This is a genomic window from Lapillicoccus jejuensis (assembly GCF_006715055.1).
GTDB classification, from domain to species: Bacteria; Actinomycetota; Actinomycetes; order Actinomycetales; family Dermatophilaceae; genus Lapillicoccus; species Lapillicoccus jejuensis.
On sequence record NZ_VFMN01000001.1, the window covers coordinates 2,324,228 to 2,381,237 of the forward strand.

The following is a 57,010-nucleotide window of genomic DNA, read 5'->3' on the forward strand; positions in this document are numbered from 1 at the left end:
GACCCGGAGAAGATCCGGGCCAAGGCCGCCGACAAGGGCCTCATGCGTCCCGAGCAGCTCGAGGCCCTCAGCCCCAACGAGGTCCTCCAGCTCGTCTTCACCCCCGGCTTCTCGACCGCCGCCGCCGTCACCAACGTCTCCGGCCGCGGCGTCGGCATGGACGTCGTCAAGACGAACATCGAGGCGATCGGCGGCGCCATCGAGATCGAGTCCGCCGTCGGCGTCGGGACGACGTGCCGGCTGCGCATCCCGCTCACCCTCGCCATCGTCGCGTCGCTGACCGTGGAGTGCGCGGGCGACCGCTACGCCATCCCGCAGGTCAGCCTCCAGGAGCTCGTCACGCTCGACTCCGAGCGGGCCGGCTCGCAGATCGAGGACGTCGCCGGGGCCGAGGTCTACCGGCTGCGGGGCCAGCTGCTGCCGCTGGTCCGCCTCGCCGACGTGCTCAAGGTCGAGTCGGACCGCACCGACGGCCACCTCGTCATCGCCGTCCTGCAGGCCGAGGGCCACCGCTTCGGCCTCGTCGTCGACCGCGTGCTCAACGCCGAGGAGATCGTCGTCAAGCCGCTCTCGTCGCGGCTGAAGTCCATCGGCGTCTACTCCGGGGCGACGATCCTCGGTGACGGCCGCGTCGCGCTCATCCTCGACGTCCAGGCGCTGGCCAAGCGCGCCCTGCGCAGCACCGGCGCCGAGCGCGACGCCGTCCGCGCCGAGGTCGTCGAGACCAGCGACGACAGCGAGCGGGTGCTCATCGTCGGCGCCGGCGACGAGCGCGAGATCGCCATCCCGCTGTCGGCCGTCACCCGCCTCGAGCAGGTCCCCGTCGACCGCGTCGAGCGGGTCGGCTCGCGCGAGGTGGTCCAGTACCGCGGGGCGATCCTGCCGCTGCTGCGCCTGCCGCAGCACCTCGGCTCGTACGGCGACTCGGCCCGCACCCACCTGCCGCTCGTCGTCCACACCAGCGGCGGCCGCAGCGTCGCCCTCGTCGTCGACGAGGTCCGCGACATCGTCGACGGCGCCCGGGTCCGCAGCGACATCAACGACGCCGGCCTCACCGGCTCGGCCGTCATCCGCGACAAGGTGGTCGAGCTGCTCGACGTCCGCGCCGCGATCCTCGCCGCCGACCCGTACTTCTTCACCGACGACCAGCTCGGTCACCTCGGTGCCGACCTCTACCTCGACGGAGTCGCGTCATGATGGTCCAGCTCGCCACCTTCACGCTCGGCGACCACCTCTACGGCATCGAGGTGAGCCGTGTGCAGGAGGTGCTCCGCCACCAGTCCCGCACCCGGATCCCGTTGGCCCCCAACGCGGTCGCCGGCCTGGTCAACCTGCGCGGTCAGGTGCTCACGGCCATCGACCTGCGTTCCCGGCTCGGCCTGACGCCGCGCGAGGACCTCGACCCGATGATGGTCGTCGTCCGGATCAGCGGCGAGACCATCAGCCTCCTCGTCGACTCGATCGGCGACGTCGTCACCGTCGACGAGGAGACCTTCGAGGCGCCGCCGGACACCCTCGACGACGCCGGGCGCGAGCTGCTGCGCGGCGCCTACAAGCTGAGCGACCGGCTGCTGCTGGCCCTGGACACCGACCGCGCCGTCGCGGCCTGAGGTCGCCCACCCGACCCCGGCCCCGCATCGCACCCGCTGCCCCCGGATCCCGTCCACGGATTCCGGGGACAGCGGGCGCCGTCGTACGGCACGCTGGGCGAGGGAACGGTCTGGGGAGGCCGGGGGACGACGGAGGCAGGACATGCGGTACTCGTTGGTCAACGCGACGGCGTTGGGGTTCGACCTCGTGCGGATGCCGGGTGGGGCGCAGGTGGCCGAGGTGCTGCTGGCGGCGTGCGCCGCGACCCCCTCCGAGCTCGCGCTGCTCGGCCGGCACCACCCGGGCGCCGGGCGGACCGCCCGCTGGGAGGCCGCCCGCCGGCGCAGCCTCGACCTGCGTCCGACCCTGTCGACGACCGACGTCTCGGCCGACGCCGTCGCCCACGCCGCGAGCGACGCGGACGCCGCGTCCTCGCTCGTCACGCGCCTGGCCGAGGCGCCGCTGGGCAGCCTCGACGCGCTCGACCACTTCGTGCGCCACGACGCGCTCGAGGGCATCGCCCCCGGGACGGACCACGACCTGGCCGCCGACGTCCTCGTCGACGCAGCCACCGCCGGCTACTGCTCGACGCTCCTCGACGGCGTCGAGCGGCGTCGCCTCGCGGCCCCCTTCGTGCAGGGCCGGCGCGAGGGCCTGGTGCCGACCCCGGCGCCGACCGTCCCCGCCGTACGGCGTCTGCTCGAGGACCTGCGCGGGTGGGGCCCTGTCGAGTGGGCCGAGATGGACGGCGTGCTCGACGCCGTCCGCGCCAGCACGTCCGGCTGGTCCGAGGCGATGCACGAGGCGGGCTGGGCGGCGCACCTGTCCGGGCGGGTCCGCACCGCGGCGGTGTCGCAGCTGCAGGCCGTGTCGGCGTACGCCGCCTCGGGTCTCACCCCGACCCAGGCCGCCTTCGGCGCCTGGAACGCGCTCAGCGGCGTCGTGCAGGCCCTCGTCGTCGCCGACCTGCTCGGCGAGCCCGAGCTCGACCTGCTCGTGCGGCCCTGGCTGCTCGTGCGCGGCCACGACCCGCGGCCCCCCGCGGGGCAGGAGCCCCCGCGCCGGTGAGGTGAGCCGCGCCCGCCCGGGATCGACCGGGCGGGCACCGGTCCCGCTCAGGTCGCACGTGGCACGGCCGATATCGGGGACGGACGCAGACCCGCTGCGCCCGTCGTCGAGGTCGAGGAGCGGCCCGTGCCCCCCATCAGAGTGCTGGTCGTCGACGACTCCGTCGTCGTGCGACGCCTCGTGGCCAACGCCCTCTCCGGCGACCCCGACATCGAGGTGGTCGGCACCGCGGCCAACGGCCGCATCGCGCTGACCAAGATCGAGGCGCTGCGCCCGCAAGCGATCACGCTCGACATCGAGATGCCGGTGATGAACGGCATCGAGACCGTGAGGGCCCTGCGCCGCCTCGGCCACCGCATGCCCGTGGTCATGTTCTCCACGCTCACCGAGCGCGGCGCCACCGCCACCCTCGACGCCCTCGAGGCCGGCGCGAACGACTACGTCACCAAGCCGGCGAACGTCGGCAGCATCAGCGAGTCGCTGGAGCAGGTCCGCAGCTCGCTCATCCCCAAGCTCAAGGCGCTGTGCGCCCGCCCCGAACGCCGCTTCGCGGCCGGCCGCCCGGTGGTGCCCGACGCGCTGCGTCCCGGCTCGCCCCGTCCGGGCGAGGGGAGCCCCGGACGGTCCGAGACCGTCGCCGGTACGGCGCCCCGCCGCGCGTCCGACTCGCCGTACCGGATCCTCGCGATCGGGTGCTCCACCGGCGGGCCCGAGGCGCTGGGCAAGGTCCTCGCCGGGCTGCCGCGCGACCTCGCCGTCCCCGTCGTCGTCGTCCAGCACATGCCGCCGGTGTTCACCGCCCAGTTCGCCGCCCGGCTCGACCGGGCGCTGCCGCTGACGGTCGTCGAGGCCCGCGAGGGCATGCCGCTGCGCCCGGGCCACGTCTACATCGCCCCCGGCGACCACCACCTGCGCCTCGCGGGCACGCGCGCCGCCGTCCGCACCGCGCTCGACCAGGGGCCGCAGGAGAACTTCTGCCGCCCCGCCGTCGACGTCCTCTTCCGCTCCGTCGTCGCGCTCTACGGGCGCGACGTGCTCGCCGCCGTGCTGACCGGCATGGGCCAGGACGGGCGCGCGGGGTCCGTCGACATCGTCAAGGCGGGCGGCAGCGTCATCGCCCAGGACGAGGCGACCTCCGTCGTGTGGGGGATGCCCGGCTCCGTCGTCCAGGCCGGCGCCGCCGAGGAGATCGTCCCGCTCGGCCTCATCGGCCCGACCCTCGCGCGCCGGCTCGCCGGGTCCGCGACCGCTGGCGCGACCGCTGGTACGGCGCCCTACGCGGCCGCGGTCCCGCGGTGAGCCCGGCCCCGTTGACCTCAGGTCGAGGCCCCCTCGGCCGATGCTCCACCCGACACCCGCTCGCCCCCGGACAGGAGGACGCCATGACGCCGACGACGACCCGTCGCCCGCGCCGCGGCCCCGCCGTCCGAGCCACCCTCAGGAGCGGATCATGAGCCTGGTCACCGCCACCGCGCCACCCGGCCGTCCCGGACCCGCCGGGAACCAGTCGGCCACCGAGGCCGACTTCACCTTCTTCGCCGACTTCCTGCGCCGCCGGTCCGCCATCTCGCTGGCCCCGGGCAAGGAGTACCTCATGGAGGCGCGGCTGGCGCCGGTCGCGGCCCGCGCCGGCTTCGCCGGCGTCCGCGACCTCGTCACCGCGCTGCGCGCACCGGGCGTGCCCCGGCCGCTCGTCGACCAGGTCGTCGACGCCATGACGACGAACGAGACGTCGTTCTTCCGCGACGTCTCCTCGTTCGAGGCGCTGCGCACCGTCGTCGTCCCCCAGATGCTCGCCTCCCGGGCCGCGCAGCGACGGCTGTCCGTGTGGAGCGCCGCCAGCTCGACCGGCCAGGAGCTCTACACGATCGCCATGACGCTGGAGGACTCCTTCCCCCAGCTGTCCGGCTGGGACGTCAGGCTCGTCGGCACCGACCTGTCCAGCGAGGCCGTGGCCCGCGCCCGCGCCGGGCGCTTCAGCCACCTCGAGGTCAACCGGGGCCTGCCGGCCCAGCTGCTGGTCAAGTACTTCGAGCGGGAGGGCCGCGACTACGTCGTCGCCCCCCGGCTGCGTGAGCGCACCCGCTTCGACCGGATGAACCTCGCCGAGCCGTGGACCGCGCTGCCCCGCTTCGACATCGTGTTCTGCCGCAACGTGCTCATCTACTTCGACCCGCCGGTCCGCGAGCAGATCCTCGGCAGGATCCGCGGCCTGCTCAACCCGGGCGGCTTCCTCTTCCTCGGACCGGGGGAGACCTCCGCCTCGGTCATCCACGGCTACACCCAGGTGCGGGCGGCCGGCACCGTCGTCCACCAACTCCAAGGAGCTGCGACATGAAAGCCCTCATCGTCGACGACTCGCGGGCCATGCGGCTCGTGGTCGCTCGCATCGTGCAGCGTCTGGGCTTCGAGACGGTGCAGGCCGAGCACGGCCAGGCCGCGCTCGACGTCCTCGCCGGGTCCGACGAGCTGCCCGACGTGGCCCTGGTCGACTGGAACATGCCCGTCATGGACGGACTCGAGCTCATCAAGGCGGTGCGCGCGCAGCCCCGCTACCGCGGCATCACGCTGATGATGGTGACGACCGAGTCCGAGCAGTCGCGCATCGTCCAGGCCCTCGCGGCCGGCGCCCACGAGTACCTCATCAAGCCGTTCACGGAGGAGGCGCTGGAGGACAAGCTGTCCCTGCTCGGCCTCGTCCCCGCGACGGCGGACGCCGAGGCGGTGGCCTGGTGAGCGCCGCGACCCTGGACCTCGAGGACGTCGTGGGCGCCGCGACGCTGGTCGACATCGTCGCCGATCTGGCCGAGTCGCTCTTCCCCGGTGAGCCGCGGCCCGTCGCCGTCCCGCACCGCGACCCGCAGGAGCCGGTGGGCGCGCGGATCCGCATCACCGGCGGCTGGGACGGCGTCGTCGTCCTGCGGATGTCGTGGACGTTCGCCGAGCAGCTGGCCCACCGGCTGTTCCTCCTGCCCGACGGCACCGCCGTCGACGCCGACCTGCTCGACGTCCTCGGCGAGGTCGTCAACATCGTCGGCGGCAACGTCAAGGCGCTGCTGCCGGGCGACAACCAGCTCTCGCTGCCGCACCCGCGGCTCGCCGACGTCGTGCCGCCGGCCGGCGGGCTGCACGCCACCGTGCTGTGGGGCGTCGAGCCCGTCCAGATCTCGATCACCCCCGACCCCGCGCCCGAGGCGCACCACCACCCCGTGGAAGGACCCCACCGATGACCACCATCCTCGTGGTCGACGACAGCCGCGTCATGCGCCAGATCGTCACCCGCGCCCTGCGACAGGCGGGCTACGACCACGTCGACATCGTCGAGGCCGAGGACGGGCTGGACGGCATGAGCAAGGTCGTCCAGTGCGAGCCGGACGTCGTGCTCTCGGACTGGAACATGCCGCAGATGAGCGGTCTGGAGTTCCTCCAGGCGCTGCGCTCGCGCGGGGACGGGCGCCCCTTCGGCTTCGTCACCTCCGAGAGCTCGGAGCCGATGCGCGAGGCGGCCACCCAGGCCGGCGCGTCGTTCCTCATCGGCAAGCCCTTCAGCCCCGAGGACGTCCAGGCGGCCCTCGACCCGGTGCTGTCGTGACGGCCACGACCGGCCCCACCGGCCTCACCGAGGCCGTCCTGCCGCACCCCAAGGCCGTCCGCGACCTCCTCGAGGGGCTGCTCGGGCGCACCGTCGACCTCAAGCCGCAGGACTCGTGGACCCCCGGGCCCTACGAGCCGGTCTGCGTCGCGGAGATGCGGGCCGACGACGGGCACCTGCTCGCCGTCGTCGCCCTCGACCTCGCCCTCACCGTCTACGTCGGCGCGGCCATCGGCCTGGCCCCCGCAGGTGGTGCCCAGGACATGGTCAAGGGGCAGGACCCGTCGCCGATGATCCTCGCCAACACCGTCGAGGTCCTCAACGTCCTGTCAGCGGCGTGGAACGTCGGCGACAACCCGCACACCCGCCTCGGCCCGGTGCACCAGCCGGGTCAGGCGCTCCCGACCCGGCTCGAGGAGCTGCTCGCCGCCGTCGGCCGCCGCGAGGACCTGCGGGTCGACGTCGCCGGCTACGGCTCCGGAAGCCTCGCCCTCGTCGCCGTCTGAGCACCACCGCACCACCGCACCAGCGCACCACCGAACCACTCGACCACCGCCTCGCCCGCCCGACCCACCCGGGGTCGGACGGGCGACGCGTCGGTCGCCCCGACCGTCCATCCACCCGCGGTCGGGCCGTCGCGTCGTCACAGGGGAGTCGCGCATGTCCAGTCCGGTCGTCGTCGGGCGCCAGGCCGTCCAGGACCGGGAAGGGGTGACCGTCGGCTACGAGCTGCTCTTCCGCGCCGACCGCTCCGCCCAGGTCGCGGGCGGCGCGCTGAGCGGCGACGAGATGTCCGCCGCCGTCGCCCTCAGCACCCTCGAGATCGGTCTCGACGAGGTCGTCGGCGGGCGGCTCGCCTTCGTCAACGCCGACCGCGGCGTCCTGCTCGGGGACGTCCCCCTCGTGCTGCCGCCGGACCGGGCCGTCGTCGAGGTGCTGGAGACCGTCGTCGTCGACGTCGAGGTCCTCGCCGGCTGCCGGCGGCTGGCCGACCAGGGCTACGCCATCGCCCTCGACGACTTCGTCGGCTTCGAGGGCGACGAGGCGCTGCTCGACCTCGCCGACATCGTCAAGATCGACGTGCGCCAGACCCAGGGCGAGGAGCTCGTGCGCCTCGTCGAGCGCTGCCGCCGGCACGGGGTGCGGCTGCTCGCCGAGAAGGTCGAGACCGCGCACGAGTACGACGACCTCAGCGCGCTCGGTTTCGACCTCTTCCAGGGCTACTACGTCGACCGGCCGGTCGTCGTCGCCGGCCCGACCCTGCAGCCCGGGGACCTCTCGCAGCTGCGGATGGCGACCCTGCTGCTCGGGAGCGAGCTCGAGCTGGAGGAGCTGGTCGAGCTGCTCCACTTCGACCCCAGCCTCGCCGTCCAGGTCATCCGGCTCGCGGCCCTCGGCCGCGCCGGCGAGACCCGCCGCACGGTGACGACGATCCGCGACGCCGTCCTCAAGGCCGGCAGCCGGGCGATCCAGAGCTGGATGGCCCTGCTCGTCCTGCGCCCCGGACGGGGCGGCACGAACGAGGCACCGGGTGGCCAGGGGACCGAGCGCTTCGTTGACGTGCTCGTCCGCGCCCGCGCGGTGGAGCTGCTCTGCGCCCGGCACGACCGGCGCACCCAGGAGACCGCGTTCGCCGCCGGCATGCTGTCGGCGCTCGACCTCCTGCTCGGGGTGCCGGCCGCTCAGCTGCGCGACTCGCTCGAGCTCGACGAGGCCCTCGCGCAGGCCGCCTTCGGTGAGCCCGGCACGGGGGAGCCGACCGGCCCGCTCGGCCGGCTCGTGCGTGCGGCCACGGACTTCCAGCTCGGCCGGCCGGGCCTGCCCGGGGCGCCGGTCACGACCGCGGAGCTCGAGACGGCGTTCGCCGACGCGTTCGTGTGGACCGCGGCCGCCCTGGCCCGGATGTCGGACGCGGCGACCTCGGCGGCCTGACGAGCGCCCGGCTCAGCCCGCCGACGCGAGGACGAGGGGCAGCAGGTCGCGCACCTGCGCCGCCAGGCGCTCCACCGCGGCGTCGTCGCGTCCGTCCCACCCGAGCAACGCCTGCTGGAACAGCCCGTCGAGCAGCCCGTACGTCGCCCCGGGGTCGGTGAGCACGGCCCGGCCGGACAGGGCGCCGTACCGGCTGACGACGCGCCAGACCATCGCCTCGAGGGTGGCGTCGATCTCGCGCACCGCCTCGCGCAGCGCCGGCTCGAAGAGGCTCTGCGAGCGCAGGTCGTACCAGAGCCGGTGCATCGGCGCCTCGTCGCGCAGGGTCTGGGTCAGGGCGTCGGCGAACCCGTCGAGCAGCTGCGCGGGCGTCGTCGCGGCGTCGACGACGCCGTCGTACCGGTGCACGCACCGGGCCTTGTAGTGCCGCACGCAGAAGACGATGAGCTCGTGCTTGTCGCGGAAGTAGTAGTGCACGACGCCGTGGCTGAAGGGGGAGCGGGCCGCGATCTCACGCAGGCTGGACCGGGCGTAGCCGAGCTCCCCGAGGGTGGCGAGGGCCGACTCGGCCAGCTGCCCGCGGCGCTCGTCGGACGGCGACCCGACGGCGGTGCTGGCGGTGCTCACGCGGTCGATCTCCTTTCCCGGGAACGGGGTCTTGACAAGTGTCCAGAGCCTCTTGACACTCGTCAAGTCCGGCGCCGCCGTGGCGCCCGCTCGACAAGGGAGTCGACATGGGTGTGTTCGACCTGACCGGCCGCAAGGCGCTCGTCACCGGTGGGGCCCAGGGCCTCGGGGAGGGCATGGCGCGCGCGCTGGCCACCGCCGGGGCCCACGTCGTCGTCGCCGACGTGCAGGACGACCTCGCGAAGGAGGTCGCGACCTCGCTCGGCGAGGGACACGGGTCGGTCCACCTCGACGTCACCGACGACGCCGGCTGGGAGTCGGCGGTCGCCGACGCCGCCGGGCAGCTCGGCGGCCTCGACGTCCTGGTCAACAACGCGGGCGTCGAGATCACCAGCCTCGTCGTCGACCTCGACCCCGACGAGGTCCGCCGGATGCTCGAGGTCAACCTGCTCGGCACCGCACTCGGGCTCAAGCACGCCTTCCGCGCCATGCGACCCGGCGGGATCGCCGGCCAGGGCGGCGCGGTCGTCAACGTCGCGTCGGTCGCCGCGACGATCGCCTTCCCGGGCATCGCGGTCTACTCGGCGACGAAGTCCGGGGTCGACCGGCTCACTCGGGTCGCGGCGATGGAGTCGGGCAAGCTCGGCTACGGCGTGCGGGTCAACTGCATCTACCCGGGGCTCGTGCCGACCGCGATGGGGATGGGCCTGGCCCAGGACGTGACCCGGATCGGGCTCTTCCCCTCGGTCGAGGAGGCGGTCGGCGCCGTCGTCGGCCTCACCCCGGCCGGGCGGCTGGGCGAGGTGGCCGACATGGCCGACGCCGTCGTCTTCCTCGCCTCCGACGCCGCCCGCTTCGTCACCGGCGCCGGGCTGCCGGTCGACGGCGGCATGGGCATGTGAGCGGGCACCGGCCGTGAGCGGGATGCGCCTGGTCGACTGGCTCGACAAGGGGGCCTCGCTCGGGCCCGAGGCCCCCTGCCTCACCACTGACGGCGTCACGACGTCGTACGGCGGCGTGCGCGCGCTCGCCGGCCGGGTGGCCGGCGCGCTCGCCGCCCACGGGATCCGCCCGGGGGCGTCGGTGGCGATCCTCTCCGCCAACGACCCCGTCGCCTTCACCTGCGTCTTCGGCATCAGCCTGGCGGGCGCCGTCTGGTGCCCGATCAACCCCCGCAACGAGGCGGCCGAGAACCGGGAGCTGCTCGAGCTGTTCGAGTGCGAGGCCCTCGTGTTCCAGGCGAGGTTCTCCCCGCTCGTCGAGGCCATCCGGGGCGACCTGCCCCGGATGGCGACGCTGGTGCAGCTCGACGGGGACGAGGTCGCCGACGGTGTGCTGTCCTGGGAAGCCTTCCTCCAGGATGCCGGTGACCGGGTCGTCGACGAGCAGCCGGTCGACGACGTCGCGATGATCGTCGGCACCGGTGGGACGACGGGCCGGCCGAAGGGTGTCGTCCTCACGACGCGCAACCTCGAGGTGATGAGCGCGACGACCCTGCTGTCCTACCCGTTCGAGGGGCGGCCGACGTACCTCGCGCTGGCGCCGCTCACGCACGCCGCGGGCGTGCTGTGCTTCCCTGTGCTGTCGCTCGGCGGCGAGGTCGTCGTCATGCGCGCCCCGGACGTCGGGGTCTTCCTCGAGCACGTCCAGCGGCACCGGGTGACGCACACCTTCCTGCCCCCGACGCTGGTCTACATGGTCCTCGGCCACGAGCGGCTGGACGCCACGGACCTGACGTCGTTGCAGTGCTTCTGGTACGGCGCCGCGCCGATGTCGGCGGCCCGGCTCGAGGAGGCGCTGGAGCGGATCGGGCCGATGGCCCAGCTCTTCGGTCAGACCGAGGCGCCGATGATGATCTCGACGCTGTCGCCGGCCGAGCACCGGCTGCCCGACGGGTCGGTCGCCCACGCCCGGCTGGCGTCGGCGGGGCGGCCGACGCCGCTGGTCACCGTCGGGATCATGGACCCCGCCGGGACGCTGCTGCCGACCGGCGAGCGCGGCGAGATCGTCGTCCGCGGACCGCTCGTCATGAAGGGCTACCACCGCGACCCGGAGGCGACGGCGGTCGCGTCGGCGCACGGCTGGCACCACACCGGCGACATCGGCTACCTCGACGACGACGGCTTCCTCTTCATCGTCGACCGCGCCAAGGACATGGTCATCAGCGGCGGGTTCAACGTCTACTCGACCGAGGTCGAGCAGGCGCTGCTGGCCCACCCCGACGTGCAGGACTGCGCGGTCGTGGGCCTGCCCGACGACAAGTGGGGCGAGCGGGTGACGGCCGTCGTGCAGCCGCGACCCGGGCGCACGGTGACCCCCGACGAGGTCGTCGCCTTCGTCAAGGCCCGGATCGGCAGCGTCAAGGCGCCCAAGCAGGTCGAGGTCTGGGAGGACCTGCCGCGCTCGAAGGTCGGCAAGGTCCTCAAAGCGCAGATCAGGAGCGAGCTGCTGGCGCCGGGTCCTGCGGCGTCGGCGGCGTCCACGGGGTGAGCCACGGCGTGGCCGGCCACCCCTCGCGGCCGGCCAGCAGCTCGTACATCGTCGCGCCGTCGAGGTGCTCGCGGACGATGTCGGCGTGACCGGCGTGCCGGGCGACCTCCTCGATGACGTGGAACCACACCCAGCGCACCGACCACGCCTCGACGTCCTGGGGGAACCAGGGGGCGTCGCGGGGGACCGGCACGGCGGTGTCGAGGTCGAGCTCGTCGACGAGCGCCTCGCTGCGAGCGGTCATCGCGTCGAACCCCGGCCATCAGGTCGGCCAGCGTCTGCCCGGTCGGGTCCCAGTCGCTGCCGTAGTCGGCGGCGGCCTCCTCGAGCGGCCGGTCGTCGCGCGTCCAGGGCTGCGGGCCGGCGGCGGCGCGGTCGACCCAGCCCGCCTCCATGACGGTGAGGTGCTTGACGAGCCCGGCGAGGCTGATCGCGCTGGCCGTCGGACGCGCGTGCGCCTGCTCGTCGGTGAGGCCGAAGACGGCCCCGCGGATGCCGTCGTGCTGCTGGCGCAGGAAGAGGCGGATCGCGTCCTTCTCGGTCGAGACCGGGGGTGGCATGCCGGGCATGGTGTCTCCTCGTCGAGGTGCTCACAGGGGCGGGACGTCCCCGCCGTCACGACGAGCCTCCCGCACCATCAGGTCGGATCGCGTCCTGATGCGTGACCTCTTGCGGACCTGGCCGGACTAGCTGAGGACGTCCTTGCGGCGGAAGAGGGCGTAGCCCAGACCGATGAAGAGCACCGTCCAGAACAGGGACCACACGACACCGTGCCGGATGCCGGTCCAGTCGACGGTCGGGGCGAGCAGGTCGAACCAGGCCCGCTGGTAGTACATCGGCAGGCCGTTGCGGATGACCCCGAGGTTGTCGATCTGCCCGAGGATCGCGGTGACGATGGTGACCATCACGGCGCCGCCGACGGCGGCCAGCGGTGCGTCGGTGCGGGTGCCGAGCGCGAAGGCGATCGCGCCCACCTGCAGGAGGGTCACGACGACGTACGCCGCGACGCCGAGCAGGCGCCAGCCGAGCACGTCCCAGCCGAGCGTGCCGCCGGCGGGGTTGGTGAAGGCGCCCCACCCGTAGAAGACGCCGCCGACGAGCAGGGACCACCCGATGAGCAGGAAGACGGCGAACGCCATGCTGGTCAGCGCGACGACGAGCTTGCTCGTCAGCAGCCGGGTGCGGGGGACGGGCGCGACGAGCAGGTAGCGCAGGCTCGACCAGGACGCCTCGGACGGCAGCGCGTCGCCGACGAACAGCGCGGCGAGGACGACGAGGAGGAACGACGCCGCGGCCGAGGTGGTGAAGACGGCGAAGTTCGCGGCGTTGGCCGTCGCCAGGGAGACGAAGCTCGTGGCCGTCGTGGGCGAGGAGCCGTCGGAGCGGCCGATGGCGAAGGCCCCGACGACGACGAGCGGCAGGGCGAGTAGCAGCCCGAACGACCAGAGCGTACGGCGGCGCCGCAGCTGCCGGCCGAGCTCGGCGCGCCACGTGAGCGGGCGGCGCCGGTGCGCCGGGCGGCCCGGGCGGCCCGGTCGGCGCGGCTCGGTGGGCTGCTCGCGCGGGGTCGCGGTCGCCGTCATGGACCGAGCCTACGTGGCGGTCGTGCGCGCCGCGGCGGCGCGCAGCAGCTCGCTGGCCCGGCGCACCGCGGGGTGCTCGCGCAGCGACGGCCGGGTCCGCAGGACGAGCCGGCGCCGCGGGGCGGGTTCGGCGAGGGGGACCGCGACGACGCCGTCGGGCATCGTCACGGTCCCGAGCCGCGGCAGCACGGTGACGCCGACGCCGACCGCGACGAAGGCGAGCGCCGAGGGGTAGTCGTGCGCCTCGACGTGGAAGCCGGGGACGATGCCGGCGGCGGCGCACGCGTCGAGGACCACCTGACGGCACGGGCCCTGGACGACGTCGTTGTCGACCCAGCGCTCGCCGTCGAGCTCGGCGAGGGCGACCTCGTCGCGGCCGGCGAAGCGGTGGCCGGTGGGGACGGCGACGACGTACGGCTCCTCGAGGAGCACCTCGGTCTCCGCGTCGCGGGGGCCGACCGCCTGCTCGACGACGACCTCGAGGTCGGGGTCGAGCCGGCCGTCGTCGAGCTCGACGAGGCGCAGGTCGAGGCGCAGGTCGGGGAACTCGCGGTCGAGGGTCGCGACGACCGGCGGCACCCAGGCGGTGCCGGCCGAGGCGACGTACGCGAAGGTGAGCCGGCCGCTGCGCCCCGCGCGCAGGTCGGCCGCGACCGACTCGAGCTCGGCGAGGCGGTCGAGGACCGACTCGGACTCGTGGGCGAGCCGGCGGCCGGCGTCGGTCGGGACGATGCCGCGGCCGTGCTTCTCCAGCAGGGCGAGGCCGGTCTCGCGCTGGAGGGCCGTGACGTGCTGGCTGACCGCGGAGGGGGAGTAGCCGAGGGCGGTCGCGGCGCCGCCGACGGAGCCGGTCGCGACGACGGCGCGGAAGACGCGCAGGCGGTGGAGGTCGAGCACAGGACGAGCCTACGTCGTCGTTCAGTCGGACTGAAGGTTTCGTCAGGAATGCTCGCTGGTGCTGAGGCTTTGCCGTGCCCCATGCTGTGGGGCATGGCACAGTCCTCGCAGGTCACGACCCCCTCCGACGCCCCCGTGGCCGCGGCGACCCTGCCGCCGGTGGAGCCCGGGCGGACCGGGCGGGGACCGGCCCTGCGCGCGGCCCTCCCCGTGCTCACCGTCCTGCTGCTGTGGGCCTCGGCGTTCATCGCCATCCGCTTCGTCGCCGGGGCGTACGCGCCGGTGCCCCTCGCGCTCGGCCGGATCCTCGTCGGGACGGTGGCGCTCGCGGTGATCCTGGCCGTCGTGTCGCGGCGGCGCGGTGCCCGCCCGAGCCTGCCCCGCGGTCGCTCGCTCGGTCTCGTCGTCGGGTACGGCGTCGCGTGGTTCGCCGCCTACACGGTCGCTCTCAACGCCGCCGAGCACCACCTCGACGCCGGCACCGCGGCCATGGTCGTCAACGTCGCGCCGCTGCTCGTGGCGCTGACCGGCGGGCTGCTGCTCGGCGAGGGGTTCCCGAGGCGTCTGCTCGTCGGGCTGCTCGTCGGGTTCGCGGGTGTCGCGCTCATCGCCGCCGGGGGGCGCGGCGTCCACGCGGACGGCACGGGCATCGCACTCGGCCTGGTCGCCGCGGTGCTCTACGCCGGCGGGGTGCTGCTGCAGAAGGTGGCGCTGCGCACCGTCGACGCGGTGACCGGGACGTTCCTCGGGTGCCTCGCCGGCACGGTCGTCCTGCTGCCGTGGCTGCCGGAGCTGCTCCACCAGGTCGCGGCCGCACCGCTCGGCTCGACGCTCGCGGTGGTCTACCTCGGCGTCGGCCCGACCGCCGTCGCCTTCATCCTGTGGGCGCGGGCGCTGCGCGCCAGCGACGCCGGCCGGCTGACGACGACGACCCTCGCCGTCCCCGCCATCACCGTCCTGCTGTCGTGGGGCCTGCTCGGCGAGGTCCCCACCGCCTGGGCCATCGCCGGTGGCGCGCTCGCGCTCGGCGGCGTCGCCGTCAGCCGCACCCGTCCGCGCCGCCGCGCCTGAGGGCGTCGTACGGAGCGGGTGGCTGCGGTGGGGTCAGGACTCCACCGCAGCACCCCGGTAGCGCAGGTCCGGCTCAGCGGGCGCGGATGGTGCGCAGCCGCTCGTTCGGGTCGTCGGCCCCGTCGACCCCGTTCGCGGCCGCGCCGTCGGCGCCCGCGATGACCGAGAGGAAGACCTCCTCGAGGTGCTTGCGGCTGCTCACCCCGACGACGCGCAGCCCGGCCGCGGCGGCGAGCCGGACCACCTCGGCGCGGTGCAGCCGCGAGGTGACGACGAGCTTGACGACGTCCTCGTCGGCGCTCGGGCCGGCCCCGGAACCGTTGCGCCGCAACACCTCCGCCCCCTCGACGGGCTCGGGTGCCTCGACCGACACGACGCCCGGCGCCTGTCGCAGGTCGGCCAGCGCGGCGGCGTACGGCGTCCCCTCGGGCCCGCCGTCGCGGGTGTACGGGTCGTGGCGCTGCACCTCGAGGACGGTGGTGTCGCTGCTGTCGACGAGGTCGGCGACCGACCCGGTCGTGACGACGCGGCCGGCGTGCATGACGACGACGTGCGAGCAGGTCAGCTCGACCTCGGCGAGCAGGTGGCTCGACACGACGACGGTGCGGCCGCCCTCGGGGGTGCCGTCGCCGGCGGCGTACCGCTGCAGGATCGGGCGCAGGGCCGCGATCTGCGGCGGGTCCAGGCCGTTGGTCGGCTCGTCGAGGATGAGCAGCTCGGGCAGGCCGAGCATGGCCTGGGCGATGCCGAGCCGCTGGCGCATGCCCTGGCTGTAGGAGCGCACCGGCCGCTCGACGGCGCCGCCGAGCGCCGCGACGGCGAGCACCTCCTCCAGGTGCGCCTCCTCCAGAGGTCGTCCGGTCGCGGCCCAGTAGGCCTTGAGGTTGTCGATCCCGCTGAGGTGGGGCAGGAATCCCGGGCCCTCGACGAGCGCGCCGACCCGGTCGAGGACGGCGGCGCCCGCGTCGACGGGCGCACCCAGCAGGTGCACCTCGCCGGAGTCGGGGCGGATGAGACCGAGCACCATCCGCAGCGTCGTCGTCTTGCCGGCGCCGTTCGGCCCGAGCAGGCCGACGACCTGGCCGCGCTCGGCCCGCCACGTCACGTCGTCGACGGCGCGGTGCCCGTCCTTGTACGTCTTGACCAGGTGCTCCACGACGAGCGGGACCCCGGCGAGCTCGGGGCGCGGGGCGATCGACCGGCGCCGGCGACGACGCACCAGCGCCAGCCCCGTGAAGCCGAGCAGCAGCACGCCGGTCGCGGCGAGGACGCCCACGGTCTGGGTGTCGAGGCTGCTCCCGCTGGTGGCGAGCGGGGTCGCCGCGACGGTCGGCAGCCGCAGGTCGCTCAGCTCGACCCGGTCGGCCCGGGCGGCGCGCGGGGCGTCGTACGTCGAGTCGGTGCTCGTCACGAGGACGCGCAGGGCGCTGCCCGGCGGGACGACCCACGAGCCGCCGGCGAGGGTGACGTCGACCGTCGCCGGCGTCCCCGGGGTGGTCGGGACCATGACGGGCGCGACGACCCGGCGCACCAGGGTGGCCTGCCCGCCGGTGACCTGCCACAGGCTGAGGAACAGCGTGCTGCTGCTCGCGGTGCTCGTCACGGTCAGCCGCACGCGCGGGGCGCCGACCACGGTGCGGGTCGCGGTCACGGGTGCCGTGTCCCACGCGGCGGACTGGGCGGGGAGGGCGGCGAGGAGGTACGTCGGCAGCTGCGCCGTCAGCGCGCCGGCGCCGGGCACGAGGGTGATCGACGCCGGCTGCCCGCCGGGCGGGCCGGTGAGGGGCTTGGTGCCGCCGGTGAGGGGGACGACGTCGTACGTCGCCGCGCGGGCGTACGGCGCGTCGGCCGCCTCCAGCCGCGCGACGGTCTGCCGGCCGCTGAGCGGGTCGGCGAAGGTGAAGGACGGCAGCGGCAGCGGGCTACCGGGGGCGGGCTTGGTCGCCTGGCCGATGTAGTGGTCGAGCCAGGTGCGCTGGACGGCGAGGTCGTCGTCGGCGGTGCTGCTCGGCCCGTCGTGCCCGCCGTCCATCCAGCGCACCGCGACCGGCGTGCCCTGGGCGGCGAGGGTGCGGGCGGTCGCGTCGGCCTGGTCGACGCCGAAGAGGCTGTCGCCCATGCCCTGGATGAGCAGGGTCGGCGCGCGCAGGCCGGCGAGCCGCGGGGCGGGGCTGTGCTCGCGGAGCAGCTCCAGCAGCTGCGGGCTCGGAGCCCCGGTCGCCGAGGCCTGGAGGAAGAGCCGGCAGATGGTCGGGTCGAAGCGGCCGCACGTCGGGTCGCTCGTGCCGCCCGTGCCGCCCGTGCCGCCGGCCCGGGCGGTCGCGACCGACGAGACGAAGAAGCGCGAGGCCCACACCTGCTTGAACGGCCCGGTCGCCGGGCCGCGCTCGAGGACGGAGGCGGGGGCGCCCGCGCCGGCGGCGGCGACCTGCGAGCCGGGGGCGGTGGCGTGCTGCGGGAAGAACGCGTCGGCCAGGTCGTTCCAGGTGATCGACGCGACGACCGCGTCGACGCGGGCGTCCGTCGCGCCGAGCATGAGGGCGAGCGCGCCGCCGTACGAGCCGCCGACGACCGCGACGCGCGGGTCACCGTCGTGGTCCTTGAGCACCTCGGGGCGGGTGGCGAGGCGCGAGACGAGGACCCCGGCGTCGGCGACCTCGTACGTCGGGTCGTCGAGGTGGATCCGCCCGCCGGAGCGGCCGAAGCCGCGGGCGGACCAGGTGACCGCGACGTACCCGCGCTGGGCGAGGTCCTCGGCCTGCGCGGCGAGGTCGTCCTTGCTGCCGCCGAACCCGTGCGCGAGCAGCACCGCCGGGTGCGGTCCGTCGTCGGCCGGCTCGACGATGCTCGCGTCGAGCGAGACCGCGGTGCCGTCGTCCTCCGCGGCGACCGGGACCATCGCCGACTCCGTGCGGATCGCGCGGTCCGCCGCGTGCGCCGCGGGGGCGGGGGTGCCGAGGGCCGGCGCGAGCGCCGCCGTGGCGGCGGCGAGCGCGGCCAGCGCGAGCCGGGCGCGCCGCCGGAGGGGGGCGCGGTCGGTCATGGGCAACGGTAACCCGGCCACCGGGGGCGGCCGGGACCCGGTGTCGGCGTCAGAAGCCGACGGCGGCGTGCAGCCGGTGCGGACTGCGCAGCGCGGCGTCGAGGGCGGCGACGGCGCCGGGCTCGACCTCCTCGAGACGGCCCGCCTCGAGCAGCCGCGCGAGCGGCCGCCCCCCGAGGTACGACGCCCCGAGGTCGGCGACGTCGAGCCGCACCTGGGCGGGTTGGTCGGTGCGGGTCGCACGCCCCGTCCCGTCGGCGCCGACCCGCAGCCGCCACCGGCCGGCCTGGTCGGGCAGCCGGGTGTCGCTGACGTCGAGGACGACGTCGCACGGGGCGGCGTAGCCGCGCGCGGCGAGGGCGGTGGGCAGGTCGGCGAGCCGCAGCCACAGCGAGTCGACCGGGCTGCCGGCGACCCCGCGCTCGGGGGCCGTCCAGTCCAGGACGAGGTCGTCGGGGGAGGCGGTGCGCAGCCTGACCGTGCTCGTGAGGTCGAGGTCGACGAGGCGTCGCAGCAGCGCGAGCCGCACCGCCGGCGCGCCGTCGACGGTCCACACGAAGACGGTGCCCTTCGGCGCGTGCTCACCCCACTCGGGCTTGCGCTGCAGGACCGCGAAGCCGGCGTCCTCGCCGCCCTCGACGGCGAGCATCACCCGGGTCGGTTCCTGGTCACGGGTCGTGGCGGCGTTGTCGGAGAGGAACCGGCGCAGGGTGCGCTCGCCCAGCGCCACGGCGCCCAGCCGGTCGGCGGCGTGCGCCCGCATGAGGGTGGTGACCCGCGCGACGACGGCGGGATCGGCGGCGTCGTACAGGCGGGTGCGGACGCGACCGGCGGCGGTGTCGAGGTGGGGGGCGGTGAGCGTCGCGCCGCGGGAGAGGGTCGCGCGCAGCTCGAGCGAGGCGGCCCCCCAGCCGTGCCGGCCGTAGATCGCGGGCTCGCTCGCGTGCAGGGCGCTGAGCCCCGACCAGCCGCCGGTCCGGGCCTGCGCGAGGTGGTGGGCGAGCATCGCGGTGAGGACGCCGCGGCGGCGGGCGTCGGGGTGCACGCCGACCCAGGAGAGGCCGAGGACGGGCACCTGGCGCAGCGTCCCGAGCGGCCCGGGGACGGTGACCTGCAACGGGTACGTGCCGTAGATGCCCGCGTGCCGGTCCGGGTCGGCGTCCGCGTCGTCGGTGAGGTCGGCGGCCCAGCGGTCGGCCGGGTCGATCGAGGACAGGGTGGCGGCGACCGGCTCCGGCGGGGGCTCCTGGAACCACGCGAGGAGGTCGGTCGCGAGGAAGCGCTCGTCGTCGTCGGCGTGCTGCACGTGCACGTGCACGGTCGGGCGGGGCGGCGTCGTCTCGCTCATGCGCCCAGTCGAGCGGGTCGGCGGCGACGGCGCAAACGGGTTTGCCGGCGCGCGCCCGGGGCCGGGCGATGGGCGAGGATGGGCCGGTGAGCACCGAGCCGGACGGCGTCCTCGTCCTCGCCGCGACCCCGATCGGCGACCCGCGCGACGCAGCCCCGCGGCTGGCCCAGGAGCTGGCGGGGGCGGACGTCGTCGCCGCCGAGGACACCCGTCGGCTGCGGCGGCTGCTCGGCGAGCTGGGGGTCGAGCCGCGCGGGTCGGTGACGAGCTACCACGAGCACAACGAGGCGTCGCGGACCGCCGAGCTGCTGCAGCGGCTGCTCGCCGGCGACCGGGTCGTCGTCGTCACCGACGCCGGCATGCCGTCGGTGTCGGACCCGGGCTACCGGCTCGTCGCGGCCTGCGCCGACGCCGGCGTGCGGGTGACCTGCGTCCCCGGGCCGAGCGCGGTGCTCATGGCGCTCGCGGTGAGCGGCCTGCCGGTGGACCGGTTCTGCTTCGAGGGGTTCCTTCCCCGGAAGCAGGGCGAGCGGTCCCGCGTGCTGGCCGAGCTGTCCGCGGAGCGGCGCACGATGGTGTTCTTCGAGGCGCCGCACCGGCTCGACGCGACGTTGGCCGCGATGGCCTCGGCCTTCGGGCCGGAGCGGCCGGCGGCGGTGTGCCGGGAGCTGACCAAGACCTACGAGGAGGTCCGGCGCGGTGGGCTCGGCGAGCTCGCCGAGTGGGCGGCGGACGGGGTGCGCGGCGAGATCACCGTCGTCGTCGCCGGGGCGCCGACGACGGGCGGCAACCTCGATGACGCGGTCGCGGCGGTGCTCGCGCGGGTCGCGGCGGGCGAGCGGCTCAAGGACGTCAGCGGCGAGGTCGCGACGACCTGCGGGCTGTCGCGCAAGACGGTGTACGACGCCGCGGTGGCCGCGCGCCGCTGAGCCGGACGTCCGCAGCCGTGGGGCACCGGTGCCGCGTCGGTGCGGACACGGCGTGAGGGGTGAGCACGGCGGGGGTACGACGTCCCCGTGCCCGACCTGCCGACCAAGACCTGCGCCTCGTGCGGCCGGACGATCACGTGGCGCAAGAAGTGGGAGCGCAGCTGGGACGACGTGCGCTACTGCAGCGACGCGTGCCGGCGCCGGGGCGTGACCGACGTCGACCGCCGGCTGGAGGAGAGCATCCTCGACCTGCTGGGGCGTCGTACGGGCACCATCTGCCCGTCCGACGCCGCCCGCGCGGTCGGCGACGAGGACTCGTGGCGCGACCTCATGGAGCCCGCGCGCCGGGCGGCGCGGCGGCTCGTCGCGGCCGGGGAGGTCGAGGTCACCCAGGGTGGGAAGGTCGTCGACCCGTCGACGGCCAAGGGTCCGATCCGGATCCGGCGGGTCCGCCGGGGCTGATCCGACGGACCCGAATCGGATTCGCCCCGCTCGGCTCTGGTCGTGACCCGAGCCGAGCGGGGCGAATCCGATTCGCGGGGGTCAGGCCGTGGCGACCGACTCGGCGGCGCGGGCGAGCGCGTCGAGCGTGGCCGCGATGCCGGCGGCGTTGGTGGCCTCGCGGTCGCCGAGCACGAGGTCGGAGGCCCAGCCGACGGCGCGGGGCCGGCGGTTCGTCCACTCCTCGGTGACCGTGCAGGCGTCCGGGCCGTCCGGCTCGAGGACGTACCCCCACCGCGCCACCCGCACCGGCCCGACGGTCACCTCGAAGGCGAACCGCCGGCCGCGCTCGGCCTCGACGACCTCGCCCCAGGTGCACCAGCGCACCGCGCCGCTGCGGTTCCACCCGACGAACCGGGCCCCGACGGCCGGCCCGGTCGCGCCGCCCCGCCAGGTGACCCGCTCGCACTCCGGGGACCACTCGCCCATCCGGGGCAGGTCGCTGACGAGGTCGTAGACGAGCGCCGCGGGGGCGTCGACGTGGCGGCTGGCGCTGAGGTCGGGCACCGGACCAGCCCACCACACCGCGGCCGCGCCCCGCGGGCGCACGGTCCGGCCGGTCGGGTGACATGTCGCATACCGTGAGGCGCGTGAGCGACCTGCCCGCCGACGGCGGACCCGCGACGAGGCCATCGACCCCGCCCCGGCTGCGTGCCCCGGCGCACCTGGTCAGCCCGCGGGCCCGGCTGATGTGGACGGCGGTCGCGGCGCTCGAGGTCCTCGTCCTGCTCGCCCTCCAGGTCGGCTGGTGGTGGCTCGACGGCGACGGCTCGCGCACCCCGCACGTCGTCGTCGGCCTGCTGTGGCTCGTCTTCGCGGTCGCGTACGTCGGCGGCATGCCGCTCTGGCGCTACCGGGTCCACCGCTGGGAGACCACCCCGACCGCCGTCTACACCCAGCGCGGCTGGCTCTCGCAGGAACGACGCATCGCCCCCGTCTCGCGGATCCAGACCGTCGACCTCGCCCGCGGCCCCGTCCACCAGCTCTTCGGCCTCGCCAGCGTCACGGTGACGACCGCGTCGGCGGCCGGCCCGCTCACCATCGAGGGGCTCGACGCCGACGTCGCCCGCCGGCTCGTCGACGAGCTCACCGACGCGACGGTCGCCGAGACCGGCGACGCGACGTGAGCGAGCCGCCCACCGGGGCCCCGTACGACGACGCCCCGCCGCCCGCCGCACCGCCACCCGCCGCACCGCCGCCCGCCCCGGAGCTGGCCGACCTCGAGACGCCGTGGCGGCGCCTGGACCCGCGGATGCTGATGATCCACCCGGTCCAGGAGATCGTCCGCTTCCTGCCCGCGCTCATCGGTGCGGTCGTCGTCGGGCAGAGCAGCGACACCGGCGGCCGGTTCATCGAGCTGGCCGTGCTCGTGCTCGCCGTCGGGGTCGGCCTGCTGCGCTGGGCGACGACCCGCTTCCGCATCGAGCACGGCCAGATCGAGCTGCGCAAGGGCCTGCTCAACCGGCAGGTCATCGCGACCCCCGCCGACCGGGTCCGCACCGTCGACGTCACCGCGCCGCCCTTCCACCGCGTCCTCGGGCTGGCCAAGGTCGAGATCGGGACCGCCGGGCACACCAAGGAGCGGCTGGTCCTCGACTCGCTCCCGACCGCCGAGGCCCGCCACCTGCGCGAGGAGCTCATCCACCGGCGGCGGGTGGCCGCGGACCCGGCCTCGCCGGCGCCGTACGGCGAGCCCGTCCCCGGCCTGGCCCCGCCGCCCGCCGGTCCGGCCGACGAGCGGGGGTTCGCGCCGGTGTGGTCCGGCGACGACGTCCCCGGCACCGAGACCGAGCTGCTGCGCCTCGACCCGCGCTGGGTCGGTTTCGCCCCGCTGACCCTCACCGGCGTCTTCTCGGCGCTGGCCATCCTCGGTTTCGGCAACCAGTTCCTCCAGCGCTACCTCCAGCGCACCGACCTCGGCGGCGCGGTGAGCGGCCTGGGGGAGCACCCGCTGTGGGTCGACGTCGTCGTCGTCCTGGTCGGTCTCGTCGTGCTGGTGTCGCTGCTCGCCGTCGTCGGATACGCCCTGCAGTTCTGGGGGTTCCGCCTCACCCGGCACCGCGGCGGCACCCTGCACGTCACCCGCGGTCTGCTCACGACGCGCGAGACGAGCATCGAGGAGAAGCGGCTGCGGGGCGTCGAGCTCGGCCGCCCGCTGGGGCTGCGGCTGGCGAAGGGGGCGCGCCTCCAGGCGATCACGACCGGACTCAGCCGCAAGGAGCGCGACCGGGGCAGCGCCTGGCTCTCCCCGCCCGCGCCGTACGACGTCGTCGCCCGGGTCGGACGCGACGTCCTCGAGGACGACGAGGCGCTGGCCGGGCCGCTGCACGAGCACGGGCCCGCCGCCCGGCGGCGCCGCTACACGCGTGCGGCGGTCCCCGCGCTCGTCCTGGCCGTGGCCGGGTGGCTGCTCGTCGGGCTGGCCCAGTGGTGGGTCGGGGTGGGCGTCCTCGCGACCCTGCCGCTGCTGCTGTCGCCCGTCGTCGCGGGCGACCGGTACGCCGGTCTCGGCCACCGGCTCCTGCCGGCCCACCTCGTCGTCCAGCACGGCTCGTTCGTCCGGCGCCGCGACGTCCTCGAGCGCGACGGCGTCATCGGCTGGGTCGTGCAGCAGTCGTTCTTCCAGCGCCGCGTCGGCGTCGCGCACGTGCTCGCCACCACTGCCGCCGGCAAGCAGTCGTACGTCGTGCGCGACGTCCCCCTCGACACCGGTGTCGCCGTCGCCCTCGCCGTCGACCCCGACCTGCTCACGCCCTTCCTCGAGGAGCGCTGACCGTCAGTCGGTGATGTTGGCGGTGAGGGTGGCCATGTGGGCGGCGCGGTCCTCGCGGGACACCGGCCGTCCCGGCACGCCCGGGCGCTGCTGCCAGGGGAGCGGGCCGTCCTGCGGACGCGCCTCGACGCCCATCGCGACGAGCCGCTCGCGGTGCACGATCAGCCGCCGCTGGAAGTCCGCGAGGTCGCGGGGGCCGGCGACGTCGGCCGACCACAGCGCCTCGGCGAGCGCGGCCACCCGCGGGAAGAGCTGGTAGTCGGCCCGGCGCGCGTCGTCGACGTGCTCGGTCCACAGGTTGGCCTGGCCGCCGAGGACGTGCTCGGCCTCCTTCGGCGTCAGCTCCGGCGGCACCGGGTCGAAGGCGAGCACGTCGGCCACCGTCAGGGGTACGGCGATGGGGATCGGCTCGGTGGCCAGCTCGCTCTGCCGGTAGTCGAGGTACACCCGGTCGTCCGGCGTCGAGATCACGTCGTGCCCGCGACGGGCCGCGGTCACCGCGCCCTGCAGGCCGCGCCACGACATCACCGTCGTCGACCGCGGCACGGTGCCGCCCTCGAGGACCTCGTCCCAGCCGAACGGCCGCCGCCCCGCCGCCTCGACGTGCGCGGCCAGCCGGCCGACGAACCACCCCTGCAGCTCCTCCTCGTCGGCGAGCCCGAGCTCGCGGATCCGTTGCTGCGTGCGGGGATCGGCGCGCCACTGGGCCTTCGGGCACTCGTCGCCGCCGAGGCCGACGTACTCGGACGGGAAGAGCTCCATCACCTCGTCGAGGACGTCCTGGAAGAACCGGACCGTCGACTCCTCCGTGTTGAGGACGTCCTCGCAGACGCCCCACCGCGTCCACACCTCGAGCGCCTCGCCCGTCACCCCGAGCTCCGGGTACGCCGCCAGCGCCGCGCGCACGTGCCCCGGGGTCTCGACCTCGGGCACGACCGTGATGCCCCGCTCGGCGGCGTGGGCGACGATCTCGCGGACGTCGTCGTGCGTGTAGAACCCGCCGTGCGGCCGCCCGTCGAACGACGCCGTCACCCCACCCTCCGGCCCCACGACGTCCGCGCCGACCTGCGACTCGCGCCGCCACGCGCCCACCTGGGTCAGCCGCGGGTGCCGCCGGACCTCCAGCCGCCAGCCCTGGTCCTCGGTGAGGTGCAGGTGCAGCCGGTTGACCCGGTGCAGGACGAGCTGGTCGACGAGCCGCAGCACCTCGTGGACCGGGAAGAAGTGTCGTGCGACATCGAGCATGACCCCGCGCCACGCGAAGGCCGGCGCGTCCTCGACGACGCACGCGGCCGCCACCCACGGCCCGTCGCCGACCGGCGCGCGGCGCAGCACCGCCGGCGGCAGCAGCTGGAGCAGCGCGACGACGCCGTACGTCGCCCCGGCGGGGCCACCGGCGAGGACCGTCGCCCCCTGCGGCGTGACGGTGAGCCGGAACGACTCCGTACGGGAGCCGCGGGGCCCCGGCGGGAGGTCGGCGTCACCGTCGACCCGGACCTCGACGGTCACCCGCGCGGCGTCCACCGCCCCCGCCTCCACGACGGCGGGCGAGCGTCCCGTCCCGCCCGCCAGGACCCGGGCCAGGTGCTCGGCGGCCGGCCGTCCCGGCTCGTCGGTCGAGACGACGACCCGCTCGGGCAGGGTGAGCACCCCGTCACGCCGCACGAGCCGTCGGGGGCGGGGGAGCAGGGCGAGGGCGGGGTCGAGCGGGAGGTCGGGCGGGGGAGCCGAGGTCACCTCGCCATCCTGCTGAGGAAACCCGGTCGCGGCGACTCCTAGGATCGGACCATGACCAAGGTCCTGTCCGCCGTCGCCTGGCCGTACGCCAACGGCCCGCGCCACATCGGCCACGTCGCCGGTTTCGGCGTGCCCTCCGACGTGTTCAGCCGGTACATGCGGATGGCCGGTCACGACGTGCTCATGGTCTCCGGCACCGACGAGCACGGCACCCCGATCCTCGTCGCCGCCGACGAGCAGGGGGTCACGGCGCGCGAGCTGGCCGACCGCTACAACCGGGTCATCGCCGAGGACCTCACCGCGCTCGGCCTGTCCTACGACCTGTTCACCCGGACGACGACGCGCAACCACTACGCCGTCGCGCAGGAGCTGTTCACCGGGGACTGGCGCAACGGCTACATGGTCGAGCAGACGACCCGTGGCGCGATCAGCCCGTCGACCGGCCGCACCCTGCCCGACCGCTACATCGAGGGCACCTGCCCGATCTGCGGGTACGGACAGGCCCGCGGCGACCAGTGCGACAACTGCGGCAACCAGCTCGACGCGACCGAGCTCATCGACCCGCGCTCGAAGATCAACGGCGAGACCCCGCAGTTCGTGGAGACCCAGCACTTCTTCCTCGACCTGCCCGCGCTGGCGGGGGCCATCGGCGCGTGGCTCGACGAGCGCGAGCGCGAGGGCTCGTGGCGCCCGTCGGTCCTCAACTTCTCCAAGAACCTCCTCGAGGACGTGCGGCCGCGCGCGATGACCCGCGACCTCGACTGGGGCATCCCGGTCCCGATCGAGGGCTGGCGCGAGCAGCCGACCAAGCGCTTCTACGTGTGGTTCGACGCCGTCGTCGGCTACCTGTCGGCCTCGATCGAGTGGGCCCGCCGGGTGGGCGACCCGGAGCGCTGGCGCGACTGGTGGAACGACCCCGCCGCGGAGTCGTACTACTTCCAGGGCAAGGACAACATCACCTTCCACTCGCTCATCTGGCCCGCCGAGCTGCTCGCCTACGCGGGCAAGGGCGACAAGGGCGGCGAGCCCGGCCCGTACGGCGTCCTCAACCTCCCGACCGAGGTCGTCGCCTCGCAGTACCTGACGATGGGGGCGGAGCAGTTCTCCTCCTCGCGCGGCCACGTCGTCTACGTGCGCGACGTGCTCGCCGACTACGGCCCCGACCCGCTGCGCTACTTCATCTGCGCCGCCGGTCCGGAGACCCAGGACGCCGAGTTCACCTGGGACGCCTTCGTCCAGCGCAACAACAGCGAGCTCGTCGCCGGGTGGGGCAACCTCGTCAACCGCACCGCGTCGATGGTCCACAAGCAGTTCGGCGAGGTCCCGGCCGCCGGGCCGCTCGAGCCGGTCGACGAGGCGCTGCTCGACGCCGTACGGGGCGGGTTCGACACCGTCGGAGGGCTCCTGGCCCGTCAGCGGGTGCGCGCCGCGATCGCGGAGGTGATGCGCCTCGTCGGCGAGGCCAACGCCTACGTCAGCCGCACCGAGCCGTTCCGGCTCAAGGGGGAGGACGAGCGCGAGCGGCTCGGCACCGTCCTGCACGTCCTCGTGCAGGTCGTCACCGACCTCAACACGATGATGTCGCCGTTCCTGCCGCACAGCAGCAACGCCGTGCACCGGGTCCTGGGCGGCGAGGGCGACCTCGTGCCGATGCCCCGGCTGGAGGAGGTCGAGGACCTCGACGGCGGGCCGGGCTACCCGGTCATCACCGGGGAGTACTCGGCCACGCCCGCGTGGGGGCCGCGCCCGGTCGTCCCCGGCACGCCGATCGGCAAGCCGGCGCCGGTCTTCCGCAAGTTCGACCCGCCGGGGGCGGGCGGCGACGCCGACACCGCACCGACCGGCGCGTGAGCGGCCGTCGCGGGCGGCTGGCTCCCGGCGAGCGGCCGCCCGCGCCCGACCCGCTGCCGATCCCGGTCGTCGACAACCACTGCCACCTCGACATCGCCCGGGACGACGAGCCGGCCGCCCCCGTCGCCGACGCCCTGGCCGCGGCCGCGGCGGTCGGCGTCGACCGGGTCGTCCAGATCGGCTGCGACCTCGAGGCGGTCCGCTGGACCGAGCGCGTCCTCGACGAGGGCCACCCCGGCCTGCTGGGCGGGGTCGCCCTGCACCCCAACGAGATCCCGCGCCTGGTCGCCACCGGCGAGCTCGATGACGCCTTCGCCGAGGTCGAGCGCGTCGCCGCCCACCCGCGCGTCCGGGTGGTCGGCGAGACCGGCCTGGACTACTTCCGCACCGGCCCGGAGGGGGTCCCCGCCCAGCAGGAGGCGTTCCGCCGGCACATCGACCTGGCCAAGCGGACCGGGCTCGCCCTGCAGATCCACGACCGCGACGCCCACGACGACGTGCTGCGGATCCTGCGCGAGGAGGGACCGCCGGAGCGCACCGTGCTGCACTGCTTCTCCGGCGACGTGCCGATGGCCCGCGCCGCGGTGGAGCTCGGGCTCATGCTCTCCTTCGCCGGCACGGTGACCTTCTCCAGCGCCCAGGGCCTGCGCGACGCGCTCGCCGTGACCCCGCTCGAGCACCTGCTCGTCGAGACCGACGCGCCGTACCTCACGCCCCACCCCTGGCGCGGCGCGAGCAACGCGTCGTACCTCGTGCCGCTCACCGTCCGGGCGATGGCGGGCACGCTCTCGGTCGACGTGCCCACCCTCTGCACGGCGCTCTCGCGCAACAGCGAGCGGGTCTACGGCCGCTGGGAAAACGCCTCCTGATCCGAAGGGGTGCACGGGGCCGCCGCGCCACCGGAAGGCCCTCCGCTGCCACGGCAGCAAGGTGACGCGCGACGGGTGGGCGAACCGGACCGATCAGGCGGAAAGCACGCCACATCCGTCACATCCGTCCCACCCGACAGGTTCCCGCGTAAACGCTTCCGTTACCGAAAGTTGACCTTTCGCTGGACGGTCCCGCACAGTGGGTGCCCGTCGGCCGGTGGCGAGACCACGGGCCGGGTCGTTCTGAGGGGGGCGACGCACGACGAGTCCGGTCGCGCGATCGCCCCCGCTGCACGCCCGGACCCGTGCTCCGTGCCCGGGGAGCACCAGGTACGGAGCAGCATGACCGCACGGTCCCTTTCGCGTTCGATCACGGCACGCCCGGTGAGGTCGGTCGTCCAGCTGGGCGTCGTGGCGGCGGTCGCCGCCGGCGCCTTCAGCGTCGCCCACCTCGACAAGGCCGTGGCCCTGTCGGTGGACGGGCACACGACCGACGTCCACGTCATGGGCAGCACGGTCGCCGACCTGCTGAGCAAGCAGGGCATCACCGTGGGCGCCCACGACACCGTCGTGCCCGCCGCCGACCAGCCGCTCGACGACGGCGAGACCGTCGTCGTGCGCTACGGACGCCAGCTGACCGTGACCCTCGACGGGAAGACCCGGGCGTACTGGACCACCGCCACCTCGGTCGAGGCCGCGCTGCGCGAGCTCGACCTGCGCACCGCGCCCGACGCCCGGATGAGCGTCTCGCGCGACCTGCCGCTGGGTCGCCAGGGCCTGGCCATGAGCATCGAGACGCCGCACGACGTGACGTTCAGCGCCGACGGCCGCACCCTCACGACGTCGACGACGGCCCGCACCGTCGGCGACCTGCTCACCCAGCAGGAGGTCCGCCTCCAGGGGCAGGACTTCGTCACCCCCTCCGCCGGGACCGCCCTCGCGGACGGCACCAAGGTCACCGTGACCCGCAAGGCGACCAAGGCCACGACGACCTCGGAGACGGTCGGCTTCACCACCGTGCGTCGCACCGACCCGTCGATGACCGTCGGCACGACCCGCACGGAGACCGCCGGCAAGGCCGGCACCCGCGTCGTGCGCTGGAACGAGACGTGGCTCAACGGGAAGCTCGCCTGGCGCACCCGGGCCGGCGACAGCGTCACCGCCGCGCCGGTCGACCAGGTCGTCGTCGTCGGCAGCAAGCCGAAGCCGGTCGTCGTCGCGGCGGCCCCCGCTCAGGCGGCTCCGGCCGCGCCCGCCGCCCCCGCCCCGGCGGCCCCGAGCGCCGGGAACACCTCGGGCGCCGGCCTCAACCTCGCGAACGCCGCCATGTGGGACCGCATCGCCATGTGCGAGTCCACCGGCAACTGGCACATCAACACCGGCAACGGCTACTACGGCGGGCTGCAGTTCGCGGCCAGCTCGTGGCTGGCCTGGGGTGGCGGCGACTTCGCCCCCCGCGCCGACCTCGCCTCGCGCGAGCAGCAGATCACCGTGGCGAACCGGTACTACGCCGTCGCCGGGCTGGCCCCCTGGGGCTGCCGCGGAGCCGCCTGACCCCACCCCACCCGGGTCTCCTCCGCGCGCGCCGCTCCCGACCCCACCGGGGGCGCGCACCGAGAGCCACCTCGCCGTCGGCGAGGTGGTTCTCCGCGTTCCCTCCCCGGGCCGGCGCCGCGCACGGCACAGTGGGCGCATGGGGACACCACCTGAGCAGGGCGTCGCGGCCGACGCCGTCGTCGCCGCCTCCGCCGACGTCGACGAGCGCGCGAGCATCGGGGCCGGCACCCGCGTCTGGCACCTCGCCCAGGTGCGCGAGGACGCCGTCGTCGGCGCCGGCTGCAACGTCGGCCGCGGCGCGTACGTCGGCCCCGGCGTGCGGATCGGCGAGAACTGCAAGCTGCAGAACCACGCCCTCGTCTACGAGCCGGCCGTCCTCGAGGACGGCGTCTTCGTCGGCCCGGCCGCCGTGCTGACCAACGACGAGTACCCGCGCGCGGTCAACCCCGACGGCAGCCTCAAGGACGCGAGCGACTGGCACGCCGTCGGCGTCACCGTCCGCGAGGGCGCGGCCCTCGGCGCCCGCTCGGTGTGCGTCGCCCCGGTCACCGTCGGCCGGTGGGCCCTCGTCGCCGCCGGCGCCGTGGTCGTGACGGACGTGCCCGACCACGCCCTCGTCGTCGGCGTGCCCGCCCGCCGGGTCGGCTGGGTGGGCCGCGCCGGCCGGCCGCTCACCCGCGAGGACGACGGCACCTGGCGCTGCCCGGCCACCGGCGAGGGGTACGTCGAGTCGGACGGCGGACTGCGCCCCGCCTGAGCCGCACTAGGGTCGGGGGTCATGGAGCCCGACGCCGCCGGACTGCTCGGCCCCGCGCAGGTGCGCGAGCTCGCGACCCGCCTCGGGGTCCGCCCGACCAAGCAGTGGGGGCAGAACTTCGTCGTCGACGCCAACACCGTGCGGCGCATCGTCCGGCTGGCCGGCGTCGGCGCGGACGACGTCGTCGTCGAGGTCGGCCCGGGGCTCGGCTCGCTCACCCTCGCCCTGCTCCCGCAGGTCGCGCGGGTGGTCGCCGTCGAGGTGGACCCGGTCCTCGCGGGGGCGCTGCCCGGCACGGTGGCGAGCCTCGCGCCGTCGTACGCCGACCGGCTGGAGGTCCGGCACGAGGACGCGCTCGCCGTCACCGAGCTCGGCGAGCCGGCGCCGACGGCGCTGGTCGCCAACCTGCCCTACAACGTCTCGGTGCCGGTGGTGCTGTCGTTCCTCGAGCGGTTCCCGAGCATCGACCGCGTGCTCGTCATGGTCCAGCTCGAGGTCGCCGAGCGGCTGGCCGCCGCCCCCGGCTCCAAGGTGTACGGCGTCCCGTCGCTCAAGGCCGCGTGGTGGACCGACGTGCGGCTCGCCGGCACCGTCGGGCGCACCGTCTTCTGGCCGGCGCCGAACGTCGACTCCGGCCTCGTCTCGCTCGTGCGCCACCCGCCGCCCGAGACGAGCGCGACCCGCGAGGAGGTCTTCGCCGCCGTCGACGCGGCCTTCGCGCAGCGCCGCAAGACGCTGCGCGCGGCGCTCGCCGGGTGGGCCGGGTCGGCCGAGCGGGCCGAGCTGGCGCTGCGCGCCGCCGGCGTCGACCCGCGCACCCGCGGCGAGCAGCTCGACGTCGCGGCCTTCGCCCGGGTGGCGGCCGCGCGGCGCGACCTGCCCGCGCCTGGCTAGGGTGGCGGGGTGAGCCTCGCCCTGCCGCCGACCTCCGCCGTGACGGTCCGCGCGCCGGCCAAGGTCAACCTCGAGCTGCGGGTCGGCCCCGTCCGCGACGACGGGTTCCACGCGCTGTCCACCGTCTACATGGCGGTCGGGCTGCACGACGAGGTCACCGTCACCCCCGCCGACGAGTGGTCGGTCGAGGTCACCGGGGCCCAGGCCGACCTCGTGCCGACGGACGCCTCCAACCTTGCGCTGCGGGCGGCCCGGTCGGTCGCCGACGAGCTGGGGCTCGACGAGGCGGTCCAGGTCCGCATCCGCAAGGACATCCCCGTCGCCGGCGGCATGGCCGGCGGGTCCGCCGACGCCGCGGCCACCCTGCTGGCCTGCGACGGCCTGTGGTCGGCCGGCCTCGGCCGCGACGAGCTCGGCGAGCTCGCCGCCCGGCTCGGCAGCGACGTCCCCTTCTGCCTCGCCGGCGGCATCGCCATGGGGTCCGGCCGGGGCGAGCAGCTCGCGCCGGTCCTCGCCGCGTCCGGCCGCTACCACTGGGTCTTCGCGCTCGCCGACGCCGGCCTCTCGACGCCGGCGGTCTACGCCGAGTGCGACCGGCTGCGCGAGGGGCAGGACGTCCCCGACGCGGTGCCCTCCCCGGCGATGATGGCGGCGCTGCGCTCGGGCGACGCCGAGGCGCTCGGCGCCGCGCTCAACAACGACCTGCAGCCGGCCGCCTTCTCGCTCCAGCCCGGGCTCAGCGACGTCGTCGAGGCGGGACTGGAGTTCGGGGCGCTCGGCGGCCTGGTCTCCGGGTCGGGCCCCACCGTCGCCTTCCTCACCGGGTCGGCCGAGGGCGCGCTCGACCTCGCCGTCTCGCTCACCGCCTCCGGGGTGGCCGGCGACGTGCGCCGCGCGACCGGTCCGGTCGCCGGAGCGCACGTCGTCCCCGGCGAGCACGTGGGCCCGGCGCCCGCGCGCGCCTGAGGACGCGGCGTCATGGCCAACCTCGTGTCGCTCGAGCGCGCCACCGTCGTCCGCGGGACGACCACCGTCCTCGACGCGATCTCCACCGGCGTCGGCACCGGCGAGCGGATCGGCGTCGTCGGCCGCAACGGCGGTGGCAAGTCGACCCTGCTGCGGGTGCTCGCGGGCACCCTCGAGGTCGACGGCGGCCGGGCCGTGCGCGGCGGGTCGGTCACCGTCGGGATGCTCGCGCAGGCCGACGACCTCGACCCCGCGCACACCGTGCGCGAGGCCGTCCTCGGTGGCCTCGACGAGCACGAGTGGGCCGGCGACGCGCGGATCCGCGACGTCCTCGCCGGGCTGCTCGGCGGCCTCGACGCCCCCGGCGTCGGCGGGCTCGACGCCCTCGTCGGGCCGCTCTCCGGCGGGGAGCGACGCCGTACGGCGCTCGCGAGGCTGCTCGTCTCCGACCCCGACCTGCTGCTGCTCGACGAGCCGACCAACCACCTCGACGTCGAGGGCGTGGCGTGGCTCGCGCGGCACCTCACCACCGCGCGGACCCGGCCGGACTCGGCGCTCGTCGCGGTCACCCACGACCGCTGGTTCCTGGACGCCGTCGCGACGACGACGTGGGAGGTCCAGGAGGGTGAGGTGGCGTCGTACGAGGGCGGGTACGCCGCCTACGTCCTGGCCAAGGCCGAGCGCGCGCGGATGGCCGCCGTCGTCGCCGAGCGGCGCGACAACCTGCTGCGCAAGGAGCTGGCCTGGCTGCGCCGCGGCGCCCCGGCCCGCACGAGCAAGCCGCGCTTCCGCATCGACGCCGCCAACGCCCTCATCGAGGACGAGCCGGCGCCGCGCGACACGGTCGAGCTGGTCCGGTTCGCCACCACCCGGCTCGGCAAGGACGTCGTCGACCTCGAGGGCGTCAGCGTCGAGCTGGGCGACCGGCGGATCCTCGACCGCGTGACCTGGCGCCTCGGGCCCGGTGACCGGATCGGGATCGTCGGCGTCAACGGCGCCGGCAAGTCGACGCTGCTGCGGGCGCTGACCGGCGACGTGCCGCTGACCGCCGGGCGGCGCAAGGTCGGCAAGACGGTGCGCTTCGCCTTCCTCACCCAGGAGGTGCGCGAGCTCGACGCGCTCGGGGACCGGCGGGTCATCGCCGCGGTCGAGGACGTGCGGCAGTACACGACGCTCGGCGGCAAGGAGGTCTCCGCCTCGCAGCTGGCGCAGCGGCTCGGCTTCACCGGCGCCCGCCAGCAGACCCGGGTGTCGGACCTGTCCGGTGGTGAGCGGCGCCGGCTCCAGCTGCTGCGGCTGCTCATGACCGAGCCCAACGTCCTCATCCTCGACGAGCCGACCAACGACCTCGACGTCGAGACGCTCACCTCGCTCGAGGACGTCCTCGACGGCTTCGGCGGCACGCTGCTCGTCGTGTCGCACGACCGGTACCTGCTCGAGCGGGTCGCCGACAAGCAGGTCGCCCTGCTCGGCGACGGCAAGCTGCTCGACCTCGTCGGCGGCGTCGAGCAGTACCTCGCGCTCGTCGAGCAGGGGGCGGTCGTGCGGCGCGAGGTGCCGGTGGCTCCGGCCGCGGGAGGTGAGGCCGCGGGGCGTCGTCCGGACGCGGCCGCGATGTCCGCCGTGCCTGCGGTCTCCGCCGCCGACGTGCGGGCCGCGCGCAAGGAGCTGGCCCGGGTCGAGAAGGCGCTCGCCCGGCTCGCCGAGCGCGAGCAGCGCCTGCACGCGCGGATGGCCGAGGCGTCGTCGGCGGGCGAGCACGGGGCGCTGGTCGACCTGGCCCGCGAGCAGCAGGAGCTCGACACCGAGAAGGACGACCTCGAGGCGGCCTGGCTCGAGGCCGCCGAGACCGCCGGCTGACCCCAGCCCACCCCCGCGGTCGTCCTGATGTCGAGCTAGCGTCAGAGCATGGAGATGCGGCTGCACCACGTCCAGGTCTCGTGCCCGGCGGGGTCGGAGGACGACCTGCGGGCCTGGTACGGCGGCGTGCTCGGGCTCGTCGAGGTTTCGAAGCCGCCCGTGCTGGCGGCGCGCGGTGGCGTGTGGTTCCGCGCGGGCGAGGCGCCCGGTGGGCTCGAGCTGCACTGCGGCGTCGAGGACGGCTTCCGCCCCGCCCGCAAGGCGCACCCCGGGATCGCGGTCGCCGACGTCGACGCGCTCGCGGCCGCCGTCGCGGCCGCGGGCGGCGAGATCCGTTGGGACGACTCGATCCCCGGGCTGCGCCGGTTCCACACCGACGACCCGGTCGGCAACCGGCTGGAGTTCCAGCAGGCCTGAGCGACCGGACACAGGGAACCCCACGTCCTGGCCGGGTGACCGGCCGTAGACGTGGGGTTACCTGTGTCCGGTCAGCCGTCGAAGGGCTGGAGCAGGACCCGCAACGTCGAGGTCAGCGCCTCGCGCTCCCGGGGTGGCAGGTCGCGCAGCAGGTCGCGCTCGCGATCCAGGAGGTCGGCCAGCGCCGCGTCGACGACCTCGCGGCCGGACGGCGTGAGCGCGACGAGCACCCCGCGCCGGTCGCGGCTGTCGGGGTGCCGCTCGACGAACCCGCGCGCGGCGAGCCGGTCGACCCGGTTGGTCATCGTCCCCGAGGTGACGAGGGTCTGCGTGACGAGCTGGCCGGGGGAGAGCTGGTAGGGCTCGCCCGAGCGACGCAGCGCCGACAGGACGTCGAACTCCCACCCCTCGAGGCCGTGCCGCGCGAAGGCGGTCCCGCGGGCGAGGTCGAGGTGCCGGGCGAGGCGCGAGATCCGGGACAGGACGTGCAGCGGGGAGGCGTCGAGGTCAGGGCGCTCGCGCTCCCACGCCCCGACGATCCGGTCGACCTCGTCGCCCGCCGAGCGGTACTGCTCGGGGGCGGGGCGCGCCTCGTCCGTCGTCATCCGACCAGCGTAGCCCTCGCGTCAAGTTTCTTGACATCAAGAGACTTCCGGGGAGACCATGTGGCCAGGAGACCCGACGAGAGGAGCCACCGTGCCCACCTGGGACCCCACGCAGTACGCCGTCTTCGCCGGCCACCGCGGACGCCCGTTCGCCGACCTGCTGGCCCGGGTCGGTGCCGAGGACCCGCGGCTCGTCGTCGACCTCGGCTGCGGCGACGGCCCGCTCACGCTCGGCCTCGCGCAGCGCTGGCCGCGCGCGCGCGTCGTCGGCCTCGACGCCTCGGCCGCGATGCTGGCCCGGGCCCGCGAGCTCGACGGGGCCGGCCGCGTCGAGTGGCACGAGGTCCGCGCGCAGGACTGGGACCCGACGGGTCTCGGCGCCCCGGTCGACGTCCTGACGAGCAACGCGACCCTGCAGTGGGTCCCCGAGCACCGCGAGCTGCTCCCGCGGTGGGTCGACGCGCTGGCCCCCGGTGGCCGGCTCGCGCTCCAGGTGCCTGCGAACTTCGACGCGCCGTCGCACGTGCTCATGCGCGCGGTCGCGGCCGACGGTCCGTGGGCCGAGCGGCTCGCCGGGGTGCTGCGGCACGACGACGCCGTGGCCGAGCCGGGGGAGTACCTCGCCCTGCTCGCCGGGCTCGGCCTCGAGGCGGACGTGTGGGAGACGACGTACCTGCACGTCCTCGACCCCGAGGGTGCCCAGCGGCAGCCGGTGCTCGAGTGGGTGCGCGGCACCGGGCTGCGGCCGGTGCTCGACGCCCTCACCGACGAGGACGAGCGCGCGGCCTTCGTCGCGCGCTACACCGCCGCCCTCGACGCGGCGTACCCGAGGACGCCGTACGGCGTGGTGCTGCCCTTCCGCCGCCTCTTCGCCGTCGCGCGCAAGCCGTAGCGTCCGCACCGATGGGGCACCGGTGCCGCGGAGGTGCGGACGCTACGGGGAGCCCAGGCGCGGCTTGCGCTCGAGGCCCTGCAGGCCGTTCCAGGCGAGGTTGACCAGGTGCGCGGCGACCTCGTCCTTCTTGAAGCGGCGCGACTCCAGCCACCACTGGCTGGTCAGGGCGACCATGCCGACGAGCATCTGCGCGTAGAGCGGCGCGGTCTTCGGGTCGAGCTTGCGGCTCTTGAACTCCGCCGCCAGCAGGTGCTCGACCCGGGTCGCGACGTCGCTGATGAGGCTCGCGAACGACCCCGTCGACTGGCCGGTGGGGGAGTCGCGCACGAGGATCCGGAAGCCGTCGGTCGAGGTGTCGACGTACTCCAGCAGCGCCAGCGCCGCCGACTCGAGCAGCTGCCGCGCCCCGTGCTCAGGGTCGAGCGCGGCGGTCACCTGGTCGAGCAGCGAGGTGACCTCGCGGTCGACGACGACGGCGTAGAGGCCCTCCTTGCCGCCGAAGTGCTCGTAGACGACCGGCTTGCTCACCTTCGCCTTGGCGGCGATCTCCTCGACCGACGTGCCCTCGAAGCCCTTCTCCGCGAACAGCGCGCGGCCGATCTCGAGCAGCTGCTCGCGCCGCTGCGGCCCGGTCATCCGGTGCCGCCCGGCGCGCCTGCCCTCGTCCCCGCTCACCCGCCCATTCTGCCGCCCGCCGTACGACGCCCCGGACGTCGCCCGGCTCCGGCCTCCCCGCTGACCTACCGTGGCCGGGTGCGACGACGACGGCCGAGGCCCGCCCGGGCCGCGGCGGGGGCCGCGATCGTCACGACGGCCCTGCTCACCGTCGGCGCGTGCGCCGAGCCCGACCCGCCGGCCGGCGGGCCGGTGTCGTCCGCGGCGGCGTCCGCCCCCGCCGCGACGACGATGAGCGTGCGCCCGACGACGAGCGCGGCACCGAGCGTGCCCGTCGTGGACTCGCTCGTCCCGTTCGACGACACCCGCAAGGTCGAGACGGCCGCCTACTCGCTGCGCCACTACGGCGACGACACCTGGCGGCTCACGCCGAGCATGGTCGTCCTGCACTACTCCGGCGGCGGCTCCTGGGAGGGGGTGCGCGACACCTTCGCCCCGGACGTGGCCAACCTCGGCGAGAAGCCCAACACGTGCGCCCACTTCGTCGTCGACCAGGACGGGACGGTCCACGCGCTCGTCCCCGTGACGATCCGCTGCCGGCACACGATCGGCCTCAACGACCGCGCCATCGGGATCGAGGTCGTCCAGCCGGCGCTGCCCGACCCCCGCGCCGCCGACGCGGCGATCCTCGCCCGCCGGCCCCAGGTCACCGCGCTCGCGGCGCTCGTCCGGATGCTCCAGGCGCGCTACGGCATCCCCGCCGACGCGGTCATCGGCCACGCGATGGCGAACGACGACCCCCGGTTCCACGACCTGCTCGGCTGGCGCAACGACCACGTCGACTGGCAGGAGCCCGACGTCGTCGCCTTCCGCCGGCTGCTCTCGGTGGCCGCTGCGCCTGGGTAGCCTGGGGGCACGCGATCCCCGGTTGGTCTGCTGGCAGGGCCCGCCTGACTTTGAATCAGGACTAGCGACGATGGTTCGATTCCATCCCGGGGAGCCCACCCGACCAGGAGGCCTCGTGCCCGAGCGGCCGCCCACCCCGTACGACGCCATGGTGGACCTCGCCGCCGACCACGACCTCGCTGGGCTGCTCGCCGACCTGCGGTCCCGCCTGGAGGCGACCGCGGACGAGCACACGACGGCGTACGTGCCGGGTCGCCTCGTCGAGGCGCTGGAGATGTTCCTCGGCTCATACGGCCCCGACCGGTGGCGCGACGGGGACGCGTGACCCTCCCGTTACGATCGGACCCCGTGAGCAGCCAAGGACCCGCCCGCCCGGCCGCCGTCGTCGTCCTCGCCGCGGGCGAGGGGACGCGGATGCGCTCGCGCACCGCGAAGGTGCTGCACCGGATCGGTGGGCTGAGCCTGCTCGGGCACGCGCTGCGCGCCGCGCGCGCGACCGGCCCCGAGCACCTCGCCGTCGTCGTGCGCCACCAGCGCGACGACGTCGCGGCGCACATCGCGCAGGTCGACCCGACCGCGGTCGTCGCCGACCAGGACGAGGTCAAGGGGACGGGCCGCGCCACCGAGTGCGGGCTCGCCGTGCTCCCCGACGGGCTCGAGGGCACCGTCCTCGTCACGTACGGCGACGTGCCCCTCCTCGCCGCCGACACCCTCCTCGCGCTCCTCCAGGCTCACACCGGCGCGGGCGCCGCGGTCACCGTCCTCACCAGCCTCGTCGACGACCCGACCGGCTACGGCCGGGTCCTGCGCGACGCCGACGGCGCGGTGAGCGCGATCGTCGAGCAGAAGGACGCGACCGAGCAGCAGCGCGCCGTGCGGGAGATCAACTCCGGGATCTACGCGTTCGACGCCGCGGTCCTGCGCGACGCTCTCGCGGAGGTGACGACCGACAACGCGCAGGGCGAGAAGTACCTCACCGACGTCGTCGCCATCGCCCGCCGCCGCGGCCTCGTCGTCGCCGGCCACGAGCTGGCCGACGTCTGGCAGACCGAGGGCGTCAACGACAAGGTGCAGCTGGCCCGGCTCGGGGCCGAGCTCAACCGACGGACCGTCGAGAAGGCGATGCGCGACGGCGCCGTCGTCGTCGACCCGGCGACGACGTGGATCGACGTCGACGTGACGGTCGGCGAGGACACCGTCGTCCGGCCGAACACGCAGCTGCTCGGCGCGACGAGCGTCGGCGCCGGCTGCACGATCGGCCCGGACACGACGCTCACCGACACCGAGGTGGGCGACGGGGCCGAGGTCGTGCGCACCCAGGCCGTCCTCGCGGTCGTCGGCCCGGGCGCGAGCGTCGGCCCGTTCTCCTACCTGCGCCCCGGCACCCGGCTCGGCGCCCGCGGCAAGATCGGCGGGTTCGTCGAGACGAAGAACGCCGAGATCGGCGACGGGGCCAAGGTCCCGCACCTGTCCTACGTCGGCGACGCCACCATCGGCGAGGGCGCCAACCTCGGCGCCGGCACGATCGTCGCCAACTACGACGGGGTGACCAAGAGCCGCACGAGCGTGGGCGCGCACTCCTTCGTCGGCAGCGACTCGGTGCTCGTCGCGCCGGTGACCATCGCCGACGGGGCGTACGTCGCCGCCGGGTCGGCCCTCACGGGTGACGTCGGCCCGGGCGAGCTGGGCGTGAGCCGCGCGCGGCAGCGCAACGTCCCGCAGTGGGTGGCCCGCCGCCGGGCGGGGACGGCCACCGACCGCGCCGCGCAGGCCGCCCTCGCGGCCCGGCACGACCAGCCGGACCAGCCGGACCAGCCGGACCAGCCGGACCAGCCGGACCAGCCGGACCAGCACGACCAGCACGGGGACCCCGCGCAGGACCAGCAGGAGGAGCAGGCGTGACCGGCATCCAGAGGACGACCGAGAAGAACCTCATGGTCTTCACGGGTCGCGCGCACCCCGAGCTGGCCCGCGAGGTCGCCGCGGAGCTCGGCACCGAGCTGGTGCCGACGTCGGCGTACGACTTCGCCAACGGCGAGATCTACGTGCGGTACGAGGAGTCGGTGCGCGGCTGCGACGCCTTCGTCATCCAGAGCCACACGGCGCCGATCAACGAGTGGATCATGGAGCACCTGATCATGGTCGACGCGCTCAAGCGCGCCTCGGCCAAGCGGATCACGGTGGTCCTGCCGTTCTACGGCTACGCCCGCCAGGACAAGAAGCACCGGGGCCGCGAGCCGATCTCGGCCCGGCTCATGGCCGACCTCTTCAAGGCCGCCGGCGCCGACCGGCTCATGGCGGTCGACCTGCACACCGCGCAGATCCAGGGCTTCTTCGACGGCCCCGTCGACCACCTCATGGCCCTGCCGATCCTCACGGAGTACGTCGCGCAGAAGTACGGCGACCAGCCGCTCGCGGTCGTCTCGCCGGACGCCGGCCGGATCAAGGTCGCCGAGGACTGGTCGCACCGCCTCGGGGGCGCGCCGCTGGCCTTCATCCACAAAACCCGGGACATCAACCGCCCCAACGAGACCGTCGCGAACCGGGTCGTCGGTCTCGTCGAGGGCCGGGTGTGCATCCTCGTCGACGACATGATCGACACGGCCGGCACGATCACCAAGGCGGCCGACGCGCTCATGGCCGACGGGGCCAAGGGGGTCGTCATCGCCGCGACCCACCCGATCCTGTCCGGCCCCGCGGTCGACCGGCTCAAGAGCTGCGCCGCGACCGAGGTCGTCGTCACCAACACGCTGCCGGTCTCGCCGGACCGCGAGTTCGACAAGCTGACGACGCTGTCCATCGCGCCGCTCATCAGCCGCGCGATCCGCGAGGTCTTCGAGGACGGGTCGGTGACGAGCCTCTTCGACGGCAAGGCCTAGGAGGAGCGGGCCCGCCGCGCCCGGTAGGCCGCGACGTTGGCGCGGTTGCCGCAGCCGCCGTCGCAGTAGCGGCGCGAGCGGTTCTTGCTCAGGTCGACGAGGACGTCGTCGCAGTCCTCGGCCTCGCACACCTTGAGCCGGTCCAGCTCGTCGGAGCGGATGAGGTCGACGACGGCCATCGCCGCCTCGACGGCCATCCGGGTCGCGAGCGGCGCCTCGGGCGGCGTCGCGTGCAGGTGCCAGGACCACTGGTCGTGCCGCACCAGCTGGGGCAGGGCCCGGGCCTCGGCGAGCAGCGCGTTGACCTCGCCGACCGCCTCGGTCTCCTGACCGTCGACGGCGAGGGTCCACAGCTCGCGCAGCCGCGGGCGCAGGCGTCGTACGGCCCGCAGCTCGGCCGCATCGTGCGCGCGGCTGCCGGTGAACTCGTGCTCGAGCACGAACGCGTCCAGCTCGTCGCCGGTGGTGAGGGTGTCGACGTCGGTGTCGCCCGGCACGCTGCCCGGCATCGTGTTGACCAGGTCGCAGGCGGCCTGGAGCGCCACCTCGGTGTCATGGGCGAACAGCATCTTGACTCCTGACCGACGGGTGCCCTACCGTCAGGAGCATAGTCGATTTCACCCCTGACAGGCATGTGGCCGCCGGGGACCGTCCAGCAGGGAGCACCGATGACCACCTCGCTCGACCCGGCGGTGCTCACCCCGACCCGGACCCGCCGCGCGCGGCCGCGCCCCGACCTCGGGCTGCTCGCCGGCCTCGCCACGGCCGCCGCCTTCGGCACCTCGGGCCCGTTCGCCAAGTCGCTGCTGGAGACCGGCTGGAGCTCGGGCGCGATCGTCCTGCTGCGCGTCGGGGGCGCCGCCCTCGTCCTGCTGCCCTTCGCGGTCCGGGCGCTGCGCGGCCGCTGGGGCGTCGTCCGGCGGCGCGCCCCGCTCGTGCTCGCCTACGGCCTCGTCGCCGTCGCCGCCTGCCAGGTGGCCTACTTCAACGCCGTCCAGCAGCTGACCGTCGGGGTGGCGCTGCTGCTGGAGTACTCCGGGGTCGTCCTCGTCGTGCTGTGGACGTGGCTGCGCAGCCGGAAGGCACCCGCCCCGCTCACGCTGCTCGGGGTCGTCGTCGCGCTCGGCGGCCTCGCCCTCGTCCTCGACGTCACGGGCCAGTCGCCGCCCGCCCCGGCCGGGGTCGCCTGGGGCCTGGTCGCCGCGCTCGGGCTCGCGGTGTTCTACGTCGGGGCCGCGCAGGAGGCCGACGACCTGCCCGCCGTCGCGCTCGCCGCGCTCGGGATGGGGCTCGGCGCGGTCGTGCTCGGCGTGCTCGGCGCCGTACGGGTCCTACCGATGCACGTCGCCACGGCCGACGTGACCCTGCACGGGGCGTCGCTGCCGTGGTGGCTGCCGGTGGCCGAGCTCGCGCTCGTGGCCGCGGCGGCGGCGTACCTGCTGGGGACCTGGGCCGCGCGGCGGCTCGGCTCGACGGTCGCCTCGTTCGTCGGTCTCGCCGAGATGCTCTTCGCCGTCCTCTTCGCCTGGCTGCTGCTCGGGGAGCTGCCGCGCCCGGTGCAGCTGGTCGGCGGGGTCCTCGTCGTCCTCGGCGTCGTCGCGGTCCGTGCCGGGGAGCTGCGCCGGGGCTGACGACCCCGCCACCGACGAGGATTTCGGGTTGCCGCGGCGGTGGCCTAGGATCGGGGGGTTGCCTCGGCGAGGGACGCCGTGCGGCCACCGGCCGCCGACTCCGTGATCGACAGGGCCGGCGCCTCCGCGCGACGCCCAGCGGTCCCCACCGTCCGTACGCCGTCCCGCGTCGAGGCCTCCGCCCCGTCACCTCGACACCCCGCCACCTTCCCCGTAAGGACAGACCCCCATGGCCGAGACCAAGCTCGTCGCCGAGACGCGGACCGCGTTCGGCAAGGGCGCCGCCCGCAAGATCCGCCGCGACCACAAGATCCCCGCCGTGCTCTACGGGCACGGCACCGACCCGGTGCACATCACCCTGCCGGGCCACGAGACGATGCTCGCCCTCAAGGTCGCCAACGCGCTCCTCGAGATCGAGATCGAGGGCTCGAGCCAGCTGGCGCTCGCCAAGGACGTCCAGCGCGACCCGATCAAGCCGGTCATCGACCACGTCGACCTCGTCATCGTCCGCCGCGGCGAGAAGGTCACCGTCGACGTCGCCGTCACCACCGAGGGCGAGGCCGGTCCGGAGACCGTCGTCACCGTCGAGTCGCAGACCCTCGAGCTCGAGGTCCTCGCGACCAGGATCCCGGAGAGCGTCGTCGTCTCCGTCGAGGGCCTCACGGCCGGCACCCAGGTGCTCGCCTCGCAGGTCGAGCTGCCCGAGGGCGCGACCCTCGTCACCGACGAGGAGACCCTCGTCGTCAACGTCACCGCGCAGGTCACCGCCGAGGAGCTCGAGGCCGAGCTCGCCGAGGCCGAGGCCGAGGCCGGCATCGAGCGCGAGCTCTCCGACGAGGAGGAGGCCGAGCAGGCCGAGTCCGAGGGCGACGGCGACGCCGCCTCCTCCGACGAGGAGAAGACGGACGAGGCCTGAGCCTCCCCGCAACACCCGAACCACCCGCAGCACCCAGCAGCCCCGGACGAGCACTCGTCCGGGGCTGCTGGGCGTCCCGGGGCATACTCACCTGCGTGAGCGAGGACGACCGACCGCTGCTGCTCGTCGCCGCCGGCGGGCTCGCCCGCGAGAGCGCCGAGGCCGCTCGGGCGGCCGGGCGCACGGTGCTCGGCTTCCTCGACGACGACCCGCGGCGACGCCGTACGGAGCCGCTTCCCGGCCTGACGGTGCTGGGGGGCCTCGACGTGGCCCTCGAGCACCCGGACGCCGCCCTCGTGCTGTGCCCCGGGAAGGGGCGGGTGCGGCTCGCCCTCGCGCAGCGGCTCGCGGGGATGGGCGTGGGGAGGGATCGGTACGGCGTCGTGCTCGACCCGTCCGTCCGGGTGCCGGCCTCGGCGCGGGTCGGCGTGGGGGCCGTGCTGCTGGCGGGGACCGTCCTGACCGCCGACGTCGAGGTCGGGGACCACGTCGTCGCCATGCCGCACGTGGTCCTCACCCACGGCGACGTCGTCGAGGACGGTGCGACCCTGTGCGCCGGGGTCGTCCTCGGCGGTGACGTCCGGGTCGCGAGCGGGGCCTACGTCGGGATGGCGGCGAGCGTCCGCGAGCGGGTCACCGTCGGCGAGGACGCGGTGGTGGGGATGGGGGCGGTGGTCGTCACCGACGTGCCTGCGGGTGAGACGTGGGCGGGGGTGCCGGCCCGGCGCCTCGAGCGCTGAGCCCCGGGGTCAGCGCACGACGGCGGGCGACCACGCGTCGTGCACGAGGACCCGGGGACTGCCGGAACCGTCGGCGGGGACGACCCACACGTCGGACTCCCCGGCCCGGGTGCCCTGACCGGGCAGCCCGTAGAGCACGTGGTCGTCGTCGAGCCACTCGACCTGGTCGTCGAGCCGCTGCTGCTCCGCGAGCGCGGTCTCGCGACCGCTGGCGAGGTCGAGGACCGCCAGCCGCCAGTCGCCCGGCCCCCGGTCGCCGAGCTTCTTGTAGGCGACCTTGGTGCCGTCGGGGGACAGGGAGGGGCACTCGGCGTCGGTCCGCAGCGTCGTCACGGTCCGGGTCGAGAGGCGGCCCTCGGCGAGGTGCGTGGTGCCCGCGAACTTCACTGTGACGAAGAAGCGGTCGTCGTCCGCGGCGAAGGTCACCCCCCAGTAGTTGCGGTCGCTCGGGGCGACCCGCTGCCCGCCGTCGACGAGGGTGAAGTCCTCGAGGTCGACGCTGCTGCGGTCGGCGAGGTGGGTGACCACCGTCCGGGTCGAGAAGCTCGTCGCGGCGTAGGAGTCGCCGGCGACGAAGGACGTGGTGGCGGCCAGCGCCCCGTCGGCCGAGAGCCGCGCCCGGCTCGGGCTGCCGGTGAGCGGGATCGCCGTCCGGGTCCCGTCGGCGTCGACGACCGTCGCCGAGTAGGTCGTGACCAGGCCGCGGTCGGAGGCGAGGCAGAGCGTGTCGGCCCGGGTGGCGAAGACCCGGTCGCAGGCCAGGGACGTGTAGGCCCGCGGGCCCCCGGGGTCGGCCAGCGCGATGACCGCCACGCGACCGTAGTCGGGGCCGATCCCGCTCTCGCGGAACACGATCCGCGGCCCGGCGAGCAGAGGGGTGAGGCTCGTCGTCGGGGCCGCCGACGACGACCGCTCGGCCGCCCGCTGCGCCGCCTGCTGCACCGAGCGCTGGCGCAGGACGAACGCCGTGGTGGCGGCGACGAGGGCGACGCACAGCGCGACGACGACGGCCACGCGAGTCCGACGGGTCACGGCACCGCCGGGTCGGTCGTGCCGGGCGTGGGGGCCGCGCGCAGCCCGCTCAGCAACCACCAGGCCACGGGGACGGCGACGGCGAGCGCGGCGGCGAACCCGAGGACGGCCGGGCCGCGACCGACACCCGCCCACAGCACCCCGAAGAGCAGCGAACTGACGAAGCGCCCGAGAGCGGTCACGGTCTGGGTCGTGGCGATCGCCACCCCGCGCACTGCCGTCGGCACGAGCGAGGAGGTGAGGGCCGCGAGCACGCCGTCGGTGGCGGCGTAGAAGGTCCCGAGCAGGAGCAGGGTGAGCACCGTCGTGACGAGGCCACCCCCGACCGGGCCCGCCGCGCAGACGTAGGCGGCGACGAGCAGGACGTGGCCGCCGACGAGCACCTTGGCCCGACCGTGGCGGTCGGCGAGCCGCCCGAGCGGGACGGCCAGGGCGACGTACGCGACGTTGGTGCCGACGAACAGCAGCGGGAACCACGTCGCCGCGAAGTCGTCGCGCTGCTGCAGCGAGAGGTAGAGGAACCCGTCGCTCACCGCGAGCACGCTGAGCAGGGCGGTGACGACGACGAGCCGGCCGAGGCCCCGTCCGGTGAGGGCGCGCAGCGAGGGGCGGGCCGGAGGAGCGCTGGGCGCCGTGGCCGTGCGGGCGGCCGCCCGACGGCGCGGGCGCAGGTCGGGGACGAGCAGCCCCAGCAGGACGAGGCCGATGAGCGCGGCCGCGAACGACGCGACGAAGACCGAGGTGTAGTCGCCGGGGACCCAGAGCAGGATCGCGAAGGCGAGGAGCGGACCGACCGCGGCGCCGACGGTGTCGAGGGTGCGGTGCACGCCGAAGGCGCGGCCCAGGTGCTGGGGGGCCGAGGAGGCGGCGATGATCGCGTCGCGGGGCGCCGTCCGGATCCCCTTGCCGAGCCGGTCGAGCGTGATGACCGTCGTCAGCGCGGCGAAACCGTGCAGCGGGACCAGCGCCAGCTTCGTCACGGCGGACAGGCCGTAGCCGAGGAAGGCCACCCACTTGGGCCGGTCGAGCCGGTCCGCCGCCCAGCCGGCGACGATCCGCACGAGGGCGCTGACCCCCTGGTAGAGGCCGTCGATGACGCCGTACGCCAGCGGGCTGAGACCGAGGACGGTGGTGAGGTAGACGGGGAGGACGGCAGAGACCGACTCGGACGAGACGTCGGTGAAGAGGCTGACCAGCCCGAGGAGGACCACGGTCGTCGCCACGCGCTCGCGAGGAGCCCTGCGGCGCGCCGCGGACGCCGGTGCGGCCTCGGTCCGCGGGCGCTCGGAGAGGTACATGCGCGTGGACCTCCCCCGGGCGGCGCGTGCGCGCCGGTCCCCACCGACGCTGTTCGCGTCCAGGGTACGGAGCCACAGCCCCACCGCGCAGCGGTTTCACCGGACTCCCAGGACACCGTCTCCGACCCGCCGTCGCTGCACGGACGCCCTCGCGGCGCAACGCGACTGCCCGAATCGTGATGGCGTGACCGGAACGTCCGCGTCCGCGCTGGTCCGGCTCGCAGGACGAGCGACCCAGTTATCCGGATTCTCGGGCCGCACCCGAAGAGGGCGTCCTACGCTCGGCGCACCCGAGGGCGAAGACCGCCCCCGGGTCGAGCGCAGCGACCGGCCACCAGGGGACCCGGCCCGGCTGGGCTCGTGGGCGGGCGACCCCGGGTCGTCCGTGGTGGGTGCATGCGCCGGGACCTCGGGGTCCGGTGTGGTGTCGACGTGTGGGGAGCATCATGACGACTGGGACGAGCACGTCGGGGCTGCATCTCGGACGGGGCGGGCGCCGTGGTGCGCGCCGCTCGACCGGGCAGCGGCCGGCACAGCTCGCCGTGCTCGTGGTCCTGGCCCTGCTCGGTGCTCTCGTGGTCACCCAGCCGGCCCTGGCCGCCGGCGACCCCTGCGTCAGCGGCAACGCCGTCGCCTGCGAGAACAGCAAGCCGGGCAACCCGGCCAGCGAGTGGGACCTCGCCGTCGGGGACGGCGCCGGGGCGGACACGATCCAGGGCTTCGCCACGCAGATGAGCGTGACCCCGGGGTCGACGGTCCAGTTCAAGGTCAAGGCCGCCCAGGGCTACACCATCAAGGTCTACCGCCTCGGCTACTACAACGGGCTGGGCGCCCGACTGCAGGGGGCCGCCGTCACGGTGGCCACGCCGGCGGTCCAGCCCGGCTGCATCTCGGACCCGTCGACGCAGAACTACGACTGCGGCAACTGGTCGGTGTCGGCCTCCTGGGCGGTGCCGGCCGCCGCGGTCTCCGGGGTCTACGTCGCCCACCTCGTCCAGACCAACGGCGACGACAGCCACATCACCTTCGTGGTCCGCGACGACGCGAGCCGCTCGGACGTCGTCTTCAAGACCTCGGACGCCACCTGGCAGGCCTACAACTCCTACGGCGGCGCGAACTTCTACACCGCCCCCACCTCGCTGACGGGCACGCAGGCCCGCGCCTTCAAGATCAGCTACAACCGCCCCTTCGCCACCCGAGGTCTCGTCTCGGGACGCGACTTCCTGTTCAGCAACGAGTACCCGACGCTGCGCTTCCTCGAGCGCAACGGCGTCGACGTCAGCTACACCACCGACGTCGACGTCAGCGCCGGCACGACCGTCCTGACCAACCACCACGCGTTCATGTCGGTCGGGCACGACGAGTACTGGACGCTGCCCGAGCGCAACGCCGTGACGGCTGCTCGCGACGCCGGCGTCAACCTCATGTTCCTCTCCGGCAACGAGGTCTACTGGCACACGCGTCTCGAGCCGAGCATCGACGGCAGCGCCACGCCGAACCGCACCATCGTCTGCTACAAGGACTCCTGGGAGAGCAAGCCGATCGACCCGAGTGCCGAGGGGACGGCGACCTGGCGCGACCCGCGCTTCAAGACCGCTCCCAACGCGACCAACCCGGAGAACAACCTCACGGGCACGATGTACATGTCCAACAACACGGACCTGACCATCACCGTCTCCCAGGCCGAGGGGCGAGCGCGGTTCTGGCGCAACACCTCCGTCGCGAGCCTGGCGGCCGGCGGGACCGCGACCCTCGCGCCGCACACGGTCGGCTACGAGTCGGACGAGGACGTCGACAACGGCTCTCGGCCCGCGGGCCTGATGCGACTGTCGACGACGACGGGGCCGAGCCCGCAGAAGGTGCAGGACGCCGCGGGCGTCACCGTCGCGGCCGGGACCACGACGCACAGCCTCACCCTCTACCGCGCCGCCAGCGGCGCGCTCGTCTTCGGCGCCGGCACCATTCAGTGGGGCTGGGGTCTGGACCAGTACCACGACGGCGACAACAGCAACGCGGCCGACCCGCGGATGCAGCAGGCCACCCTCAACATGCTCGCCGACATGGGGGCCCTGCCGACGACCCTGATGAGCGGCCTGGTGCAGCCGACCGCCTCCACGGACACCACCGCCCCCGTCGTCACCGTGACCTCGCCCACGACGGGCGCGACGCTCGCCAACGGCAGCCAGGTCACTGTGACCGGCACCGCCTCGGACGCCGGCGGCGTCGTGACCACCGTCGAGGTCTCGCTCGACGGCGGGGCGTCGTACCACCGGGCGACCGGGACCACGTCGTGGAGCTGGACCGGCGTCCTCAGCGGGGCCGGTACGTCGTCGATCAAGGTCCGCGCCGCCGACGACAGCGCCAACCTCAGCACCCCGGTGTCGACCTCGATCACCGTCAACTGCCCCTGCTCGCTCTTCGGCCAGTCGGTCCCCGGCACCCCGTCGGTCGCCGACACCTCCGGGGTGGAGCTCGGGGTCAAGCTGGTCCCGCAGACGGACGGGTTCGTCTCGGCGATCCGCTTCTACAAGGGGAGTGCCAACACGGGCACCCACACGGGCACGTTGTGGTCCTCGACCGGGAGCCCACTCGCGTCGGGCACCTTCACCAACGAGACGGCCTCGGGCTGGCAGACCCTGACCTTCTCGCCGGCCGTCGCGGTGACCGGCGGGCAGACGTACGTCGCCTCGTACTTCGCCCCGAACGGTCGCTACGCCGCCGACAGCAACTTCTTCGCGGGCACGACCTGGACGGCGCCGCCGCTCACGGCGCCCGGTCGTCCGGCCGGGGTCGCCAACGGCGTCTACAACGGCGGCCACGGCTTCCCGTCCTCCTCCTACGGCGACACCAACTACTGGGTCGACGTGCTCTTCAGCCGCGACGACACGACGCCACCCACGGTGACGACCCGCAGCCCGCTGCCCGGCTCGACGAGCGTCGCCACCACGGCGAAGCCCTCGGCCACCTTCGCCGGCACGGTCACCCCGTCCTCGGTCACCATGACGCTGCGGGACGCCCAGGGCACCGCCGTCCCGGGCGCCACCGCGTTCTCGGCGACCAGCCGGACGGTGACCTTCACCCCGAGCAGCCCGCTGGCGCGCAGCGCGACGTACACCGCCTCGGTCCAGGCGAGCAGCGCCGCCGGCGTGCCGATGCCGACGCCCGACACCTGGTCCTTCACGGTCGCCGCCACCGATCCGCAGCCGGGCATCTGCCCGTGCAGCGTGTGGCCCGACACCGCCACCCCGGCGACGGCGAGCGCCAACGACACCGGCAGCGTCGAGCTGGGGCTGAGGTTCACCGCCGACGCCGACGGCAGCGTCAACGGCGTGCGCTTCTACAAGGGCCCGCTCAACCTCGGCACGCACACCGGGTCGCTGTGGACGAGCGCCGGCGCCCTCCTCGCGACGGTCACCTTCACCGGCGAGTCGAGCAGCGGGTGGCAGACCGCCTACTTCAGCGCACCCGTCGCCATCACCGGCGGGACGACGTACATCGTCTCCTACCGGGCCCCCTCGGGCGGGTACGCCGTCACCTCCAGCGGCCTGTCCGTCGGGGTCGACAACATGCCGCTGCACGCGCTGGCCAACGGCGCCACCTACACCTACGGGTCCGGCGCCCCCCTCACGGGCTCGAGCGCCAACTACTGGGTCGACGTCGTCTACACCCCGACCGACGCCGCGCCGACCGTCGCCTCCGTGTCACCCGGTGCGACCGCGACGAACGTGCCGATCGCCTCGCCCGTGAGCGCCACCCTCGCCGGGCTCGTGCAGGCGGGCAGCGCGCAGCTGTCGGTCACCGGCCCCGACGGCTCCGCGGTCCCCGGCGCCACGACGTGGAACGCGTCGACGAGGACCGTCACCTTCACCCCGAGCGCGAGCCTGGCGGCTGGCGCGACCTACACCGCGACCGCGAGCGGCGCGACGGCGCTGTCGGGCTACGCCATGACGCCGTACACCTGGTCGTTCACCACCGCGGGCTCCGCCGCGTGCCCCTGCACGCTCTTCGCCAGCAGCGCCGTGCCGGGCACGGTGGACGCGGGCGACGCGTCGGCCATCGAGGTCGGCACCTCGTTCCTGTCCTCCGTCGACGGCAAGGTCACCGGTGTCCGCTTCTACAAGTCCGCGGCCAACACCGGCACCCACACGGGCACGCTGTGGAGCGCGTCGGGCTCGGTGCTCGCCACCGGGACGTTCACGGGTGAGTCGGCGACGGGCTGGCAGACCCTGACCTTCGCGCAGCCGGTCGCGGTGACCGCCGGGACGACGTACGTCGTCTCGTACTACGCACCGAACGGCCACTACTCCGCCACGCCCCAGTTCTTCTCGACCGCCTGGACGAACGGCCCGCTGACCGCGGCCGCCGGTAACGGCCGCTACCGGTACGGCGCGGGGGGCGTCGTCCCGGTGGACAGCTACGGCAGCACCAACTACTGGGTCGACCCGATCTTCTCGACCGGGCCGGTGCCGGACACCACGCCGCCGTCGGTCGTCTCGACCTCGCCCTTCGCCGGGTCGACGAGCCAGCCGGTCACCGGGGTCGTCGTCGCCGGCTTCAGCGAGGACCTCGCCCCGGCCACGGTCACGATGACCCTCAAGGACGCCACGGGTGCCACGGTGCCCGGCGCGGTCGGCTACGACGCCGCGACCGACCGGGTGACGTACACGACCACGGCGCCGCTCGGCCGGGGTGCGACCTACACCGCGTCGGCCCGGGCTTCCGACGTCACGGGCAACGCGATGACCGCCGCGACGACCTGGTCCTTCACGACGGCGCAGCCGGACCCGACCCCCGGTGCCTGCCCGTGCAGCGTGTGGACGGACGCGACCACGCCCGCCGTCATCACCCAGAACGACCCCAAGGCCGTCGAGCTCGGCACCGCGTTCACGACCGACGCGGCCGGGTCCGTCACGGGGGTGCGGTTCTACAAGGGTCCGCAGAACGTCGGCACGCACACCGTGTCGCTCTGGACCACCGACGGGACCCGCGTCGCCACGGCGACCGTCGCCTCCGAGTCGTCCGCCGGCTGGCAGACGGGCAGCTTCGCCTCGCCCGTGGCGGTGACCGCGGGGACGACGTACGTGGTGTCGTACCTCGCGCCGACCGGCTACTACTCGACGACCGTCGACGCCCTGACCAGGTCGGTGGACGCGCCTCCGCTGCACACCGTCGCGAACGGGGGTCGCTACCTCTACGGCGGCGGCTACCCCGCGACCGTCTCGTCCGCGGCCTACTGGGTCGACCCGGTGCTCGTCACCGGGCCTGCGGTCGACACCACGCCGCCGACGGTCACCGCCGTCACGGCCACGCCCTCGGCGACGGGGGCGACCGTCACCTGGACCACGAACGAGCCCGCCAGCACGACGGTGTCGTACGGCACCACCCCGTCGCTCGGGTCGACCGCGACCGCGTCCGACGGGACGAGCCACTCGGTGGCGCTGAGCGGTCTCACCGGTGGGTCGACCTACTACTACCGGGTCACCTCCGCCGACGTCAGCGGCAACACGACGACGTCACCGGCGACGAGCTCGGCGCCGGCCAGCTTCCAGACGGTCGACGTGACCGCGCCGGTCGTCTCCGCGGTCGCGGTCGCGGTGTCCGGGACGACGGCCACCGTCACCTGGACCACCGACGAGGCCTCGACGTCCACCGTGTCCTACGGCACGGGAGCCACGCTCGGCTCGACGGCCGGCGGTGCGGCCGGGACGGCGCACTCCGTCACCCTGAGCGGGCTCACCGAGGGCACGACCTACTCCTACCGCGTCGGCTCGGTCGACGCGGCAGGCAACGTCGCCTCCTCGCCCCCGGCACCCGCGGCGCCGGCCACCTTCACGGTGCCGGACCGCACGCCGCCGGTCGTGAGCGCCGTGGCCGCGTCGGGCTCCGGTACGAGCGCCACGGTGACCTGGTCGACGAACGAGAGCTCGACCAGCGTCGTCACCTACGGCACGTCGGCGACGGCGCTGTCGGCCACCGCGACGGGCGCCGTGGGGACCTCCCACTCGGTTCCGCTGACCGGCCTCGCCCCGAACACGCGCTACTACTACCGCGTCACCTCCGCGGACGCCTCGGGCAACACCACGACGGCACCGGACGCGACGGTGGCGGCGGCGACCTACGTGCCCAGCGTCGCGCCGGTCGTGCAGACGACGGTCGCCGACTTCGCCGGCGGCACGCTGACGGGCAGCTACGTCTCGCAGAACGGCGACGGCGAGGTGGGGCAGGCCCCGAGCACCGCGGTGGAGTTCGACGGAACGACGCTGCCGTCGACCTTCACGTCGAGCGCCCTCGCCCCGGGGTCGAGCACGACCCTGGCGGGAGGCCGCGCCACGCTGTCCGGGACGCAGGTCGCCAGCGTCGGCACAGCAGGCGCACCGAAGTCGATGGAGGTCGCCGTCACCTCCCGGCTGACCTCCAGCATGCGGGTCGGCTTCGGGACGACCACGGGCAACGTGTTCGCCGGCTTCGGGGTCAGCTCGTCCGGTCAGCTCGTGGCCATCGCCAACGACGGTGTCTTCTTCGCCTCCACGACCGCGCTCACCACGGTGAACCCCGCTGTGCCGCACCGGTACCGGGTCGACTGGACGTCGTCGACCAACGTCAGCTTCGTCGTCGACGGCGCCACCGTGCTGTCCAACGTGGCCTTCTGGCCGGGCCGCACCCTCAACGCCGTGCTGCGCGACGCGACCGTCGACACGACGCCGCTCGTCGTCGACTGGCTGCGCGCCTCGCCCTTCGACCCCTCGAGCACGTACGTCTCGAAGGTCGTCGACGCCGGCGCCGCGGTCGGCTGGGACACGCTCTCCTTCAGCGGCAGCGTGCCGGCAGGGACCACGTGCACCATCCAGGTGCGGTCCGGCAGCACGTCCACTCCCGGCGCGGGGTGGACGGCGTGGGCGACCGTGCCGTCCTCCGGCGCCGCGATCACCAGGACGGCGCGCTACCTGCAGTACCAGGTGCTCATGACGTCCTCGGGCAACCGGTTCGCCACCTCTACCACCGATTCGGTCACGCTGGCGTTCCACGTCCTGTAAACAGGAAGCATCACATCGCCGACTGGGGAGTCGGCGGTCCGTCGAGGGGTCGTGGGCGACCCCTGTCCATGGGGGAGCATTCGCATGTCCTTGCGTGTCGCCGTCGTCGGGGCCGGGTACTGGGGGCCCAACCTCGTCCGCAACTTCCGGGGCAGCCCGGACTGGGAGCTCGTCGCCGTGTGCGACCTCGACGAGGCCCGGGCCAGGAAGGTCGTCGGGGACCTGCCCGTCGACGTGGAGACGTCGCTCGACGCGCTGCTCGCGCGCGACGACGTCGACGCGGTCGCCATCGCCACCCCGGCCCGGACGCACAGCCGGATCGCGCTGGCGGCGCTGGCCGCCGGCAAGCACGTCCTCGTCGAGAAGCCGCTCGCGTCCTCGCGCGCCGAGGCCGAGCTGATGGTCAGCGAGGCGAGGGCCCGAGGCCTGGTCCTCATGTGCGACCACACGTACTGCTACACGCCGGTGGTGCGCAAGATCCGCGAGATCGTCCGGTCGGGCGAGCTGGGCGACCTGCTCTTCGTCGACTCGGTCCGGATCAACCTCGGCCTCGTCCAGCCCGACGTCGACGTCCTGTGGGACCTCGCCCCGCACGACCTGTCGATCCTCGACGCGGTCCTGCCCGGCGGTCTGGCCCCCGAGTCCGTCGCCGCCCACGGGGCCGACCCGATCGGGGCCGGCCGGGCCTGCGTCGGGTACCTGACGATGCCGTTGCCCGGTGGTGCCATCGCCCACGTGCACGTCAACTGGCTCAGCCCCACCAAGATCCGCCAGATGGTCATCGGTGGCAGCCGTCGCACGCTGGTCTGGGACGACCTCAACCCGCAGCAGCGCCTCAGCGTCTACGACCGCGGCGTCGACCTCGACCTCACGTCGGCCTCCGACGACCTGGCCGAGCGCCGGTCCGCGGCCATCTCCTACCGGCTCGGCGACATGTACGCCCCCAGCCTGCCCGAGGGCGAGGCGCTGGCCGCGATGGTCGCCGAGTTCGCGCGGGCCGTCACCCAGGGCGACGCGCCGCTGACCGACGGCGGCGCCGGCCTGCGGGTCCTCGAGGTCCTCGAGGCCGCCTCCACCAGCCTCACGGTCGGCGGGGCGCTCGTGCCCGTCCACAGCAACGACAGCCTCGACCTCGTCGAGCTCGCCGACGAGGAGGCCCTGGTATGAGCGAGATCCAGGGGGCTCGGGTCCTCGTCACCGGCGGCGCGGGGACGATCGGCTCGACCATCGTCGACCAGCTGGTCGGGGCCGGCGCGGCCCAGGTCACGGTCCTGGACAACCTCGTGCGCGGCCGGGTCGAGAACCTCGAGGACGTCGCCGCGTCAGGGCGCGTGCGCCTCGTCGAGGGCGACCTCAAGGACCGCGACCTCGTCCACGACCTCACCCGCGAGAGCGACCTCGTCTTCCACCAGGCCGCCATCCGGATCACCCAGTGCGCCGAGGAGCCGCGCCTGGCGCTCGAGGTCCTCGTCGACGGCACCTTCACCGTGCTCGAGGCGGCGGCGCAGCACAAGGTGGACAAGCTCGTCCTCGCCTCCTCCGCCTCGGTCTACGGGCTGGCGGAGGAGTTCCCGACGGGGGAGCGGCACCACCACCACAACAACGACACGTTCTACGGTGCGGCCAAGTCGTTCAACGAGGGCATGGCCCGCAGCTTCCGGGCCATGTCGGGTCTCGACTACGTCGCCCTGCGCTACTTCAACGTCTACGGCCCGCGGATGGACGTGCACGGCCTCTACACCGAGGTGCTCGTGCGGTGGATGGAGCGCATCGCCGACGGGCAGCCGCCGCTGATCTTCGGCGACGGCGCGCAGACCATGGACTTCGTCTACACGGTCGACATCGCCCGGGCCAACCTGCTCGCGATGCGTTCCGACGTCCGCGAGGGTGTCTACAACATCGCGAGCGGCGAGGAGACCTCGCTGCTCGGTCTGGCGCAGGCGCTGCTGCGCGCCATGGGCTCCGACCTCGGTGTCGAGCACGGCCCCGAGCGGGCGGTCAACGGCGTGACCCGGCGGCTCGCCGACGTCGAGGCCGCCCGCCGCGACCTCGGCTGGGAGGCCACGACCGGCCTCGAGCAGGGGCTGCGCGAGCTCGTCGAGTGGTGGGCGCCGCAGCGCGAGGCCGTCGCGGCGGGACGCGCGCTCGCCGGCCACGGGGCGCGGTCGTGACGCTGGCCCCGCAGCGCCCCGTGACCGACCCGGCGCCCTCGCGCATCAACGTCATGCAGCCGTGGTTCGGGCCCGAGGAGGTCGCCGCGGTGACCGAGGTGCTCCAGTCGGGCTGGGTCGCGCAGGGCCCGAAGGTCGCGGCGTTCGAGACGGCCTTCGCGACGCGGATGGCGGCCGAGCACGCCGTCGCCGTCTCCAGCTGCACCACGGCGCTGCACCTGGCGCTGCTGGTCGCCGGGGTCGGGCCGGGCGACGACGTGGTCGTCCCGTCCTTCTCGTTCATCGCGACCGCCAACGCGGCGACGTACGTCGGCGCGCGGCCGGTCTTCGCCGACGTCGACCCGGTCACCGGCAACGTCACCGCGGCGACCGTCGAGGCCGCCCTCACGCCGTCGACCCGCGCGGTCGTCGTCGTCGACCAGGGCGGCGTGCCGGTGGACCTCGACGCGGTCCGCGCGCTGTGCGACCCGCGCGGGGTCACGGTGGTCGAGGACGCGGCGTGCGGAGCCGGGTCGACGTACCGCGGCCGTCCCGTGGGCGCCGGCGCCGAGGTGACCGCCTGGTCCTTCCACCCCCGCAAGATCGTCACGACCGGCGAGGGCGGGATGGTGACGACGAGCCGCCGCGACTGGGCCGACCGGGCGAGGCTGCTGCGCGAGCACGCCATGGACGTCAGTGCCGCCGACCGGCACCGCAGCGTCCTCGCCCCGGCGGAGCGCTACGTCGAGGTCGGCTTCAACTTCCGGATGACCGACCTGCAGGCCGCCGTCGGTCTCGTGCAGCTCGGTCGCCTTGACGCCGTCGTCGCCCGCCGCCGCGAGATCGCGGACCGCTACCGCGACGCCTTCACCGGCGTCGACGGGCTGCGCTGCGTGCAGGACCCCGAGTGGGGGACCGGCAACGCGCAGTCGTTCTGGGTCGAGGTCGGCCCCCCTCACCCCCTCGACCGCGACGGGCTGCTGGTGCGGCTCGCCGAGGCCGGGGTCTCCGCCCGCCGCGGCATCATGTCCGCCCACCGTCAGCCGGCCTACGCCGGTCTCGACCACGCGCCGCTGCCGGTGACCGAACGGCTCACCGACACCACGCTGATCCTCCCGCTCTTCCACCAGCTGAGCGACGCGGACCTCCACCGCGTCATCGACGTGGTCCGCTCCGGCGCGGCCACGGGATCCGGAGCGTCACGATGAAGGTCCTCGTCCACCCCCATGACCTCGAGCTCGGTGGCAGCCAGCTCAACGCGATCGAGATCGCGGCCGGTGTCCGCGACCTCGGTCACGAGGTCGTCGTCCGAGCCCGGCCCGGCGTCCTGGCCGACCGGGTCCACGAGCTGGGCCTCGAGCTGATCGAGGCACCGCCCATCGGGATCCGCCCGCACCCGGGTGAGGTCTCGGCCCTGCGCCGACTGACGCGCGAGCGCGGCTTCGACGTGCTGCACGGCTACGAGTGGCCGCCGAGCATCGACCTGTGGCTCGCGTCCGCGGGCACCTCGGCGACGGTCATGTCGACGGTCATGTCGATGAGCGTCGCCCCGTTCATCCCGCGGCACCTGCCGCTCGTCGTCGGCACCGAGGAGATCGCCGCCCGCGAGCGCGCCTCCGGCCGCACGACGGTGCGGGTCGTCGAACCCCCTGTCGACCTCTCGGTCAACCACCGCGGCGCGGGTGGCGACACCGACCTCTTCCGCCGCCGGGTCGGGGCGGACGCCCACTCCCTGCTCGTCGTCGTCGTGTGCCGGCTGGCCCACGAGCTGAAGCTCGAGGGGTTGCTGGCCGCGGTCGACGTCGTCCCGACGCTCGGTCGCGACGTCCAGCTGCTGGTGGTCGGCGACGGCCCCGCGCGCGCGCAGCTGGAGAGCGCCGCCGCCGCTGCCAACGCGCGCTGCGGCCGTCGGGCGGTGCTGCTGGCCGGTGAGCTGATGGACCCGCGCCCGGCGTAC

At 74.7% G+C, this 57,010-nt stretch carries 51 protein-coding genes, 1 tRNA gene and 1 pseudogene (2 of these 53 cut by a window edge); 39 read left to right on the forward strand and 14 right to left on the reverse strand.

The genetic code is table 11. From position 1 onward, the window contains the following. From FB458_RS11030 to FB458_RS11075, 10 genes are all read left to right on the forward strand, one after another. Positions 1-1,197, forward strand: the 3' portion of a protein-coding gene (locus FB458_RS11030) for a chemotaxis protein CheW (protein WP_141848533.1). It extends 1,110 nt beyond the left edge of the window; 1,197 of the gene's 2,307 nt are visible here — the last part of the coding sequence; its start codon lies beyond the left edge, outside the window; it ends in the stop codon at positions 1,195-1,197. Beyond that, complete coding sequence (locus tag FB458_RS11035) at positions 1,194-1,610, forward strand: chemotaxis protein CheW (RefSeq protein WP_342778051.1); 417 nt, start codon at positions 1,194-1,196, stop codon at positions 1,608-1,610. The genes FB458_RS11030 and FB458_RS11035 overlap by 4 nt, the downstream gene beginning before the upstream one ends. 142 nt (positions 1,611-1,752) lie before the next feature. After that, positions 1,753-2,658: a hypothetical protein gene (locus FB458_RS11040; RefSeq protein WP_141848534.1), complete on the forward strand. Its 906-nt coding sequence runs from the start codon at positions 1,753-1,755 to the stop codon at positions 2,656-2,658. A 126-nt stretch (positions 2,659-2,784) separates the two neighbouring features. Further along, positions 2,785-3,957 (forward strand): protein-glutamate methylesterase/protein-glutamine glutaminase, encoded by a 1,173-nt coding sequence (locus FB458_RS11045; RefSeq protein ID WP_141848535.1) that lies wholly within the window; start codon positions 2,785-2,787, stop codon positions 3,955-3,957. 151 nt (positions 3,958-4,108) lie between these two features. Beyond that, positions 4,109-4,996, forward strand: a complete 888-nt coding sequence (locus FB458_RS11050) for a CheR family methyltransferase (protein WP_170185648.1) — start codon at positions 4,109-4,111, stop codon at positions 4,994-4,996. Then, on the forward strand, positions 4,993-5,394 hold the full coding sequence (locus FB458_RS11055; RefSeq protein WP_141848537.1) for a response regulator: 402 nt from the start codon (positions 4,993-4,995) through the stop codon (positions 5,392-5,394). The genes FB458_RS11050 and FB458_RS11055 overlap by 4 nt, the downstream gene beginning before the upstream one ends. Continuing rightward, entirely contained in the window at positions 5,391-5,888 is a 498-nt protein-coding gene (locus FB458_RS11060; protein WP_170185649.1) for a chemotaxis protein CheX, read from the forward strand. Before FB458_RS11055 ends, FB458_RS11060 begins: the two co-directional genes overlap by 4 nt. After that, positions 5,885-6,250 carry a response regulator gene (locus FB458_RS11065; protein WP_141848539.1) on the forward strand — a complete coding sequence of 122 codons (366 nt, stop codon included), beginning with the start codon at positions 5,885-5,887 and terminating at the stop codon, positions 6,248-6,250. Before FB458_RS11060 ends, FB458_RS11065 begins: the two co-directional genes overlap by 4 nt. Then, on the forward strand, positions 6,247-6,756 hold the full coding sequence (locus tag FB458_RS11070) for a hypothetical protein (protein WP_141848540.1): 510 nt from the start codon (positions 6,247-6,249) through the stop codon (positions 6,754-6,756). Before FB458_RS11065 ends, FB458_RS11070 begins: the two co-directional genes overlap by 4 nt. Positions 6,757-6,910: 154 nt before the next feature. Next, entirely contained in the window at positions 6,911-8,182 is a 1,272-nt protein-coding gene (locus FB458_RS11075) for an EAL and HDOD domain-containing protein (RefSeq protein WP_141848541.1), read from the forward strand. A gap of 12 nt (positions 8,183-8,194) precedes the next feature. On the opposite strand, the gene FB458_RS11080 is transcribed toward FB458_RS11075, so the two are convergent. Then, positions 8,195-8,809 carry a TetR/AcrR family transcriptional regulator gene (locus FB458_RS11080; protein WP_246061167.1) on the reverse strand — a complete coding sequence of 205 codons (615 nt, stop codon included), beginning with the start codon at positions 8,807-8,809 and terminating at the stop codon, positions 8,195-8,197. A 107-nt stretch (positions 8,810-8,916) separates the two neighbouring features. Between FB458_RS11080 and FB458_RS11085 the strand changes: the two genes are divergently transcribed. Further along, positions 8,917-9,711, forward strand: a complete 795-nt coding sequence (locus FB458_RS11085; RefSeq protein WP_141848542.1) for an SDR family NAD(P)-dependent oxidoreductase — start codon at positions 8,917-8,919, stop codon at positions 9,709-9,711. A gap of 22 nt (positions 9,712-9,733) precedes the next feature. After that, entirely contained in the window at positions 9,734-11,299 is a 1,566-nt protein-coding gene (locus tag FB458_RS11090) for an acyl-CoA synthetase (RefSeq protein ID WP_141850484.1), read from the forward strand. On the opposite strand, the gene FB458_RS21615 is transcribed toward FB458_RS11090, so the two are convergent. The 4 genes and pseudogenes from FB458_RS21615 to FB458_RS11105 form a co-directional block, all read right to left on the reverse strand. Next, on the reverse strand, positions 11,244-11,543 hold the full coding sequence (locus tag FB458_RS21615) for a mycothiol transferase (protein ID WP_211356009.1): 300 nt from the start codon (positions 11,541-11,543) through the stop codon (positions 11,244-11,246). The two genes, FB458_RS11090 and FB458_RS21615, sit on opposite strands and share 56 nt — an antisense overlap. A 43-nt stretch (positions 11,544-11,586) precedes the next feature. After that, positions 11,587-11,868: pseudogene (locus tag FB458_RS22255) on the reverse strand (mycothiol transferase); the annotation flags it as partial. Positions 11,869-11,985: 117 nt separating this feature from the next. After that, positions 11,986-12,882 carry an ABC transporter permease subunit gene (locus tag FB458_RS11100; protein ID WP_141848543.1) on the reverse strand — a complete coding sequence of 299 codons (897 nt, stop codon included), beginning with the start codon at positions 12,880-12,882 and terminating at the stop codon, positions 11,986-11,988. 9 nt (positions 12,883-12,891) lie between these two features. After that, positions 12,892-13,779 (reverse strand): LysR family transcriptional regulator, encoded by an 888-nt coding sequence (locus FB458_RS11105; RefSeq protein ID WP_141848544.1) that lies wholly within the window; start codon positions 13,777-13,779, stop codon positions 12,892-12,894. 93 nt (positions 13,780-13,872) lie between these two features. Between FB458_RS11105 and FB458_RS11110 the strand changes: the two genes are divergently transcribed. Then, a complete protein-coding gene (locus FB458_RS11110; protein ID WP_211356010.1) occupies positions 13,873-14,850 on the forward strand; it encodes a DMT family transporter in 978 nt (325 codons plus the stop codon). A gap of 73 nt (positions 14,851-14,923) precedes the next feature. Here FB458_RS11110 and FB458_RS11115 read toward each other — a convergent pair whose 3' ends face one another. Further along, on the reverse strand, positions 14,924-17,893 hold the full coding sequence (locus tag FB458_RS11115; protein ID WP_141848546.1) for an alpha/beta fold hydrolase: 2,970 nt from the start codon (positions 17,891-17,893) through the stop codon (positions 14,924-14,926). A 49-nt stretch (positions 17,894-17,942) separates the two neighbouring features. Next, on the reverse strand, positions 17,943-19,241 hold the full coding sequence (locus tag FB458_RS11120) for a GNAT family N-acetyltransferase (RefSeq protein WP_141848547.1): 1,299 nt from the start codon (positions 19,239-19,241) through the stop codon (positions 17,943-17,945). 68 nt (positions 19,242-19,309) lie between these two features. On the opposite strand from FB458_RS11120, the gene rsmI reads away from it, so the two are divergent. Next, on the forward strand, positions 19,310-20,170 hold the full coding sequence (rsmI, locus tag FB458_RS11125) for a 16S rRNA (cytidine(1402)-2'-O)-methyltransferase (protein WP_141848548.1): 861 nt from the start codon (positions 19,310-19,312) through the stop codon (positions 20,168-20,170). Positions 20,171-20,257: 87 nt separating this feature from the next. Next, positions 20,258-20,632, forward strand: a complete 375-nt coding sequence (locus FB458_RS11130) for a DUF2256 and DUF3253 domain-containing protein (protein WP_211356011.1) — start codon at positions 20,258-20,260, stop codon at positions 20,630-20,632. Between the two features lie 81 nt (positions 20,633-20,713). Here the strand turns inward: FB458_RS11130 and FB458_RS11135 are convergent, their stop codons facing one another. Beyond that, positions 20,714-21,178: an SRPBCC family protein gene (locus FB458_RS11135; RefSeq protein ID WP_211356012.1), complete on the reverse strand. Its 465-nt coding sequence runs from the start codon at positions 21,176-21,178 to the stop codon at positions 20,714-20,716. Positions 21,179-21,261: 83 nt separating this feature from the next. On the opposite strand from FB458_RS11135, the gene FB458_RS11140 reads away from it, so the two are divergent. Both FB458_RS11140 and FB458_RS11150 read left to right on the forward strand, forming a co-directional pair. Next, a complete protein-coding gene (locus tag FB458_RS11140) occupies positions 21,262-21,798 on the forward strand; it encodes a PH domain-containing protein (protein ID WP_246061169.1) in 537 nt (178 codons plus the stop codon). After that, entirely contained in the window at positions 21,795-23,444 is a 1,650-nt protein-coding gene (locus tag FB458_RS11150; RefSeq protein ID WP_246061170.1) for a PH domain-containing protein, read from the forward strand. Before FB458_RS11140 ends, FB458_RS11150 begins: the two co-directional genes overlap by 4 nt. A gap of 3 nt (positions 23,445-23,447) precedes the next feature. Here the strand turns inward: FB458_RS11150 and FB458_RS11155 are convergent, their stop codons facing one another. After that, the gene (locus tag FB458_RS11155; protein ID WP_141848552.1) at positions 23,448-25,181 is read right to left on the reverse strand and encodes a beta-N-acetylhexosaminidase; all 1,734 of its coding nucleotides are present in this window, start codon (positions 25,179-25,181) and stop codon (positions 23,448-23,450) included. A 51-nt stretch (positions 25,182-25,232) separates the two neighbouring features. Here FB458_RS11155 and metG point away from each other — a divergent pair, with 51 nt between their 5' ends. From metG to FB458_RS11195, 8 genes are all read left to right on the forward strand, one after another. Next, entirely contained in the window at positions 25,233-27,032 is a 1,800-nt protein-coding gene (metG, locus tag FB458_RS11160; protein ID WP_141848553.1) for a methionine--tRNA ligase, read from the forward strand. Further along, positions 27,029-27,901, forward strand: coding sequence for a TatD family hydrolase (locus FB458_RS11165; protein WP_211356013.1), 873 nt, complete (start codon positions 27,029-27,031; stop codon positions 27,899-27,901). The genes metG and FB458_RS11165 overlap by 4 nt, the downstream gene beginning before the upstream one ends. A gap of 384 nt (positions 27,902-28,285) precedes the next feature. Then, positions 28,286-29,455: a resuscitation-promoting factor gene (locus FB458_RS22080; RefSeq protein WP_281286095.1), complete on the forward strand. Its 1,170-nt coding sequence runs from the start codon at positions 28,286-28,288 to the stop codon at positions 29,453-29,455. 139 nt (positions 29,456-29,594) lie between these two features. After that, the gene (locus FB458_RS11175; RefSeq protein ID WP_141848555.1) at positions 29,595-30,215 is read left to right on the forward strand and encodes an acyltransferase; all 621 of its coding nucleotides are present in this window, start codon (positions 29,595-29,597) and stop codon (positions 30,213-30,215) included. A gap of 21 nt (positions 30,216-30,236) precedes the next feature. Further along, complete coding sequence (gene rsmA / locus FB458_RS11180; RefSeq protein WP_141848556.1) at positions 30,237-31,109, forward strand: 16S rRNA (adenine(1518)-N(6)/adenine(1519)-N(6))-dimethyltransferase RsmA; 873 nt, start codon at positions 30,237-30,239, stop codon at positions 31,107-31,109. A gap of 9 nt (positions 31,110-31,118) precedes the next feature. Beyond that, on the forward strand, positions 31,119-32,075 hold the full coding sequence (locus tag FB458_RS11185) for a 4-(cytidine 5'-diphospho)-2-C-methyl-D-erythritol kinase (RefSeq protein ID WP_246061171.1): 957 nt from the start codon (positions 31,119-31,121) through the stop codon (positions 32,073-32,075). Positions 32,076-32,087: 12 nt separating this feature from the next. Further along, entirely contained in the window at positions 32,088-33,935 is a 1,848-nt protein-coding gene (locus FB458_RS11190; RefSeq protein ID WP_141848557.1) for an ABC-F family ATP-binding cassette domain-containing protein, read from the forward strand. Between the two features lie 48 nt (positions 33,936-33,983). Continuing rightward, entirely contained in the window at positions 33,984-34,352 is a 369-nt protein-coding gene (locus tag FB458_RS11195) for a VOC family protein (RefSeq protein WP_141848558.1), read from the forward strand. Positions 34,353-34,423: 71 nt separating this feature from the next. On the opposite strand, the gene FB458_RS11200 is transcribed toward FB458_RS11195, so the two are convergent. Then, positions 34,424-34,957, reverse strand: coding sequence for a MarR family winged helix-turn-helix transcriptional regulator (locus FB458_RS11200; protein ID WP_141848559.1), 534 nt, complete (start codon positions 34,955-34,957; stop codon positions 34,424-34,426). A 91-nt stretch (positions 34,958-35,048) separates the two neighbouring features. Here FB458_RS11200 and FB458_RS11205 point away from each other — a divergent pair, with 91 nt between their 5' ends. Then, positions 35,049-35,849: a methyltransferase domain-containing protein gene (locus FB458_RS11205; RefSeq protein WP_246061172.1), complete on the forward strand. Its 801-nt coding sequence runs from the start codon at positions 35,049-35,051 to the stop codon at positions 35,847-35,849. Between the two features lie 42 nt (positions 35,850-35,891). Here the strand turns inward: FB458_RS11205 and FB458_RS11210 are convergent, their stop codons facing one another. Next, complete coding sequence (locus FB458_RS11210; RefSeq protein WP_141850488.1) at positions 35,892-36,488, reverse strand: TetR/AcrR family transcriptional regulator; 597 nt, start codon at positions 36,486-36,488, stop codon at positions 35,892-35,894. Between the two features lie 117 nt (positions 36,489-36,605). Between FB458_RS11210 and FB458_RS11215 the strand changes: the two genes are divergently transcribed. From FB458_RS11215 to FB458_RS11235, 5 genes are all read left to right on the forward strand, one after another. After that, positions 36,606-37,373 carry an N-acetylmuramoyl-L-alanine amidase gene (locus tag FB458_RS11215; protein WP_141848561.1) on the forward strand — a complete coding sequence of 256 codons (768 nt, stop codon included), beginning with the start codon at positions 36,606-36,608 and terminating at the stop codon, positions 37,371-37,373. 15 nt (positions 37,374-37,388) lie between these two features. Then, a tRNA-Gln gene (locus FB458_RS11220) sits at positions 37,389-37,467 on the forward strand. Between the two features lie 21 nt (positions 37,468-37,488). Further along, on the forward strand, positions 37,489-37,698 hold the full coding sequence (locus FB458_RS11225; RefSeq protein WP_141848562.1) for a hypothetical protein: 210 nt from the start codon (positions 37,489-37,491) through the stop codon (positions 37,696-37,698). Positions 37,699-37,721: 23 nt separating this feature from the next. Beyond that, positions 37,722-39,275 carry a bifunctional UDP-N-acetylglucosamine diphosphorylase/glucosamine-1-phosphate N-acetyltransferase GlmU gene (gene glmU, locus FB458_RS11230; protein ID WP_281286096.1) on the forward strand — a complete coding sequence of 518 codons (1,554 nt, stop codon included), beginning with the start codon at positions 37,722-37,724 and terminating at the stop codon, positions 39,273-39,275. Then, on the forward strand, positions 39,272-40,252 hold the full coding sequence (locus tag FB458_RS11235) for a ribose-phosphate diphosphokinase (RefSeq protein WP_141848563.1): 981 nt from the start codon (positions 39,272-39,274) through the stop codon (positions 40,250-40,252). The genes glmU and FB458_RS11235 overlap by 4 nt, the downstream gene beginning before the upstream one ends. On the opposite strand, the gene FB458_RS11240 is transcribed toward FB458_RS11235, so the two are convergent. Next, complete coding sequence (locus tag FB458_RS11240) at positions 40,249-40,821, reverse strand: CGNR zinc finger domain-containing protein (RefSeq protein WP_141848564.1); 573 nt, start codon at positions 40,819-40,821, stop codon at positions 40,249-40,251. The genes FB458_RS11235 and FB458_RS11240 overlap by 4 nt on opposite strands. A 99-nt stretch (positions 40,822-40,920) precedes the next feature. Here FB458_RS11240 and FB458_RS11245 point away from each other — a divergent pair, with 99 nt between their 5' ends. From FB458_RS11245 to FB458_RS11255, 3 genes are all read left to right on the forward strand, one after another. Next, positions 40,921-41,883, forward strand: coding sequence for an EamA family transporter (locus tag FB458_RS11245; RefSeq protein ID WP_170185650.1), 963 nt, complete (start codon positions 40,921-40,923; stop codon positions 41,881-41,883). Between the two features lie 229 nt (positions 41,884-42,112). After that, positions 42,113-42,799, forward strand: a complete 687-nt coding sequence (locus tag FB458_RS11250) for a 50S ribosomal protein L25/general stress protein Ctc (RefSeq protein WP_141848566.1) — start codon at positions 42,113-42,115, stop codon at positions 42,797-42,799. A 95-nt stretch (positions 42,800-42,894) separates the two neighbouring features. Beyond that, a complete protein-coding gene (locus FB458_RS11255; protein WP_141848567.1) occupies positions 42,895-43,539 on the forward strand; it encodes a NeuD/PglB/VioB family sugar acetyltransferase in 645 nt (214 codons plus the stop codon). Positions 43,540-43,548: 9 nt separating this feature from the next. On the opposite strand, the gene FB458_RS11260 is transcribed toward FB458_RS11255, so the two are convergent. After that, positions 43,549-44,571 carry a TolB family protein gene (locus FB458_RS11260; RefSeq protein ID WP_141848568.1) on the reverse strand — a complete coding sequence of 341 codons (1,023 nt, stop codon included), beginning with the start codon at positions 44,569-44,571 and terminating at the stop codon, positions 43,549-43,551. Continuing rightward, positions 44,568-45,869 (reverse strand): MFS transporter, encoded by a 1,302-nt coding sequence (locus FB458_RS11265; RefSeq protein ID WP_141848569.1) that lies wholly within the window; start codon positions 45,867-45,869, stop codon positions 44,568-44,570. The genes FB458_RS11260 and FB458_RS11265 overlap by 4 nt, the downstream gene beginning before the upstream one ends. 446 nt (positions 45,870-46,315) lie before the next feature. Between FB458_RS11265 and FB458_RS11270 the strand changes: the two genes are divergently transcribed. The 5 genes from FB458_RS11270 to FB458_RS11290 form a co-directional block, all read left to right on the forward strand. Beyond that, positions 46,316-52,903 carry a DUF4082 domain-containing protein gene (locus FB458_RS11270; RefSeq protein WP_141848570.1) on the forward strand — a complete coding sequence of 2,196 codons (6,588 nt, stop codon included), beginning with the start codon at positions 46,316-46,318 and terminating at the stop codon, positions 52,901-52,903. A gap of 84 nt (positions 52,904-52,987) precedes the next feature. Continuing rightward, entirely contained in the window at positions 52,988-54,070 is a 1,083-nt protein-coding gene (locus tag FB458_RS11275; protein WP_141848571.1) for a Gfo/Idh/MocA family protein, read from the forward strand. Beyond that, entirely contained in the window at positions 54,067-55,074 is a 1,008-nt protein-coding gene (locus FB458_RS11280; RefSeq protein WP_141848572.1) for an NAD-dependent epimerase/dehydratase family protein, read from the forward strand. The genes FB458_RS11275 and FB458_RS11280 overlap by 4 nt, the downstream gene beginning before the upstream one ends. Positions 55,075-55,127: 53 nt before the next feature. Next, a complete protein-coding gene (locus FB458_RS11285; protein ID WP_141850491.1) occupies positions 55,128-56,261 on the forward strand; it encodes a DegT/DnrJ/EryC1/StrS family aminotransferase in 1,134 nt (377 codons plus the stop codon). Next, positions 56,258-57,010, forward strand: the 5' portion of a protein-coding gene (locus tag FB458_RS11290) for a glycosyltransferase family 4 protein (protein ID WP_141848573.1). The gene runs 528 nt beyond the window's last position; the window shows 753 of its 1,281 coding nt (coding positions 1-753); the start codon lies at positions 56,258-56,260; the stop codon falls past the right edge of the window. Before FB458_RS11285 ends, FB458_RS11290 begins: the two co-directional genes overlap by 4 nt.

Coding starts and splice junctions, on each gene's coding strand:
- FB458_RS11035 (WP_342778051.1), top strand. CDS start 1,194: ATGATGGTCCAGCTCGCCACCTTCACGCTCGGCGACCACCTCTACGGC.
- FB458_RS21615 (WP_211356009.1), bottom strand. CDS start 11,543: ATGACCGCTCGCAGCGAGGCGCTCGTCGACGAGCTCGACCTCGACACC.
- FB458_RS11085 (WP_141848542.1), top strand. CDS start 8,917: ATGGGTGTGTTCGACCTGACCGGCCGCAAGGCGCTCGTCACCGGTGGG.
- FB458_RS11195 (WP_141848558.1), top strand. CDS start 33,984: ATGGAGATGCGGCTGCACCACGTCCAGGTCTCGTGCCCGGCGGGGTCG.
- rsmI (WP_141848548.1), top strand. CDS start 19,310: ATGGGCGAGGATGGGCCGGTGAGCACCGAGCCGGACGGCGTCCTCGTC.
- FB458_RS11175 (WP_141848555.1), top strand. CDS start 29,595: ATGGGGACACCACCTGAGCAGGGCGTCGCGGCCGACGCCGTCGTCGCC.
- FB458_RS11100 (WP_141848543.1), bottom strand. CDS start 12,882: ATGACGGCGACCGCGACCCCGCGCGAGCAGCCCACCGAGCCGCGCCGA.
- FB458_RS11275 (WP_141848571.1), top strand. CDS start 52,988: ATGTCCTTGCGTGTCGCCGTCGTCGGGGCCGGGTACTGGGGGCCCAAC.
- FB458_RS11065 (WP_141848539.1), top strand. CDS start 5,885: ATGACCACCATCCTCGTGGTCGACGACAGCCGCGTCATGCGCCAGATC.
- FB458_RS11240 (WP_141848564.1), bottom strand. CDS start 40,821: ATGCTGTTCGCCCATGACACCGAGGTGGCGCTCCAGGCCGCCTGCGAC.
- FB458_RS11190 (WP_141848557.1), top strand. CDS start 32,088: ATGGCCAACCTCGTGTCGCTCGAGCGCGCCACCGTCGTCCGCGGGACG.
- FB458_RS11210 (WP_141850488.1), bottom strand. CDS start 36,488: ATGACCGGGCCGCAGCGGCGCGAGCAGCTGCTCGAGATCGGCCGCGCG.
- FB458_RS11120 (WP_141848547.1), bottom strand. CDS start 19,241: ATGAGCGAGACGACGCCGCCCCGCCCGACCGTGCACGTGCACGTGCAG.
- FB458_RS11115 (WP_141848546.1), bottom strand. CDS start 17,893: ATGACCGACCGCGCCCCCCTCCGGCGGCGCGCCCGGCTCGCGCTGGCC.
- FB458_RS11090 (WP_141850484.1), top strand. CDS start 9,734: ATGCGCCTGGTCGACTGGCTCGACAAGGGGGCCTCGCTCGGGCCCGAG.
- FB458_RS11245 (WP_170185650.1), top strand. CDS start 40,921: ATGACCACCTCGCTCGACCCGGCGGTGCTCACCCCGACCCGGACCCGC.
- FB458_RS11285 (WP_141850491.1), top strand. CDS start 55,128: ATGCAGCCGTGGTTCGGGCCCGAGGAGGTCGCCGCGGTGACCGAGGTG.
- FB458_RS11280 (WP_141848572.1), top strand. CDS start 54,067: ATGAGCGAGATCCAGGGGGCTCGGGTCCTCGTCACCGGCGGCGCGGGG.
- FB458_RS11075 (WP_141848541.1), top strand. CDS start 6,911: ATGTCCAGTCCGGTCGTCGTCGGGCGCCAGGCCGTCCAGGACCGGGAA.
- FB458_RS11040 (WP_141848534.1), top strand. CDS start 1,753: ATGCGGTACTCGTTGGTCAACGCGACGGCGTTGGGGTTCGACCTCGTG.
- FB458_RS11055 (WP_141848537.1), top strand. CDS start 4,993: ATGAAAGCCCTCATCGTCGACGACTCGCGGGCCATGCGGCTCGTGGTC.
- FB458_RS11050 (WP_170185648.1), top strand. CDS start 4,109: ATGAGCCTGGTCACCGCCACCGCGCCACCCGGCCGTCCCGGACCCGCC.
- FB458_RS11270 (WP_141848570.1), top strand. CDS start 46,316: ATGACGACTGGGACGAGCACGTCGGGGCTGCATCTCGGACGGGGCGGG.
- rsmA (WP_141848556.1), top strand. CDS start 30,237: ATGGAGCCCGACGCCGCCGGACTGCTCGGCCCCGCGCAGGTGCGCGAG.
- FB458_RS11200 (WP_141848559.1), bottom strand. CDS start 34,957: ATGACGACGGACGAGGCGCGCCCCGCCCCCGAGCAGTACCGCTCGGCG.
- FB458_RS11250 (WP_141848566.1), top strand. CDS start 42,113: ATGGCCGAGACCAAGCTCGTCGCCGAGACGCGGACCGCGTTCGGCAAG.
- metG (WP_141848553.1), top strand. CDS start 25,233: ATGACCAAGGTCCTGTCCGCCGTCGCCTGGCCGTACGCCAACGGCCCG.
- FB458_RS11265 (WP_141848569.1), bottom strand. CDS start 45,869: ATGTACCTCTCCGAGCGCCCGCGGACCGAGGCCGCACCGGCGTCCGCG.
- FB458_RS11110 (WP_211356010.1), top strand. CDS start 13,873: ATGGCACAGTCCTCGCAGGTCACGACCCCCTCCGACGCCCCCGTGGCC.